We start from the raw sequence: 56889 nt of genomic DNA, 5'->3' as shown, positions 1-56889 counted from the left end.
AAGGCGCTGCGCGCGCAGAACGTCGTCCGGGTGGTGCGCGGGCGCGGCACGTACGTCAATCCGCCGGACCGGTGGACGGCGCTCGAACCCGTGGTGCGGGCCGCCTCCCGGTCGGCGAGCGGGGCGCTGTCGGAGCGGCTGATCGAGGCCCGGCGGCTGATCGAGAACGGGGCCTGCGAGCTGGCCGCGACGCGGCGTACGGAGGAGGATCTCGCCGGGCTGCGGCGGCAGTTGGAGCTCATGCGGGAGGCCGCCGAGCACGCCGACACCGAGCAATTCGTGCAGGCCGACATCGACTTCCACGACATCGTGATGCGGGCGTCGGGGAACCTGTTCGTGCCGCTGCTGTTCGAGCCGTTCGGGGCGCTGCTGGTGGAGGGGCGGCGGGAGACGTCGGCCGTGCCGGAGATCCGGGCGCATGCCATCGCGCATCACGAGAAGGTGCTGGCCGCGCTGGAGTCGGGGAGCGCGGAGGAGGCCCGGACGGCGATGGACGGGCACATGAACCAGACGGCGGACGATCTGCGGACGCATGTGATCAAGCAGGGGTGAGCACCGGTCCTGCCGGCTCTCGCGGGGTCGTGTCCATGAATCCGGGGTCGTATCCATGAAACGAGGCTGATGTCCCATGCCCACGCACACCCCTGAGTCCACCGTCCTGGCCGGTGTCCCGCCGGTCCGCGAGGTGTCCGCCGCCGAGGTCGCGGCCCGTCTCGCCGGGGCGCCCCGGCTGGTCGTCCTCGACGACGACCCGACCGGCACCCAGACCGTCGCCGGTCTCCCGGTCCTCACGTCCTGGTCGGTCGACGACCTGCGCTGGGCGCTGCGCCAGGACACGGCCGCGTTCTTCGTCCTCACCAACACCCGCAGCCTGTCCGGGGAGTCGGCCGCCGAACGCAACCGTGAGGTGGTGCGGGCGCTGCGCGAGGCGTCGGCCGCCGAGGGGGTCGCGTACGTGCTGGCCAGCCGGGGGGACTCGACGCTGCGGGGGCACTTCCCGCTCGAAACCGACGTCCTCGCCGAGGAGTTGACGGGAGTCGACGGAGTCGTACTGGTCCCGGCCTACATCGAGGCGGGGCGGCTGACCGTGGGCTCCCGGCACTGGATGCGGACTCCGCGGGGGCTGCTGCCCGTCGGCGACAGCGAGTTCGCGCGCGACGCGACGTTCGGATACCGCAGCTCCTTCCTCCCGGACTGGGTCGAGGAGAAGACCGGCGGCCGGGTGCGTGCCGACGAGGTGCTCCGGATCACCCTCGACGACCTGCGCGGCGGCGGGCCCGCCCACACCGCCCGTCTGTTGTCGACGCTGCGGGGCGGCCGTACAGCGGTCGTGGACGCGGTGTGCGACGACGACCTGCGGGTGCTGGCGGTGGCGGCGGCCGAGGCGAAGGACACCCGGCTGCTGTACCGGGTCGGCCCGTCGTTCGTGCGGGCCCGCGCGGGACAGGAGGGCCGGCCGCCGCTCACCCGGGCCGAGTTGAGCGGGCTGCGGACGGCGGGCGGGCACGGGCTGATCGTCGTCGGCTCCCATGTCTCGCTGACGACACGGCAGTTGGCGCGACTGCGGGAGTGCGGCGGTGTCGCCGAGTACGAACTCGACGTGACCGCCCTGCTCGACGGCGACCGCCGCGACGGCCATGTCGACGAGGTCGCGTCGGCCGCCGCCGGGGCACTGGGCTCGGCGGACGTCGTGCTCCGCACCTCGCGCACCCTGGTGACCGGCGTGGACGCGGACGCGAGCCTCGCGATCTCCCGGCGGGTGTCCGCCGGGCTCGTGGAGACCGTCCGCCGGGTCAGTGCGCTGCGGCGGCCCGCGTTCGTCGTCGCGAAGGGCGGGATCACCTCCAGCGACACCGCGACCGAAGGGCTCCGCATCCGCCGCGCGTGGGCGCGCGGGACGCTGCTGCCGGGGATCGTCTCGCTGTGGGAGCCGGTGGAGGGGCCCGCCGCCGGGATTCCGTACGTCGTGTTCGCGGGGAACGTCGGTGACGACGAGGCGCTGGCCGACGCGGTCGCGCTGCTGCGGTGAGGTAACACCCCTTTCTTCTCGTTGACTTCTCTCGGAGAGGACGAAGATGTCCGCCCTGCCTCATATCGCCGGCCTGCCTCATGTCGCCGCCCTGCCCCGTACCGCTGTCCTCGGTCTTGGGGCCATGGGTCTGCCCATGGCCCGCCGCCTCGCCGCCGAACTCCCTTTGTCCGTCTACGACATCGACGCCGGACGCCGGGCCGCTCTGGCCGCCGAGGGCGCGCATGACGCCGCGTCGCCCGCCGAGGCCGTGCGGGACGCCGACGTGGTCGTGGTCGCCGTGCGCGATCAACTCCAGGTGGAGGGGGCGTTGTTCGGGACGGCGGGGGCCGTCGAGGCGTTGCGGGCGGGGGCTGTCGTCGTCCTCACGAGTACGGTCGGACCCGAGGCGGCGCGGGGGACTGCTCAACGGCTTGCCGAGCGCGGGGTGTTGACGGTGGACGCGCCGGTGAGCGGTGGGCCGGTGCGGGCCGGTGCCGGGGATCTGCTGATCGTCGTGGGCGCCGAGGAGGCCGCGCTCGGGGCGGCGCGGCCGGTGCTCGAACGGCTCGCGTCGACGTTGACCGTCGTCGGGGCGCGGCCCGGGGACGGGCAGGCGATGAAGGCCGTCAACCAGCTCCTCGCCGGGGTGCACATCGCCGCCGCCGCGGAGGCGATCGCGCTCGCACGGGGGCTGGGGCTGGACCCCGCGACCGTCGTGGAGAGCCTGAGCCAGGGGGCCGCCGGGTCGTTCATGTTCGCCGACCGGGGGCCGCGCATGGTCCAGTTGTACGACGGGACGGGGGAGGCCGAGGTCAAGTCGCGGCTCGACATCTTCGTGAAGGACATGGGGATCGTCACCGGTGTCGCGCGCGACGCGCATGTGCCGGTGCCGCTGGCGGCAGCCGCCGAGCAGGTGTATCTGCTGGGCGAGAAGGCGGGGTTGGGGGCCCGGGACGACTCCTCCGTGGTCACGGTCCTGTCCCCGTCACCGTCCCCGTCTGCGTCTGCGTCTGCGTCTGCGTCGCGGGAAGGGGCCGGCCGATGAGCCACGGCGCGCTGCTCGGGATCGCGGCGGCCGGTGTCGGTCTGCTGCTCCTGCTGATCCTCAGGGGCAAGGTCCAGCCGTTCGTGGCGCTGGTCGTCGTCAGCATCGGTGTCGCCCTCGCGGCCGGGGTGCCCGCCGCCGACCTCGTGAAGACCGTCGAGGAGGGGATGGGCGCGACGCTGGGGCACATCGCCACGATCATCGCCCTCGGTGCGATGATCGGCCGCGTCATCGAACTCTCCGGCGGCGCCCACGCGTTCGCCCACTCCCTCATCGACCGCTTCGGCGCGAGACGCACCCCGTTCGCCCTCACCGTCGCCGGGTTCGTCCTCGGCATCCCCGTCTTCTTCGAGGTCGGCCTGATCATCCTGATGCCGATCGCGTACGGCGTCGCGCGGGCGTCCCGCAAGCCGCTGCTGGTGTACGCGCTGCCGATGGGCGCGGCAATGCTGACCGTCCACGCGTTCCTGCCGCCGCACCCCGGTGCGGTCGCCGGGATCGAGGCGATCGGCGCGAGCCAGGGGCTGGTGCTGCTGATGGGGATTCCCCTCACGGCGGCCGTGGTGGTGCTGGGGTACTTCGTGTCGCGGCGGATGACGCGGCGGGAGTATCCGATGGACCCGGCGGTGCGGGCGGAGGTGTACGAGGCCGACTCGGGCGGCTCCGGCGCCGGTTCGACCCCGGTGCGCGCGGGCGACGGTCACGGCACGGCCGTTCTCACCGAGCCGTCCGCCGTCGACACCGACGTACCCCCGCCGTCCTTCGGCATGGTCCTCGCCCTCATCGTCACCCCGATCCTCCTGATCCTCCTCGGCACGATCGGCGAGAACGTCCTGGCGGAGGGCTCGACCCTGCGCGCGGTCCTCACCGTCCTCGGCGCCCCGATGGTCGCCCTCCTCATCGATGTCGCCCTGTGCGGCTGGCTGCTCGGCGCCCGGCGCGGCTGGGACCGGGCCCGCGTCGCGGAGGTGATGGGCTCGGCGCTCCCTCCCGTCGCCATGGTCATCCTCGTCGCCGGCGCGGGCGGCGTCTTCGGCAAGGTCCTCGTCGCCAGCGGCATCGGCGACGCGATCGCCGACGTCCTCGAACGCACCGGCCTCCCCGCCCTGTTCCTCGCCTTCCTCACCGCCCTCGCCCTGCGCGCGGCCCAGGGCTCAGCCACAGTCGCCCTGATCACGACAGCCGGCATCCTCACCCCCCTCCTCCAACGCGCCGACCTCACAACCGGCCAACTCTCCCTGGTCGCCCTCTCCATGGGCGCCGGCGCCCTCACCCTCTCCCACATCAACGACGCCGGCTACTGGATGTTCACCCGCCTCGCCGGCCTGGACGTCGCGTCGGGTCTGCGGACGTGGACGGTGCTGACGACGGTGATGGGGTGCGCGGGGTTCGTGCTGACGGTGGGGTTGTGGGTGGTGGTGTGAGGCGGCTCAGCGTTCGACCTGGTACCGGCTCTGCGAGACGACGTCCTGGCGGAGTTTGTTGGTGAAGTCCAGGGTGCGGGCGATGCGGTCGACCCCTCCGGCCTTGCTGTGCCTCAGCGCGCTCCTGAAGTTGTTCTCGAGCGTGCCGCTCATCCGGGCCATGAGGTCGTCGGTGAGATGGTCGAGGTCGATGTTGAGCAGGTCCCGCACCGTGGGCTGCCGCAGTCGCGTGAGGGTGTAGGCCGACATGGCGGTGAGCGGGTAGAGCCAGTTCTCCACGGAGTCGCCGAGCAACGGCTTGTCCTCCGCCTGGTGCGCGAGGAAGCCGCGTATCCGGAAGTGGACGTCGAGGCAGAGCCGGTAGATGTCCAGGTCGTGGCGGGCGGTGAAGATCTGCTTGTAGTGCTGGTTGTCGAGGAGCAGGCCGTCGGAGTGTCTGAGCGCGGTGTGCGGTTCGCGCAGGACGAAGGCCATGAACTCGCGGGCGAGCCGGGCCATGCTGACCACTCGGTCGAGCGGGAAGCCCTGGTTGCGGTAGTAACTGGCACGGCGCTCGTAGTAGTAGCCGCCGGCCTGGTTCAGGCTCTCCTCGATGTCCTTCTGAATGGGTTCGGTCGCCCGCAGCGCACCGGCGGGCAACTGGGTCTGGCTGTTGGTGGCCCGGATGATGCGGTCGCGGGCGGTGCCGGACTCGGGCGCGACCACGATCTTCACCAGGAGCGAGCGGTCGCGGTGCTGCCCGCCGTTCTGGACGTAGCTGTAGATCTCGTGGCTGGTCTGGAGGCCGTTGACGATCTGCGGTTCCTTGACGACGATCCGCTTGCCGACGATCTGGGCGGCGTCCGCCACGACGGTGACACCGTTGTTGAACCACCAGAAGTCCTCCCCGGTACCGGACTTGAGGGTGTCGCCGATCGCGTTGTTGACGTCCGTGGAGCCCGCGTAGTCGCGCACGTTCGACTCGAACAGCTCCAGCCGCAGGGCTTCGTTGTCCGACGTGATGAACTGGTAGTACTCGTCGAGCCGGGCCAGGCACACGTAACCCTCGCCCAGCGACGTGCTCATCGGGGTCTCCGTGAAGACCAGTTGCGCGACCGCCTTGGCGCCACGGGCGGTGCGCTCACGCAGGTCGGCGGCGTTCAGGTACTCCAGGTCCGCCTTCGCGTCGGACGTGATCGTCTCCAGTTCCCGGCGCAGCCGGTCACCCTTGGACTTGACGTTGGGATGGGGGGTCTCGGCGGACTTGTTGGCGTAGATGACCTTGACGTGGACCTGGGGGAACGACGAGGCGAGTTCCTCCAGGACGTGCAGGAACCGCCGGGTGCGGTCGAGGAGTTTGGCGTTGGTGTGGCCGATCAGGTCGTCCTCGTCGCGGCCCATGTCGAGCAGGGTCGGCAGATGGAAGTGCAGCTTCTCGATCACCGTCTCCTGGTACCCCGAGGAGTTCTTCGCCTGGAGGATCACCAGCTCGATCTTGCCCGCCCTGGACGACAGGTACTTGTGCGTGTCGGCGGTGATGTACCGCTCGTCGACGAAGGTCCAGATGCCGTCGATGCCGCAGTCGTGGGAGCCGTCGACGATGCCGTCCATGATCTCGTCGTTGTCGAGGTCCCAGTCCTGTAACGCCTTGTCGGCGGCGAAGAAGGTGAAGAAGTCGTCGCGTGCCTTCTCGGGCGCCTGCTTGCGGTGCTGGTCCTCCAGGATGCGGTCGAGCAGACGCTGATCGTTGCTTTGTGTGGACGTCACAAGAGCTCCCCTACCCCGGCGTCGGATTCCCCCACGGCATGTTGGCAGGACCGGGTGGTTCCCGACACCCCGTTCCCCGGATTCGTCGGCGGATCAGGTTCCCTCCGTCGGCAGCCACACCCTCATCGTCGAAGGCCCCCGATTCGCCCACGAGTGGTACGGCACCAGCACCACCCCGGTCGGCTGGACGTCGGCGGTGGGGCTCGGTTCGTGGAGGGGGTGGTACGGCCAGCTGGTGTCGGCGGCTTCGGTCGTCACCGAGCCCGATGCGACGACCGTGTGCGCGGGGCCGTCCTCCAGGCGTCCGCCGGGGTCGACGCGGAGGGTGTCGACGTCTCGGTCGCCGGGGAGGTCGACGGATTCGGCGCAGTAGACGACGGGGCCGCGCTGGACGGCGACGGTGCCGCGGACGGCGTCGATGCGGGGGTCGGGGGTGAGCCAGCGGGGGGTCATGGGGAGGGTGAGGGTGATGTCGTCGCCGGGGCGGAAGACGCGGGTGACCTGGGTGGTGCCGGGGTGGACGGGGCGGCGGGTGCCGGTCGGGTCGGTGAGCCAGGCGGCGGCGCCCCGGGTCCAGCCGGGGACGCGCAGGGAGAGGGTCCAGGGGTGGGCCGGGGAACGGTCGACGGTGACGGTGACCGTGCCGTCGTGGGGGTAGTCGGTGCGGATGCGCAGGGCGTACTCCCCGGTGCTGATCTCCGCGTCGGCGTACTGGTGGAGCTGGATGCCGTGGTCGTCGGTGGTCGCGAGCTGGGTGGGGAGCGCGGCCAGGGTGCGGGCGACGTTCGTCGGGCAGCAGGAGACGGCGAACCAGGGGGCGCGCAGGCTGGACTGGGCTCGCGGGCTCTCGGCGTCGGGGGCGGGGACGGTGCCGCGGACGCGGCGGTGGAGGGTGTTGGCGTAGAAGAAGGAGCGGCCGTCCCGGGAGGGGGAGGTGGCGACGACGTTGAAGAGGGTGCGTTCGGCGAGGTCGGCGTAGCGGGGGTCGCCGGTCGCGAGGAGGAGCCGCCAGGCGAGCATGACGGAGGCGACGCCGGCGCAGGTCTCGGAGTAGGCGCGGTCGGGCGGCAGGACGTGGTCGTCGCCGAACGCCTCGTCGCGGTGGTGGGAGCCCATGCCGCCGGTGAGGTAGGTGCGGCGGGCGACCGTCGCCTCCCACTGGCGCTCGACGGCCGCGAGGAGTTCGTCGTCCCCGGTCTCGACGGCGACGTCCACCGCCCCGGCGGCGAGGTAGAGGGCGCGGACGGCGTGGCCCCGGAAGACGGTCGCGTCCCGGACGGGTACGTCGTCCTGGAAGTAGGCGCGCCCGAACTCGCCGTCACCGAGGCGATGTTGACCCCGGCGCGCGATGAACAGGGCGGCCTGGTCGAGGTAGCGCTGTTCGCCGGTCGCGCGGGCGAGTTCGACGAGCGCGGTCTCCACCTCGGGGTGTCCGCAGATCCCGGTGTTGCCGCCCTCGCCGAACACCGTGCAGACGTGGTCGGCGGCCCGGCGGGCGATCTTCGCGAGTTCGCCCTCGCCGCGCGCCCGGGTCTGCGCGACGCCGGCCTGGATCAGGTGGCCGTAGCAGTACAGCTCGTGGCCCCAGGCGAGGTCGCTGTAGCGGGGCTGCTGGCCGGGGCGTCCGAAGGCGGTGTCGAGGTAGCCGTCGGGTTCCTGGGCGAGGGCGACGGCCTCGGTGAGCGCGGCGATCTCGGGGTCGCGGTCACCGTCCCAGGCCATCGCCTCCATGAGTTTGTAGACGTCGGAGTCGGCGAACTCCCGTCCCCTGCGGTCGTGTCGGATACGGCCCTCGGCGGCGGCGCGGAAGTTGCCGATCCAGCCGACGCGTTCCATCCAGTACCGGCAGTGGTCGAGCGTCGCGGTCGCGTTGGTCCGCCTGCGCCCGGCCCAGAACCCGCCGGTGATCCTGACCTCGCCGAGCCCGAGGGGCCGCAGCCGGCCCCGGCTCGGCACGACGGGTGTCGCGAGGGGGCCCGCCATGTTGTCCGTCACCAGTTCAAGCCTTCCGGTCGTCGGAAACCATCCGAAGCCAGTGGGGTCGTCCTCACCAGCGGGGTCATCCCTTGAGCGCGCCCGACATGAACCCGCGCACGTAATGCCGTTGCAGCAGCAGGAACAGCAGCAGACAGGGCACCGCCAGCACCACGACGCCCGCCTCGGTGGCGCCGTAGTCGACCGCACCCATGCTCTGCTGGCGCAGATTGGCGACGGCGAGCGGCAGTGGCGCCTTCGCGCTGTCGGAGATCAGGATCAGCGGCGCGATGAAGTCGTTCCACGCGGCGAGGAACGCGAAGAGTCCGACGGTGATGAGCCCCGGCCGTACCGCGGGCAGCAGGATGCGCCGCAGCGCCCCCGCCGTCCCGCACCCGTCGACCAGCGCCGACTCCTCCAGCTCCCTCGGCACCGACTCGAAGGAGATCCGCATCATGAAGGTGGCGAACGGGAGTTGGAACATCGCGAGGACCAGGCTCAGCCCGATCAGCGAGTTCTGGAGATGCAGCCGTCCGAGGAGGACGTACAGCGGGATCAGCAGTGTCGCGTACGGCACCATCAGGATCGCCAGCGTGACGAGGAACAGCACGTTCTTGCCCGGGAACTGGAACCGCGCGAAGGCGTATCCGCCGAGCAGCGAGACGCCGAGGGTGAGGGCGACTGTGAGGAGGGACACGAGGGTGCTGTTGAGGAAGTACTGCCACAGTCCGGCGTCGTAGTCGAGGAGGGTGCGGTAGTTGCCGAGGCCGTACCCGGACTCCTGGGCGGTGCCGGGTTGAGGGCTGACCGATGCCCAGGTGTTCCAGAGCAGCGGGAACAGGAAGATGACGGCGAGCCCGCCCGCGACGACGTAGTACGGCGTCCGCATCCCTTCTCCGCGCGTTCCCTCCACAAGGCCCCCTTTCACGCGTCCTCCTTTCGCAGCCCTCGGAACTGGAAGGCGTTCAGCAGGAGCAGTGCGGCCAGCACGAGGATCGAAAGGGCCGCCGCCGTACCGAGGTTGAGCTTCTGGAACGCCTCCCGGTAGATCAACTGCACGACGGTCACCGTGCTGTTGTCGGGCCCGCCCTTGGTCAGCACGAAGAACTGGTCGAAGGCGAGCAGCGATCCGGTGACGCAGAGCAGGAGCGACAGTGCGAGGGAGGGCCGCAGCAGCGGCAGGGTGATGGACCGGAAGATCTGCGACCGGCTCGCGCCATCCATGCGGGCGGCCTCGTACAACTCGTGCGGGATGCGCTGGAGTCCGACGAGCAGGATCAGCATGTAGAACCCGGCGAACTTCCACACGACGAGGAACACGGTCGACCAGAGCGCCGCGCCGGGCGAGCCGAGGAAGGACACGGGGCCGTCGGCGAGCCCGAGTCTCTCCAGCATCTTGCTGAGCGGCCCGGTGTTGGGGCTGTACATCCCCCAGAACAACAGGGACGCGGAGGTCAGTCCGAGGGCTCCCGGCAGGAAGTACACGGTGCGGAAGAAGCCCGCGCCCGGCCGGGACTCCTGCACCAACAGGGCGAGGAGCAGGGCGAGTCCGAGGAGGACGACGGTGACGACGCCGGTGTAGAGGAGGGTGAAGCGGACGGCGGGCCAGAACAGGGAGCCGTCGGTGACGTCCGTGAAGTTCTCGGGCGCGTTGCCGCCCCGGTCCCCGGCGAGCAACGGCCAGTCGCTGAGCGACATCTGGGCGACGAGGACGAGGGGGAAGAGGAAGAAGACGGCGACGAAGACGGCGGTGGGGGTGGCGTACCCGATGCCCTGTGCGGTGCGGGTGCGCCACCAGCGGCGGCGGGGGCGGGGCGGGTCCGGGGCGGCGGACGGCCGCGGGGCCGCCGCCCGCTCGACTGCCTTTACCTGCATGGGATCTCCTCCCTGATCGGGTCGGTCGGTCGGCCGGCGACGCGAGCGGGCCGGCCGGCGGGTGACGCGATCGGGCCGGTCAGTCGGCCAGCGACGCGGAGACCTCCTTGTTCTCCTTGTCGATCCCGCTCCCGTCCCCGAACACGGCGTCCCGCATGAGCTTCAGCCAGGGCCCGTTGGGGTCGTTGAAGGTCTGCCCGAACTTGAGGGCGTAGGGCGTACGGCCGTCCGCGACGAGCTGGTTGATGGTGACCAGGCGCGGATCGGCGGCCGAGTACTTGTTGGACGCGAGGTCGGTGCGGGCGACGACGTCCTTGTGCGCGGCGACCACGTTCACCTGCGCGTCGTCGCCCAGGGTCCAGGCGAGGAAGTTCCATGCCTGGTCGGTGGCCTTGCTGGTGGCGGCGATCCCGATGGCGTCGCCGCCGACGAACGTGGACTTCCCGCCGTCGGGCCCGGGGATGGGGGCGACGCCGAGGTCGAGGTTCTTCGGCATCAGGCCGAGCGTCGTGGAGGGCATCGGCATGACGCCGACCTTGCCCTTGGGGAAGACGCCGGTCCAGGTCGTGCCGGTCTCCTCCTTGGCGCCGGGCGCGACGATGCCGTCCTTCACCCAGCCCCGGTAGACGTCGTACACCTTCTTCGCGGTCGGGGAGTCGAGGGTCGCGGCGGTGCCGTCGTCGTTCAGCACCTCCTGCCCCGCTGCCCAGATGGACGGCCACCAGGTGAAGACACCGCAGCCGCCGCAGTTCCCGCCGAAGAACGTGCCGTCGACCCCGCCGCCCAACTTGTCGACCGCACGGGCCTGTTGATCCCATTCGGCGAGGGTGGTGGGCGGCTTCGACGGGTCGAGTCCCGCCTTGTTGTAGAGGTCCTTGTTGTAGAAGAGGACGGAGAGGTCGAGGGTGTGGGGGACGACGTACTTCTTGCCGTCGTGCGTACCGGCCTTGATGTGGGACTGGGCGAGTTTCCCGGCGAACGGCAGGGCGTCGATGCGGGAGGTCAGGTCGGTGAAGAGGCCGCTGGACGTGTAGTTGGGGACGAACACGACGTCCGAGGCGAACAGGTCGGGCAGTTCGCGCGAGCCGGCCGCGGCACCCACCTTCGCCTGGTAGTCGTCGGTGGGGACGACGGTGAGTTCGACCTTGTTCTTGTGGCTGTCGTTGTACGCCTTGACCAGCGCCTCGCTCTGCGGCCGGGTCGCGGCGCGCGTCCACATCGTGAGCTTCGTGCCGTCGTCGACGCCGCCCACGCCTCCCGACGCCTTGCCGCCGCCTCCACCGCCGCCACCGCCGTCGTCCGACGAGCCGCAGGCCGTGGCGAGGCTCGCGGCGGCGAGGAGCGCCACGGTGCCGGTGACGAGTCGGCGTACGCGTCTGTTGGTGCTCCTCATGTCGATCCCCCAAGTCCCGCGGAAACGAACCGAAAAGGCTTTCAGAAAACTAGGACCGGCCTGACGGCTCGTCAATCCCCCTGTCCGACACGGTTTCCGCCGGGTCACCGAAACCTGTGGAAACGCCGTCCGTGCCACCTTGCCGAAAACAACTCGCGTACCGTTTACGCACGCGACGCGAGAAGGAGAACCACATGACCCCGGCCCCAGGCCCCGCTCGTTCGCAGCCCGCCACCCTCGGTGACGTCGCGCGGCTGGCGGGCGTGTCCATCGCCACCGCGTCCAAGGCGCTCAACGGCCGCAGCCAGGTCCGCGCGGAGACCCGGCAGCGGGTGATCGAGGCCGCCGAGCGCCTCGCGTTCCGCCCCAACCAGCTCGCCCGCAGCCTGATCGAGGGCCGGTCGGGCACGGTCGGCCTGCTCACCAGCGACCTGGAGGGCCGGTTCAGCATCCCGATCCTGATGGGCGCCGAGGACGCCTTCGGCGCGGGCGAGGTCGCGGTGCTGCTGTGCGACGCGCGGGGTGACGCGATCCGTGAACAGCACCATGTCCGGGCGCTGTTGGGGCGCCGGGTGGACGGGCTGATCGTCGTCGGCAGCCGGACCGACGCGCGTCCCTCGCTCGGCCGCGACCTGCCGGTGCCGGTGGTGTACGCGTACGCGCCCTCGCAGGACCCGGAGGATCTGTCGCTCGTCCCGGACAACGTGGACGCCGGCCGGATCGCCGTCTCCCATCTGCTGGCCTGCGGGCGGACGCGGATCGCGCACATCACCGGCGACCCCGGGTACGCCGCCGCGCACGACCGGGTGACGGGTGCCCGCGCCGCGCTCGGGGACGCCGGGCTCGCCCTGGTCGGCGAACCCCGGTTCGGGGCCTGGTCGGAGGGGTGGGGGCGGGCAGCGACCGTGCTGCTGCTGGACCAGCACCCCGATGTGGACGCGGTGCTGTGCGGGAGCGATCAGATCGCGCGGGGGGTGATCGACGTGCTGCGGGAGCGGGGGCGGCGGGTGCCGGAGGACGTGTCGGTGATGGGGTTCGACAACTGGCAGGTGCTGACGGCCGCTTCACGTCCGCCGCTGACCAGCGTGGACATGAACCTGGAGCAGGTGGGGCGGGCGGCGGCGCACGCGCTGTCGGGGGCGATCGCGGGGGCGCGGCGCTCGGGGGTGGAGACCGTGCGGTGCCGGGTCGTGATCCGGGGTTCGACGGCCCCGCTGTCGTGACGCCGGGGCCGGTGCAGGGCCCGGGGTTCGACGGCTCCCGAACTCCGCTTCCTCCGCACTCCCTTGACACCGCATCAGCTCACTCCTACCTTGCGAAAACCTTTTAGGCCCCTTTCCGTGCCTCTCGTCACCCCCACCCAGGGAGCCTCCGATGAGAAGACCGCACGCCCTGCTCCTCGCGTTACTGCTCACGTTCTGTCCGTTTCTCGTCGCGCCTCCGGCCCACGCGGCGCAGACGATCGGCTTCCCCACGTTCAACGGGCCCGCGATCCCGAACCCGCCGGTCGGCTACACGACCGGCGACATGATGAAGTCGATCTACGACTCGGAGAGTTCGGGCACCGACTTCTGGATGGACCGCCTGCTGGCCCGCACCGGCGACGACCCGGCGGGCACCTGGCTCATGAGCCGGGGGCGGGCGGTGTTCATGAAGACCCACAACCCGGCCACGCTCGGTTTCGGCGGGCAGGTCGCGTACTGGGAGAGCATCAGCAACAACAACGCCTACACGGTCGCGATCACCCCCGGTACGTTCACCGAGCAGGTCGCCCAGCGCCGGCAGGTCCCGAGCCACTGGCGCAGCGTCCACACCAGCGGCCAAGTCGCGGTCACGCAGACCAAGTTCATCACCGACAACAACGTCGCCGTGACGAACCTCGCGATCAAGAACAACGGCACCGCGTCGACGACGCTCCAGCTCCGCGCGACGTCGCCGTACGCGACGACCGGCAGCGGCAGTGAACTCACGGGCCAGGTCAACGCGTACAACAACCTCACGACCATCAAGCCCCGCCTCACCGGGGACGGGTTCACCGTCTCCAGCGGCGGTCTGAACCGGTCGGTGACGGTCGCGGCCGGGGCCACGGTGACCGTGAAGGTCGTGATGGGTTTCGTCACCGACGAGATCCCGGCCTCGCTGACCGAGTACAACGCGTACGCCGGGTACTCGGCGGACACCGCGTTCGCGACGCACGTGCGCGCCTACAACCAGTGGTGGGCGAAGAACGTCCCCTACATCGACGTACCCGAACCGGCGATCAAGAAGAACATCTACTACCGCTGGTGGCTGATGCGCTTCAACAACCTGGACGCCGACATCCCGGGCCAGACCTTCCAGTTCCCGACGTCGACCGAGGGCGTCCTCGGCTACAACAACGCGATCGCGCTGACGCAGCCGATGCACATCGACGACCTCAAGTACCTGCGGGACCCGGCGTATTCGTACGGTGACTGGCTGAGCGTCGGCCAAGTCTCCAAGGGCGGCCGGTTCCTGGACAACCCGGGCGACCCGGAGAACTGGTCCAACAGCTACACGCAGTACATCGCCGAGGCGGCGTGGCGCAGTTACCAGCTCCACGGCGGCCAGCCCGGCATCGCGGCGAACCTCGCGCACTACGCCGAGGGCGACGTGAAGGGCCAGCTCGCCTACTACGACCACGACAACAACAAGCTCATCGAGTACGACTGGGGCGCCCTGACCGGCAACGACGCGGACGCCGTGTCCTTCCACTGGAAGCCCGGCAACATGGACCGCGCCGAGTCCGCCTACCAGTACAGCGGGGCTCTGGCGGCGGCGCAGGCGTACGACGCGATCGGCAACACCGCCAAGGCGGCCGAGATGCGCACGCTCGCCGGCCAGATCAAGGACGCGATCGTCAACGTCCTGTGGAACCCGAACCGGCAGCTCTTCGAGCACCGGCTGAAGTCCACCAACGAGTGGGTGCCGTGGAAGGAGATCAACAACTACTACCCGTTCTCGGTCGGCGCGGTCCCCAACACGGCGACGTACAAGCAGGCGCTGCGCCTGTACGACGACCCCGCGCAGTACCCGGTGTTCCCGTTCTACACCGCGAACCAGGTCGACAAGCAGGCGGCGGCCGACGCGGGCCAGCCGGGCTCCAACAACTTCTCGACCATCAACTCCACGGTCCAGTTCCGGCTCTACTCCTCGGTGCTGCGGAACTACCCCAACTCCTGGATGAACGCGACCGACTACAAGAAGCTGCTGTACTGGAACGCGTGGGCGCAGTACGTGAACGGCAACACGCAGTGGCCGGACGCGAACGAGTTCTGGGCGGACTGGAACGGCAGCTCCGTCAACTACCGTTCGTGGATTCACCACAACATCCTCGGCAGCTCCAACTGGACGGTCATCGAGGACGTGGCGGGTCTGCGCCCCCGCAACGACGCGAAGGTGGAGCTGTCGCCGATCGACATCGGCTGGTCCCACTTCACCGTCAACAACGTCCGCTACCGGGGCGCCGACCTGACGATCGTCTGGGACGACCCGTCCGACGGCGTGGTCCGCTACCCGGGGGTCCCCGAGGGGTACTCGATCTTCATCAACGGCAGCCGGGTGGCGACCGTCAACTCGCTGGTGCCGTTCACGTGGGACCCGGCGACGGGTGACGTGACGACGAGCGGAACGGTCGGCTACCACACGGCAGTTGCGGGCCTCAAGGCGCCGAACCAGGTCGTTCAGGACAGTCCCCGGATGACCGACATGCTCGCCAAGGCGGGCGTCGACCTCACGGCGAACCTCACCAACCTCGCCTCCGGCGCGACCGCCTCCGCCTCCTACACCGGTTCCGGCAGCGCCGCTTCGGGCGCGGTCGACGGCTACCCGACCAACGAGCCCTTCTGGGGCGCGGGCGGCTCCCCCAACGCGCAGGACTGGTACGAGCTGAACCTCGGCGCGTCCCGCACGCTGAACGAGGTCCGCCTCTACTTCAAGGACAGCCGCCCGGCCAGTACGACCTACCGGGCGCCGGCGTCGTACACCATCCAGTACTACAACGGCAGTTCGTGGGTGGACGTGCCGAGTCAGACGAAGACTCCCTCGGTGCCGCGCGCCAACTACAACCTGGTGACGTTCCCGGCGGTGAGCGCTCAGCGCGTCCGGGTGCTGGCGACGAACGCGTCCGGGGCGAAGACCGGGCTCACCGAGGTGAAGGTGTTCAACCGGGGCGGGGTCCAGCCGCCGTCCAACCAGGCGCTGTCGGCGACCGCTTCGGCGTCGTACACGTCGTCGTGGGAGAGTGTCGCGGCCGTCAACGACGGGATCGATCCGCCCTCGTCGAACGACACGGTGAACCCGCGCTGGGGCACCTGGCCCGAAACCGGCCAGCAGTGGGCCGAGTTGACGTGGCCGACCGCGAGGACCGTCGACACGGCCGACGTGTACTTCTTCGACGACGACCAGGGCATCGACATGCCGTCGGCGTGGAAACTCCAGTACTGGAACGGCAGTGCGTACGTCGACGTGCCGGGGGCGAGCGGGTATCCGCTGGCGAAGAACCAGTACAACCACATCACGTTCACCGCCACGAACACCAGCCGGCTACGGGTGCTCCTGACCAGTACCGGCAGTAGTTCGGTCGGTCTTCTCGAAGCGAAGGTGTACGGCCCATGACCAGATACAGAGCACTCCTCGCGCTGCTCGCGCTCGCGGTCGCCTTCCTGGTGGTGCCGCAGCAGTCCGCGTCCGCCGCCGTGGCCTTCACCTCGACGGGCGTCAACCAGAACGGCGGCAACTGCCTGGACCTGCCGGGGAGTTCGACGACGAACGGGACGCAGTTGAGGGCGTTCTCGTGTTCGTCGGGGGCGGGCCAGAACTTCACCTACACGCCGGTCGCGGGGACGAGCGACGTGTACACCGTCACCGCGCAGTCCGGTCAGTGCGTGGACGTGTACGGCGCGTCCACGGCCGACAACGCGGCGGTCATCCAGTGGCCGTGCCACGGCGCGAGCAACCAGCAGTGGCGGCTCACGCCGGTCGCGGTGAGCGGGACCGACAAGACGTTCAACCTGGTGTCGGTCGGGTCGGGGAAGTGCGTGACGCCGAGCGGGGGTTCGTCGGCGTCGAACACCAACCTGGTGCAGTTGCCATGCAGTTCGACGGCGGGCCGGGTGTGGCGGCTGCCCGGCTTCAACGGGGGCACGACCACGCCGGGCACCTTCACCAACCCGCTGAAGCAGCAGGGGCCGGACCCCTGGATGACGTACTACAACGGCAACTACTACCTCGCGACGACCACCTGGAACTCGACGATCACCATGCGCAAGGCGCCCACGCTCGCCGGGCTCGCCACCGCGTCCGACCAGGTGATCTTCAATCTGTCCCGGCCGAACGGGGCGGGCACCATGTGGGCGCCGGAGTTCCATCTCCTCAACGGCCCTAACGGCCAGCGCTGGTACTTCTACTACACGGCCGGGCGTGAGCCGTTCGACCTCGGCACCCAGCGCATCCACGTCCTGGAGAGCGCGGGCCTCGACCCGATGGGCCCGTACACCTTCAAGGCCGACCTCCTCGACCCGTCCCAGGACAACACCTGGGAACTCGACCCCGGCATCCTCCAACTCAACGGCCAGCTCTACCTGTTGGGGACCTTCTACAACGGCTCCCAGCCGATGTTCATCCGCCCCCTCTCCAACCCCTGGACGGCCAGCGGCACCCGTCGCGTCCTCTCCACGCCGACCTACAGCTGGGAGACGGTCGGCGGCGCGGTCAACGAGGGCGCCGAGGTCCTCCAACGCGGCGGCAAGACCTTCATCGTCTACTCCGCGAGTCACTGCTCCACCCCCGACTACAAGCTGGGCATGCTGACCTACAACGGCGGCGATCCCCTCAACTCCTCCTCCTGGACCAAGTCCCCCAACCCCGTCTTCCAGCGCTCCAACGCGAACGGCGTCTACGGCGCCGGCCACAACGGTTTCTTCAAGTCCCCCGACGGCACCGAGGACTGGATGGTGTACCACGCCAACAGCTCCGCCGGCGGCGGCTGCGACATGAACCGCTCCACCCGGGCCCAGAAGTTCACCTGGAACACCGACGGCACACCGAACTTCGGCACACCGTTAGCCCTCGGCACACCCCAGACGGCGCCTTCGGGCGAGTAACGCGCGCGGTCTAAGGTCTCCCCCTGTCGCACGACGCACAGGGGGAGACCGATGACGCCGTACCAGGTGGGCCGCACACTCGGGGGAACGACGCTCTACGTGGCCATCGGCCTGGCGGCGGTCTGGGTCGCCACCGGCCGTTGGCGCGACTATCCGCCCGCCGAGGGGAAGACCGCCGCCGAGGTCGAGGCCGTCGTACGTTTCCGCACCCGCCTGGTCAAGTACACGGTCCTCGGGGTCGCGGGCCTGTGGCTGCTGACGGACATCGCGATCAGCACGTGGGTGGTCTACCACGGCGACTCCACCGCCCACCCTCCGGCGGGCGGCGTACCCGCACCCCTGACGCCCTGACGCCCGCGCAGGCCGGCGAAGTCGGTTCCTGCCCCGGGGGCCGGGCTCAGGGGCGGTCGAAGGTGATGTCCGCCGCATCGTCCTCGTTCGACGCCTCGACGAACGTGAGAGTCCCGTCCTGCGCCTCGAAGACTCGCACCGACATCCCGCTGTCCTCCCCGCCCGGGAACACGAGGGAGAAGCGGGGGTCCATCTCCATCAGGAAGTTCCAGCCGTCCCGCCGGTCCGTGTCCAGGACATCGGCATGCCGGCCGGTCGCCCGCCACGTGCCGGCCGCGTCGACAGCGACGGTGATGCCGATGCCGTACTCCTCAAGGCACGTCGAGCGATTGGCCCACCATTCGAGGCGGGCCCGGCCCGTGAATCCGTCCATGAGCACACTATGCACGGCGTCGGGGGCGGCCGGGCGAGTTCGAGGCGCACCCGCGTTGCTCTGCCGTCGGCAGAGCGACGGCCCGATCCGACTCGACCACCGTTACTGTCCCGTCGCATGACGACGATCACCGCGCGCACGGTCGAGTACCCGGCCGACGGTCTGACGATGGTGGGGTATCTCGCGCTCCCGGCCGGAGTCGATCGCCGGCCCGCGGTGCTGCTCGGGCCGGAGGGCATGGGGCTCAGTGACGTCGAGCGCCGCCGGGCCGACGCTCTCGCCGAACTGGGATACGTGGCGCTGGCCTTCGACCTGCACGGCGGGCGCTATCTGGGTGACCCCGAGGAGATGCTGGCCCGCTGCATGCCGCTGCTCGCCAGTCCCGACCGGATGCGGGACATCGGCCGTGCGGCGCTGGCCGTGCTGCGCGCCGAGCCGCGGACCGACCCCGACCGGATCGCCGCCGTCGGCTACGGCACCGGGGGCGCCGTCGGGCTGGAACTCGGGCGCGACGGCGTCGACTTGCGGGTGATCGGGACGGTCAACGGGCTGACCACGGGCCGGCCGGACGAGGCGGCGCGCATCCGCTGCCCCGTGTGGGCGGGCGTCGGGTCGGAGGACCCGATCATGCCGCCCGCGCAACGGGCCGCGTTCACCGCCGAGATGCAGGCGGCGGGCGTCGACTGGCGCCTCGTGGTCTACGGCGGCGCCCTGCACGCCTTCCACCACCCGCCGGTCGACCACCCCACGGTCCCCGGCGTAGGTCATCACCCACGGCACGCGCAACGAGCTTGGCACGACGTCGTCGAGCTGCTCGCCGAGTGCCTGACCGCACCGGAGTGATCCGACCGGCAGCCGATGTTCGGCCGAGGCGCCCTCGCACACAGCCACAGGCAACCGGAGAGCTCAGCTCAACCGCACCAACAAAACCCCCGGCACCCCTCCCACCGAAACCCGCACCCCCTCCCCCTCCCACACCGCGGCCCCACTCCCCACGGCGGACGGATGCAGCACCTCGGCACGTACGGCACTCCCCGCCAAGTGCGCGACAGGCACCCGGAGTTCACCACCGCCACCCCGCCGCCACACGGACAGGTACGACGGCCCGCCGGGCACCCGCATGCCCAGGGCCAGCCACTCGTCCCCCCATCCGGGCAGCCCGAGCGGCCAGAACGGAAGGGCGTGTGCGAGGTCGGATCGGATCACCCGGTACGTGTCCAACGCCTCGCGCACGAGCCGCATCTGATGATCCGTCATCCGGTCGAGGTGCCCCGAGAGGTGTATCCGCCCCAACAGCGCCCCGCCCAGCGTGAACGAGATCAGCTCGTCGGAGAACTCCGGCTGGGGGTAGGCCCAGACGGCGCCCTGCTCGGGCGGCGCGGCGGTGGGGGCGGAGGCGGCGATGGGGGGATAGCGCAGGGGGTCCTGCTGGTCGCTGGTGGACTGGAGCTGGGCGACGGCGAGGGTGGCGCCGTCCATCCGCATGCCGCCGGAGGCACAGTTCTCGATGACGAGGCCGGGGTAGCGGTCCAACACCCCGGACAGCCAGTCGAGGTAGGCGTGACCGTGCCCCAACAGGCCGGCGCCCGGGGCGAGATCACCCGGGGCGACCGTGCCGGGGTCGATCACGATGTTGTAGTCCAGTTTGAGGTACCCGACCCCCCAGCCCCCGACGATCCGGTCCACGGTCCGGTCGAGGTGGGCGCGCGCGGCGGGGTGGCGCAGATCGAGCTGGTGGCGCCCCTGTTCGGTGAGCCGGACGCCGTCGCGCTGGAAGAACGCCTCCGGCGGGAGTGCGGACGCGACGGGGCTGCGGACCCCCACCACCTCGGGCTCCAGCCAGAGTCCGGGCACCATCCCCCGCTCCCGAATCCGCGCCAGCACCCGCTGGATTCCCCCGTCGGGGAACCGCCGGACCGACGGCTCCCACTCCCCCACGCCGTCCCACCACCCGGCGTCGTCGTCGTACCACCCGGAGTCGACGCAGAAGTACTCGGCGCCGGCCCGCGCGGCGGCGTCGATCAGCGGGTACAGCTTCTCCGAAGTGGGGTCCCCCATCAGCGTGTTCATGTAGTCGTTGAAGACGACCGGCAGCACGACGTGATCGGGGTGCGGACGCCGCACGGCCCGCCGGTACGACGTCAGCGCCCCCATCGCCGCGTCGAACCCGGCCCCGACGGCGAGCGCGACCGGCACGGTCGTGAACTCCGCGCCCGGCGCGAGCCGCACCCGCCACTGGTGGGCGGCGTCGGTGGGCCCGTTCAGCGCGAGGTAGGTGCCGTGCTCCCGCTCCCCCAGGTCCCAGCGCCAGCCGGCCGGTGACTCGATCTGCCACAACCAGGCCCGCCCGCCGCCTCGTTCGGTGAGCGCGCCCATCGCGAGATGCCCGTCGGTGGGCCAACTCCCGCGCCCGGTCAGCGTGTACGCGGCCCGGCTGTCGTGCTGATGGGCATCGGCGCCGATGTCCGCGACGGCGTCCCGCAGCGGCTCGGCCGCCCAACGGCACTCCGCGAGCCAGTCGTTGCGGGCCCGGTGCACGTCGAGCACGTCCGGCGAGGGCAGCCCCCCGAGCACCAGGCTGCTCACGGACTGGACGACGAGGGGTTCGGCGCCGTCGTTGAGCAGCCGCACCCGCGACCTGAGCACCGGCAGCCCGTCGAAGGACGTCAGCTCGACGAACGCCGTCAACCCTGTCCCGGCGTCGTGGAGTTCGAGGGTCAGCGAGTCCCCGGCGACCGAATGCCCCGCGTACCGCAGCCGGTTGCCGAGCGCGGTCCCGGTGAAGCGCGGCCCGGACCATCCGCTCCCCTGCCCGAACGCCGTCAACTCCACCATGGGCAGGGCTGCTTCGGGGTCCACGACCTTGCCGGACGTCCCGAGCCGCACCACCCGGGGCGTGCCGTCCGAGGCGACCCCGAACTCCACCTCCAGGCCCTGCTGCCCCCAGACAAGCCCGTCCACCGTCCCGGTCACGGCACCTCCCCGTCGTGTGAATCCGTCGTTACGGTCTCTTGACGACCCCTATGTGACCGGTCACAATCCTGGCATGGATGTGACCGGTCACACAAGCCGCCCGGCGAGCATCAGGGACGTGGCGGGCGCCGCGGGGGTCTCGTACCAGACGGTCTCCCGGGTCATCAACGACCACCCCAGCGTCCGCCCGGCGACCCGCGAGCGGGTCCTCGCGGCCATCGACACGCTCGGCTTCCGGCGCAACGCGACGGCGCTCGCCCTGGCCAGCGGGGTCAGCCGGGGCGTGACCGTACTGACCGCGAACACCACGCACTACGGGTACGCGGCGATCCTCCAGGGCATCGAGGAGGCGGCCCGCGCCGCGTCGTACGCGGTGGGGATACGCGTCCTGGAGACCGACGACGAGACCGCCGTCGCCGCCGAGGTCCGGCGCGCGGCGGACGCGGGCGGCGGGCTGGTCGTGATCGCGTACGATCCGGCGGGCGTCCGCGCGCTGGCCGCCGTCCCCGACGGCGTCCCGGTCGTCGGCGTGGTCGAGACCCCGGCGAGCCCCCCGCAGGGCGACCGCCCGTGGGTGTGGACGGACGACCGCGAGGCGGCGTACGCGGCGACCCGCCACCTCCTCTCCCTGGGCCACGCGACCGTCCACTACGTCGCGATCCCCTCCAGCACCCGCCGCACCGCCGCCCGCACGGAGGGCTGGCGGCGGGCGCTCAGGGAGTCCGGCTCCCCGATCCCCCGCCCGCTGCAAGGGAGTTGGGGCCCGGCGGGCGGTCACACGGCGGGCCGCAGGCTCGCCCGGGACCCGGCGGTCACGGCGGTCCTGTGCGGCAACGACGACCTGGCGCTCGGCGTGCTGCGCGCCCTGCACGAGTCGGGCCGCCGGGTCCCGCAGGACGTGAGCGTGGCCGGCTTCGACGACGCCCCGCACTCCGCCTACCTCACCCCGTCCCTGACCACCGTCCGCCTCGACTTCACCGGCCTCGGCAGAGCCGCGTTCGCCCTGCTGCACGGCGCCCTGGAGAAGTCCGCGCAGATCGCCCCGCACCCCGTCTCCGTACCGGAACTGGTGATCCGGGAGAGCTCGGCAGCGCCACCCACCGCCCGCTGAACACCCCCACCCCACCGACGCGTTCGCCCCACTCGGCACATCGCACAACTGAACACCCAGCACGAGCACCGCTGTTCTGATCCTGCTTCCTGAACCACCCGTTCTCGAAAGGCACGTGATGCAGACAAGAGCTCTCCCCGCCCTGGCGCTGGTGTGCGCCCTCGGTCTGGCCGCCACCGCGTGCAGCGACCCGACCGCCGGTGACTCCTCGGCGGACACGAAGCAGTCGGCCGTCGACCCGACCGCCCGCCTCGACGGCGTGAAGCTGACGATGTGGACGGCACAGAACACGGTCACCGCGCCGAAGCAGGTCGTCGACGCCTTCGAGAAGGCCACCGGCGCGAAGGTGGAGACGCAGGCGGTCCCGGACCTGTACGAGCAGAACGTGCCGACGAAGCTCGCCTCCGGCGATCGCCCGGACCTGATGTTCTGGCAGCCCTCGATCTCCACACTGCCGTTCATCCAGCCCAAGCAGAACCTCCTCACCCTCGACGGCGAACCGTGGGTGGCGAAACTCGGCGGCACGGAACAGAAGTTGGGGGTGATCGACGGCAAGCGGTACGCGGCGATCGTCACCAGCCCCGCGATGCTCGGCGTCTACTACAACAAGGACGTCTTCCGCCGGGCCGGCCTCACCGAGAAGGACTTCCCGACCTCCTACGACCAACTCCTCGCCCTGGGCCGCACGGTCACCGACAAGACGGACGCGGCGGGCTTCTACGAGGCCGGCGGCGACAAGTGGCCGCTGCAATGGCAGATGCAGCTCCAGCTCACCGACCTCGGCCCGCAGTGGTGGGAGGGGCTGAACCGGGGCGAGAAGAAGTGGACCGACCCGGTCGTGGTCGCCGCGATCAAGAAGTACAAGGACGGACTCCTCGACGCCGGGCTCGCCCAGAAGAACTACCGCACCGGCACGTTCACCGGCCAGGCCGACGCCCTGTGGAAGGGCGAGGCGGGGATGGTCCTCAACGTCACCTCGTTCCAGAGCCAGTTGCAGGCCAAGTACTCCACCGCCGAGATCGACCAGAAGATCGGCTGGTTCCCCGTCGCCAACTCCTCGGCGACCGGCCTGTATTCACCGGACCAGACGAACGGCGTGGTCACCTTCCGCACGGGTGACGAGAAGCGGCAGAACGCCGCCCGGCAGTTCCTCGCGTTCTGGCTCGGCCCGGACTACGCCGACTACATCGCGGCGATGAAGATCCCGTCCGTGCAGCCGTCGGTACCCACCCCGGCCGGACTCCCCGAGACGTCGAAGGCCCAGGTCGCCGCGTTGCCCAAGGCGATCGGCGTGTTCCAGGCGAAGGCGATCGTCGCGCCGGACACGCATCTCTACCTGGCGGACATGATCTACGGAAAGAAGAGTCCGGAGCAGGTCGCGCAGGCCATCCAGGACCAGTTCGCCCAGGTCGCCAAGGCGCAGGGCGCGCCCGGGTTCTGACGATGACTCAGACTCTGCCGCGCGCCACGTCCAGCCCGACACGAAAGAGCACACCGGGCAGGCTCCCCCGCGCCGCCGTCCACCACCCCTGGTGGTTCGCGCTCCCCGCGATCCTCGTCTTCGCCGGTTTCTTCCTCGCCCCCAACCTGCTCAACTTCTACTACCCGTTCACGAACTGGTCCTCCTACCACGCGAACATCTCGTTCACGGGCCTGGACAACTTCAGGACGGTCGCCGAGGACGGCTCCCTGCTGCGGGCGATCCGGACGACGCTGCTGTACGCCGTCCTCGCCGCACTGTTCCAGAACGGCTTCGGGCTCGGCCTCGCGCTGCTCCTGGAGGCGGACACGCGGTTCAACCGGTTCTTCCGGGCCGTGTTCTTCCTGCCGGTGCTGATCTCGGCGCTCGCCACGGGGTACGTGTTCCAGGCGCTCCTGGACCAGGACGGCGCCCTCAACTCCGTGCTGGGGACGGACGTTCCGTGGCTCGGGTCGACGACCTGGACTCTGGTGATCGTCAGTGTCATCCACGGCTGGAAGTGGATGGGCCTCGCGATGCTGATCTACCTCGCGGGGCTCAAGGGCATCCCGAACGACATGCTCGAAGCCGCGCGGATGGACGGCGCCGGGCCCTGGCGGACCTTCCGGTCGGTGCGCTGGCCGATGCTCGCGCCGGCCGTGACCTTCAACGTGACGACCGCGCTGATCGGTTCGATGAACACCTTCGACATCGTCCAGGCCACGACCGGCGGCGGCCCGGCCGCGTCCACGGAGGTCTTCAACATCTACATGTTCCGGATCTTCGGCCAGGGCCTGTACGCGCAGGCCGCCACGATGAGTTTGGTGCTATTCCTCATCGTGGCGGCGCTGGCGGTTCCGCTGGTCTTCGGCTTGCGTCGAAGGGAGCAACTCCTTTGAACCCTCCTCCTCGCAAGCAAGCAGGATTCCTGGCTCACGCTGCTCGACCACTCGACGAACGATCAAGACTCACGCGATCAACACCAGCCGGGTTGGCACCAGCCCGGTCCCCGAAAGAAGGGAGGTTGGTGTGCTGGCTTGGCTCTCGCTCAGCAGCCCGGTAAGCGTACCAGCGCCTGGTCCACGTCTGTGGCGATTCGCCCGCCCCACCCTCGTCGTCCTCATCGCCGCGCTGGCGATCGGCGTGCCCCTGTGGCTGGTCGCGGTCACCTCCGCGAAACCGCAGGGGGAGGCCGTCAAGCCGAACCTGGACCTGCCGCAGCACTGGCAACCCGCAAGCAACTACCAAGACGCCGTGAACCAGGGCGAGATGCTGCGCGGGCTGCTCAACTCCCTTCTCGTCGTGGTCCCTTCGGTCGTCCTCGTGCTCATCCTCGGCGCCGGGGCCGCGTGGGTGTTCGCGCGCCGCAAGTCCCGTCTGGTGTCGGCGGCCTACGCGCTGTGCATCAGCGGGCTGCTGCTGCCGCCGGCCGTCGTGACCGTCGTGATGGAGCTGCGTCAGCTCGGACTCGCGAACACCCGGCCGGGGATGATCGCCGTGTACACCGGGATGTACCTGTCGACGTCGATCTTCTTCATGACGGGGTTCATCCGCGCGATCCCCTTCGAGCTGGAGGAGGCGGCGCGGATCGACGGGGCGCGGCCGGCGCGGATCTTCGTCCGGATCGTGCTGCCGCTGCTGCGGCCGGTGATCGCGACCGCGACGATCATGGTGACGCTCTACGCGTGGAGCGACGTCTTCTACGCGTTCTTCGTCCTCGGCGGCGGAGAGCGGGCCACCCTGCCGCTCAACCTCTACCAGGTGGCCAGCGCCCAGCTCTACCTCAACAACTGGCATCTCGTCTTCGCGTACGTCGTGGTGATGAGCCTGCCGATGGTCGCCGTGTTCCTCGTCGGCCAGCGAAAGATCGTGTCCGGAATCACCAGTGGAGCCGTCAAATGACCGGAGGTCCAGCAGCGTGACCGCCCCCACCCGCACGAGATCCCGCGTACGAACCGCCCTTGTCACCACCGCACTTGGAGCCGCCCTCATGGCAGGCGCACTCCCCGCCGCAGGAACGACCGCAGGAACGACCGCGGAAGCACCGCAACGCCTCTCCGTCGACCTCGCCGCCCCCGAGGGCCCGGTCCAACTCGGCGCGAACGGCGCCCTGTACGGTCTCGGCGACGACGGCGTGCCGAGCGACGCCGCCCTCGCGCCTCTGAAGATCACCAGCATCTCGCAGAAGCCGGACGGCGGTCTCCAGCACCCGAACGGCGACGCGCAGGCCGTGTCGAAGGCGTTCTTCCGCAACGGCGGCGGCGAGATCAACGTCATGATGCAGGACATCTACGCCAAGTGGCCGTACGAGGACCTCGGCATCGACGACTACCTCCCCAAGGTCGACAGCATCACCCGTCGCATAGCCGCCGACCCGAACAGCGAGCGGTTCGTCTACATCCCGTTCAACGAACCGGACTTCATCTGGTACAAGCTCAACGGGCCGCAGGCGGAGTACGAGGTGGAGCGCGACCGCTTCCTCACGCACTGGAAGACGGTGTACGAGCGCATCCGCGCCATCGACCCGGACGCGGTGATCGCCGGACCCAACGAGACCGGCTACTACCCGCGCTTCCTGCGGGACTTCCTCACCTTCGCCAAGCGTGAGAACGTCCTGCCGCAGATCATGACGTGGCACGAACTCAGCTCCGGCTCCCTGCGCGACTTCCAGGGCCACTACGACAACTACCGGGCTTTGGAGCGGGAGTTGGGGATCGGCCCGCTGAAGATCAACATCGACGAGTACGCGAACCGGCGCGATCTGTCCGTGCCGGGCCAACTCGTGCAGTGGATCTCGATGTTCGAGCGGAACAAGGTGTACGCGAACATGGCGTACTGGGACGCGGCGGGCAACCTGAGCGGCCAGGTCGTCCGCTCCAACATCCCCAACGGCGGCTGGTGGCTGTTTCGTTGGTACGCCGGGCTGACCGGCGACACGGTCGAGGTGACACCCCCGCAGGCCGACACCATCGACACGTTGCAGGGGTTGGCGTCCCTGGACGCCTCCCGCCGCCAGGCCCAGGTCCTGCTGGGCGGCTCGGCGGGGGACGCGGACGTCGTCGTCCGGAACGTCCCGCGCAAGCTGTTCGGCCGCACGGTCACCGCGACGGTCGCCGAGGCCGCCTGGTCCGGGTACGAGGGTGAGCACGCGGCGCCGCAGGTACTGAGCCGCCTCAAGACAGAAGTGGCCGCCGACGGCACGGTCACCGTTCCCCTCCGGGGCCTGCACAAGATGTCGGCGTACCGGATCGTCCTCACCCCGGCCGGCACCGGCACCCCCGCCGCGGCGTCCGTCCCCTGGTCGGCGTCGTACGAGGCGGAGAGCGCGGCGATCACCGGCGGCACGGTCTACACGCAGGGCACCGTCCAGAACGCCAACGGCTACGCGGCGTCCGGCACGAAGGACGTCGGCTCCCTCAACACCCCTGCCAGCAAGGTCGACTTCACGGTGTCGGTCCCCGAGGACGGCACGTACGACCTGGCGGTCCTGTACGGCAACCAGTCCGGCCGCCCGGCGACCCAGCGGCTCTCCGTGGACGGCGCCGCGCCGCTCACCGTGACGTACCCGTCCACCCAGAACTGGACCTACCGCGCCAAGAAGGTACTCCCGCTCCAACTGTCCGCCGGAACCCACGTGTTGTCCCTCGCCAAGGGTGACGCCGAGGTCACGCTGGACCGGATCGACCTGACCCGGCGCACCGAGGCGACCGCGTCGTACGAGGCGACCCTCGCGGACGTCAGCGGGCGTCCGGTGTTCGACTACTCCTCGTCGGCCGGGACCGGTACGGGTGCGCTCGTGCTGCGGGGCGGCGACAAGGCCGTGTTCGACGTGTACGCGCCGCGCGACGGCTACTACACGGTCGTGCCGAAGGCGTCGGGGCCGGTCCGACTCGCCCTGCACGGCGCGGAGTCGGCCGCCGTACCGAACCGTGCGCTGCGGCTGTACCTGGTCGCGGGCAACAACCGGATCACGGTGACGTCCGGGCACGCGTCGTTGCGTTCGCTCGACGTGTCCGGGGACGGGTCCGACGCCGGAACGCTGTCCCGCGGCGCCGCCGACGCCGTCCTCACGGGCGGCGCCAAGCTCGTCGACTCCGTCCACGCGCCCGGCGGCTCGTACGTCGGCGGCCTCGGCAACAGCCCCGACAGCACCGCCGAGTTCACGGTGAACGCGCCGAAGTCCGGGCGCTACCTCCTGGTCGTCCACTACGCGCACAACGACCGGCGCGACAACGGGCACGCCTACAACACCGACATCATGTCCCGCACGGCGGACGTCGAGATCGGCGGCGTCTCCCGGCAGGTCACCTTCAAGAACACCTGGAGCACCGACGACTACTGGACCGTCGGCGTCCCCGTCGACCTGAGCAAGGGCGCCAACACCGTCACCTTCGGCAACCCGACGGCCTGGGCACCCGACATCGCCCGCATCGAACTGGGGCGGGTCTTCGGGAAGTCCTGAGTTGAGAGAGCACGGTCGGCCCCGGCGAGGGTACGACCGTGCTCGACCGCCTCGTACTCAGGCGGGTTCGGCGATGAGGGCGGGGCCCCGGGTGTGCATCCACGCGGGCAGAACGGTCAGCGCGCCCACCGCGACCAGGATGCCGATCGCGCCGGTGAGCAGCCACAGCTCCGGGGGCATGATCTGCGTGCCGAAGAGCCAGTACAGGCCGAGCCCGGCCGGGACGCCCACCGCGATTCCGGGTACGGCGGGCAGGAGTTGGGCGACGCAGAGCGCCGTGACGACCTGGTGGGGCGTGGCTCCGAGGGTGCGGGTGACGGTCAGGGCACGCCGGGCCTGCACGGCGGTGCTCCAGCCGAGAAGCACGGTGTTGAGCAGGGACAGCACCGCCAACGCGAGGGTGACGGCGAGCAGTACCTGTCCGGTCCGGTCGGTCCGCACTTCGAGGGGGCCGAACCGTTTGACGGCGGGGGCCGCGTCGAGTTCGGCGTGGAAGGTGAGCAGTGCGGTGACCATGAGGGTGGTGGCGGCCGTGCCGGCGGCGGCCAGGACGGCGCGGCCGGGCCGCCGGGCGAGCAGCCGGCTGCCGAGCAGCAGGGGGACGGGCAGGTACGCCGTCAGCGCGTTCAGGCGCGGGCGGTACGTGAGCAGGTGGGCGGGGTCGGTCAGGGCGCCCGCGGTGTCGGTCCGGGCGGCGCGCAGGGCGGGGCCGAGGACACCGGTCACGGCGATGACGACAGCGAGCACGATCGCGGTGACGACGGTGCCGGTGTCCGGGGGACCGACGATGTCGATCAGCCCGGCGCTGGGGTCGACCACGTGGGGCGCGGCCAGGGTCCCGGCGGTCAGTCCGAGCGCGGTGGCCACGAGGGTCAGCGCCAGGTACGGCACCAGCAGGACGGCGGTGACGGTGCCGGGGCCCGCGCCGACGGCTTTGAGCAGTGCGGCCCGCCGGTGGTCGCGGGTGGCGCGGACGGCGGCGAGCGCGGTGAGGGTGACGATCGCGGCGACGGCGAGCAGCGAGCCGCCGATGACCAGGGTGGGCCGGGTGGCCTCGATCATGGCCGTGTCGGTGTCGAGGACGTCCTGCCAGTAGTGGAAGTTGACCCAGCTGTCGCCGGTGACGGCGTGGACGGCCGAGGAACGGCCGAACTCGGCGGTCGCGGCAGGGTCGGACAGCTTCAGGTGGATCAGGTGGACGGCGGGCGCGTCGCCTGCCGCCGCGCGCGCGTCGGCCGTGGTGAGCCACACCATGCCGCCGTAGTCGGACGCCCCGGGCCCCTGTGCGACGTTGCTCCACGGGTACACCTCGACGGCCGCGCTGATCGCGGTCCCGACGACCGCGATGCCGCGCCCGCCGACGGTGATGCTGTCGCCGGTGCGCACACCGAGTGCCTGCGCGAAGCCTCGCTCGACCACGGCTCCGCCGGGACGCACCCAGGTCCCGGAGGTCACCAGCGGCCGGTCGACGGCGGACGGACCGCCGCGCCCCATGACGGCGGAGCGCGCGGTCTGTCCGTGCGCCCGGACGGTGGTGTCGAAGGCGAGGAACGGGCCACCGAGCGCGGTGACACCCGGCGCGTCCGCGAGGCGTTCGGCGAGGCCGGACGGGTCCGTGCTCGTCGTCGAGACCATGACGTCGGGGCCGGCGGTGGCGGCGCGTGTCTTCGCGTACCCGGTGGACACCGCGTCGGTGGTCGCGGAGCCGAGTGTCAGGCTGGCGCCGGCGACGGTGACGACGAGCAGGAACATGACGGCTTCGCCGGGGCGGCGGCGCATGTCGTGCAGGATCAGACGCCAGATCAGGAGCAGCTGTCCCATGGTCAGCCCTCCCAGCCCAGCAGTGAGCCGAGCCCGCCGCCGCTGCCGTCCAGGTGGGTGTCGTCGGCCACCGCCCCGTCCCGCAGGAGGACGACTCGGTCGGCCGTGGCGGCGACCCGCTCGTCGTGGGTGACCATGACGAGGGTCTGGCCCGCGGCGCGCAGTTCGCCGAACAGGCGAAGGATGTCGTGGGTCGCGGCGCTGTCGAGGTTTCCCGTGGGCTCGTCCGCGAGAACGACCAGCGGCTCGTTGACCAGCGCGCGGGCGATGGCGACCCGCTGCCGCTGGCCGCCGGAGAGCGCGGAGGGCAGATGCCGGGCCCGGTCGGCGAGCCCGACGCGATCGAGGAGTTCGGCGGCGCGGTCGCGGGCGGTGCGCGGTGACGCGCCGGCGAGCAGCGCGGGCAGTTCGACGTTCTCCGCGGCGGTCAGTTCGTCCATGAGGTGGTACGCCTGGAAGACGAACCCGACGGTACGACGCCGCAGCCGGGCCAGCGCCCGTTCACCGAGGCCGTCGACGCGGGACCCGCCGAGCCAGACCTCGCCCTCGGTGGGCCGGTCGATGCCGCCGAGGAGCTGGAGCAGCGTGGACTTGCCGCAGCCGCTGGGCCCGGTCACGGCGAGCGCCTGCCCGGCCGGAACGTCGAGGTCCACCCCGTCGACGGCCCACACCGCGTTCTCGTCCTGCCCGTACACCCGGGCCAGCCCGACCGCCCGCAGCACCGGTCCGGCCGCCTCACCGGGTCGGCGGTCGTCCGTGGCCCTCCGCTGTGACCGGCGCCTGGTGCGCTGACCGTCTCTCGTCATCCGATTCCTCCGCGTTTCCCCCTGGCTGTGCGGGTGGACCAGGTCCGCCCGCACACCTCCAACCAGCGCAGATCGGCCTGCAACCGGAGCGCGATGCCCTCCAGGAGCAGCCCGGCCTCCGAGCTCGTGTCGTGCGCGAGAGCGGCGTGCTGGGCTTCGGCGAGGCCGCGCAGCAGTTCCCGGCGCCGAGCCTCCACCAGCGCGACCGGGTCGGCCAGGCCCGACTCGGCGGCGGCCACGAGTTTCAGGTGGAACTCCGTCACGTCCACCCGGGGGCCCGCGCTCTCGACCATCCAGGCGGCCACCCGCTCCCGCCCGGCCGCGGTCAGCCCGTACACCTTGCGCCGGGGGCCGCGCACAGGCGTGTCCTCACGCTCCTGGACGACCAGGCCCGCCTTTTCCAGCCGGGTGAGCGTCACGTAGATCTGCCCCGCGTTCAGTGTCTCCCCCAGCGGTCCGAGCGCCGCCACCAGCCGTTTGCGCAAGTCGTATCCGTGCGACGGCTCCTTGGTCAGCAACGCCAGCAACACGTCCTGCACGGACCGCCCTCCTCACATGACGCCGTAATAGATAGCGGTTAGCCAAAGGAGGCGTCAAGCCTGGCCACCCCCTCCTAGCCGGCCTCGGGGGTGTCGTCGGGCTAGCGGGCGACCCAGTACGTACGGGTGTTGGTGAACTCCCGGATGCCGGCGGAGGACAGTTCCCGGCCGTGGCCGCTGCGTTTGGTGCCGCCGAAGGGCAGGCGCGGGTCGGAGGCGACGACGGCGTTGACGAAGGCGGCGCCGGTGGTGATGCGGCGGGCGAGGGCGACGCCACGGCTCGGGTCGGCCGTCCAGACGCTCAGGCCCAGGCCGAAGGGGGTCGCCCCGGCCAGCCGTACGGCATCGTCGTCGTCGCGGGCGACGCTCACGGCGGCCAGCGGCCCGAAGGTCTCCTCGTCGAAGGCCGGCATCCCCGGGCCCGTGCCCGACAGCACCGTGGGCCGGAAGAAGAAGCCGTCGCCGGGCAGCGGCTTCCCGCCGGTCAGCAGGCGGGCACCGGCCGCGACCGACTCCTCCACCTGGCGGGCGATCGCCGTGCGCAGGTCGTCCCGGGCGAGCGGGCCGACCTGCGTCGACCGGTCCCTCGGATCTCCGACGCGCAGTTCCTCCACCCCGCGCACGAAGGCCGCGGTGAACGCGTCCGCGACCGCCTCGGCCACGATGAACCGCTTGGCGCACACACAGCTCTGGCCGGAGTTGGTGAAGCGCGCCCTGACGGCGGCAGCCGCGGCGGCCGTGACGTCGGCGTCGTCCAGGACCACGAACGCGTCCGAACCGCCCAGCTCCAGCACGGACTTCTTCGCCGCCCGCCCCGCCGCCGCGCCGACGGCCGCGCCCGCCCGGTTGCTGCCGGTCAGGGTGACAGCGGCGACACGGTCGTCCGCGATCAGCCGCGCGGTGACGTCGGGCACGTCCTCGTCCGCGAGGACCAGCGCGGTCACCAGGTGCTCGGGGAAGCCCGCCTCGACGAAGAGGTCCTGCAACGCCAGTGCGCACCCGGTGACGTTGGAGGCGTGTTTGAGCAGGACGCCGTTGCCCGCCACGAGGGACGGGATCGCGAAGCGCATGACCTGCCAGACGGGGAAGTTCCACGGCATCACCGCCAGCACCAGACCGACGGGTTCGTACGCCACCCAGGCTTCGACTCCGTCGATGTCCACATGTTCGTCGGCGACGATGCCCGGCCCCTGCCCGGCGTAGTACTCGGCGGTCAGGGCGGACTTCTCCACCTCGCCCTCCGCCTCGACGACCGGCTTGCCCATCTCCCGGACCGCCAGATCGGCCAGCAGCGCCTTGTGTTCGCGCAGGACGCGGGCCAACTCGGCCGCGCGCGCGGCGCGTTCGGCCACGGGGACCAGGGCCCAGTCCCGGGAGGCGAGGTGCGCACGCCGTACGGCGGTCTCGACGCGGGTGGCGTCCCAGGCGTCGTACGAGGCGAGGGGCCGACCGGTGGCCGGGTCGACCGTGGCTATGGTGGCGTTCATGCGGTGGGGGCCCCTCCCTTGTCCTGTGCGGAGAGGTGCTCGAAGGTCTCGCCGGTGGCGGTGATCGTGCGGGTGACGTCCCGGCCGCCGTAGACCCAGTAGATCCGCATGACGCCCTCGCCGCGGTTGAGGAAGCGGTGCGGGATGCCCGCCGGGACCCAGGTGGCCTGGCCGACCTCCAGGTCGAAGAACTCGCCGTCGATCTCGGCGGTCGCCTCGCCTTCGAGGATCAGGACGGACTCCTCGACGTTGTGGCTGTGCAGGGGCAGGCCGGTGCCGGGCCGGAAGACGGTCTGGCCGGTGGTGATGACGGCCCCCTCCGAGTTCCACCTGCCGATGTAGGGGAGGGTGGCCACTCCCCCGCCCCGGTCGAAGCGTTCGACCTTGTCGGGGTGGATGAGCAGGTTCGGTGCGGCGGGTGCTGTGCACATGCGGCGGCTCCGATCGAGAGGTCAGGAGTGGTGGAACAGGCGGCGGGAGAGGGTGTTGACCTGACTGCCGGGGACCACGTACTTCGCCACGGCCGCACGCCAGACCCTGAAGTGGGGAGCGGCACGGTGGGCCTCGACGGCGGCCTCGTCGTCGTAGATCTCGTGGAAGACGAAATGATGGTCGTCGGCGAGGTCGCAGACGACGTCGAAGAAGCGGCAGCCGGGCTCGTCGGTGAAAGAACGCTCGGCGTTCTCCTCGATGGCCTTGAGGAACTCCTCGCGGCAGCCGGGTACGACCCGGAGGGACACGGTCAGGGCGATCATGCGGGCGACTCCTGGGGAGTGACGGGAGCGGGCAGGGGTATGGAAGTGGCTTCGGCGATCCGGGCGAGGGCGGCCCAGGTGTCGTCGGCGAGCGTGATGCCCTCGGTGCGCAGCCGCTCGGCGGTGCGGATCTCCGGCTCACCGGGGACGAAGATCTCCGCCGTGCCCGGGGCGGCCGGGGTGGACCTGGTCTCCTCGACCAGCGCCTCCATCCGCCGCTCGAACTCGGCCGGGTCGGCCATCGAGGAGATGTCGACGCAGATCAGCAGGTGGCCGACGCCGCTGCGACCGGTGGCCTGATAGGGGCCGACGACCCCCGTGCCGAAGGCGCTGCCGGTCAGCACGCCGGCGAGCACGTCGAACATGAAGGAGATCGCGTAACCCTTGTGGCCGGCCATCGGCAGGATCAGGCCCTCGATCGCGCGCTGCGGGTCGGTCGTCGGCACACCCTCCGCGTCCGCCGCCCAGCCCTCGGGGATCGGCTCGCCGCGCTCCCTGGCGTGGTAGATCTTGCCGCGCGCGACGGCGGTGTTGGCGATGTCCATCACGACCGTGCCATACCGGCCGCCCGGCGCCGCGATCGACCACGGATTGGTGCCGATCCGCTTCTCCCGCCCGCCCCAAGGGGCCATCGCCGGGCTGGCGTTGGTGGCCAGCAGCGCCACACAGCCCTCTTCGGCGGCACGGCGGGTGAAGTACGCGGCGGTCCCGAAGTGACCGGAGTTACGGACCGCGACCGCGCTGATCCCGTGCCGGCGGGCGCGCTCCACACCCCAGCTCACCGCACGGTCGGTGAGCACCTGCCCGAGGCCGTCCCGGCCGTCAGCCACGAGCACCGCGCCGTTGTCCGTGACCACCAGCGGATCAGCGACGGCGGCCGTGGCCCCGCTCGCGAGCCGGTCGAGATACCAGGGCAGGCGCAGCATGCCGTGGGACGGATGCCCCCACAGCTCGGCGGTCACCAGGGTGTCGGCGAACAGACGGGCGTCCCCGGACGGAACGCCATGCGTTTCGGCGGTGGCCGCGGCGAACCCCAGCAGGTCGGCGGCGCCGACGGTGTACGGCATGAGACGGCACCCTCGTTCCGGGAGTCGGGTTGATGTATTCACTACTGTATACATCAAGGGGTGCGGGAAAGGCCATGAGTGGGAAGGGCCGGTCGGTCGGCGTGCGAAGCCCCGTCAGGGGCCCGCGTCAGATCACGGCATCCAGTTGGACGTCCACGCCGGGCATCGGCTCCTGGCTGGTCAGGCTGTCGATGAGGGCCTGGAGGGTCTGGGCCAGATGGTGCGAGCAAGCCGCCTCGGCCGCCCGGGTGTCCCCCTGGAGGATCGCCTTCAGCATCGCGCGGTGCTCCTCCAGCGAAGTCGCCATACGGCGCGGCCCGCTGTGCGAGAGGTGGCGCAGACGCACGGTCTGGCTGCGCAGGTCACGGATCGAACGAGCAAGGTAGGGGTTCCGGCAGGCGGCGATGACGGCCTGGTCGAACGCCTCCGTGATGTCGTAGAAGCCCTGGTAGGCGCCGGCCTGCCCGACGGCGTCCAGGGCGCGGAACGACTCGTCGAACTCCTCCAGCCGCTCGCGCAGTGCGCCGAAGGGGGTGAGGACCCGTGGGTCCGTCGCTCCGGACGCGGCCACCGAGGCGGCGGCTCCGGGCTCCAGCATCATGCGGAACTCGAACAGGGACCGCACTCCGCCGAGCGAGATCGCGGCGACCCGGGCCACCTCCCCCGGCACGAAGTCGACCAGCCCCTCCTGGGCCAGCCGCCGGATCGCCTCCCGTACGGGGGTCCGCGAAGCACCCAGCTCCTCGCCGATCTGGACCTCGCCCAGCTTGGCGCCCGGCCTCAGCCGCAGCGACTCGATGTCACCCTTCAACCGTTCGTAGACAGCTTCACTCTTGCCAGTCACCCGCGCCACGGAACTCCCTGCCCAGCCATCGGCGTACTCACCTGTATACAGCCTACGCACGGTGCCGACAGGGCTCAAACACCGCGACGGACGGCACCGCCCCCCGGCCCTCGGGAACGGTAGCTTGTCCGCCATGAGCGTGATCACCGAAGGACAGCGGACCACGGGCCGCCTCGCGGGCAAGGTCGTCGTCGTCACGGGCGCGGCCCGGGGTCAAGGGGCGGCTGAGGCGCGGGCGTTGGCGCGGGAGGGGGCGGTCGTGGTCGCCACGGACGTGCGCCCCGAGGGCGAGGGGTGCCGGCGGCTCGACATCAGCAGCGCGGACGACTGGGACGCGCTCGCCGCCGAGCTGCGGGAGACGTACGGCGCGGTCCACGGGCTCGTCAACAACGCGGGGATCATCGAGCGGCACCGCCTCGAAGACGTCAGCGCCGAGGACATGGAGCGGGTCCAGGCCGTCAACACCACCGGCCCCCTCCTCGGCATCCAGCGGCTCTCCCCGCTGATGCCGCCCGGCTCCTCCATCGTCAACATCGGCTCGGCGACCGCCCTCACCGGCTACTACCCCGTCGCCTACACGGCCAGCAAGTGGGCCCTGCGCGCGGTCTCGAAGATCGCGGCGACGGAGCTGGGGCCGAAGGGCATCCGCGTCAACTCCGTCCTCCCCGGCTACATCGAGACCGAGATGACCGCCCTCGCCTCCCAGGCGTTCCGCGACGCCACCATCGGCGAGACGCCCCTCGGCCGCAGCGGCACGGTCGACGACATCGCCCCTCTCGTGGTCTTCCTCCTCTCCGACGAGTCCTCGTTCATCACCGGCGCCGAGATCCCCGTCGACGGCGGCCTCACCGCCCACGGCGGCGTGAAGTCGATCTCGGACGCGCTCAAGGGGTGACCCCGCCCCCTCCCCCGCCACGTTGGTAGCGTCGTCCTGCCCGTGCCGCCACCGGCGCGGGCGTTCGTCCGTACGAGTCCGCATGAGAGAGAGCAGATGTCCTCCCCCACGATCCGCAGGGCCGTCATCCCCGCCGCAGGGCTCGGTTCGCGCCTGCTGCCCCTCACGAAGGCGATCCCGAAGGAGATGCTGCCGGTCGGCGACAAGCCGGTCATCGAGCACACGGTGCGCGAGCTGGTGGACTCCGGCATCACGGACATCACGATCGTCGTGTCCGGCGGGAAGTCCCTGATCCAGGACCACTTCCGGCCGAACCCGGCGCTGGTGGACCAGTTGCGGGCGGACGGCAAGACGGCGTACGCGGACGCGGTCGAGGAGGTCGCCGAGCTGGCCCGCCGGGGCCACATCACCTACCTGGACCAGCGCGGCCCGTACGGCAACGGCACCCCGGTGCTGAACGCGGCCCGCTCCTTCGGCGACGAACCGGTCCTCGTCCTGTGGCCGGACGACGTGTTCGTCGCGGAGGTGCCCCGCGCCCAGCAGCTGATCCGCGCGTACGAGGCGACGGGCTGCCCGGTCCTCGCCCTCCTCCCGATGGACCCCAAGGACTCGCAGCGCTACGGCGTGCCGCTCGTCAAGGAGGACCTCGGCGACGGCCAGCTCCGCATCACCGGCCTGGTCGAGAAGCCGAAGCCGACGGAGGCCCCGTCCTCCTACGCGGCGATCGGCGGCTACGTCATCACCCCCGGCATCGTCGACGAACTCCGCGAGCAGACCCGCCGCTGGCACGAGCACCGCACCGGCGAGATCTACCTGACGGACGCGATCAACGCGTACGCCGCGACCCGCGCGGTGTACGGCCAGGTGATCCAGGGCGAGTGGTACGACACCGGCAACCCGGCGGACTACCTGGTCGCCCAGATGGCACACGCCCTCTCGCACCCCGAGTACGGTCCCGTCCTGCGCGACCTGGTCCGCACCCTGGACCCCACCGCCGAATAGCCCTCAGGGCGCCGGGAGTTGACGGCCCGTCAGCACCAGGTCCGCCCTCTCCCGCGTCCCCGCCACGAGGTCGGCGTTGCGCTGGTCCGTGCCCAGCACCCACGCGACGGCGGCCTCGTGCGTCTTCCCGAACTCCTCGTGCCGGGCGACGAGTCGGCGCACCCGGTCCGTCTCGTCCGGCGCGCAGAACCACACCTCGTCCAGCTCCCCCCGCACCCGCGCCCACGAACCGGTGTCCAGCAGCAGGTAGTTGCCCTCCGTCACCACCAACCGGGCCTTCGGCGCAACAGGGATGACCCCGGCGATCGGCTGCTCCAGCACCCGTTCGAACCCGGGCGCGTACACCACTTCCCCCCTCTCCTCCCGCAACCGCCGCAGCAGCGCCGCGTACCCGCCCGCGTCGAACGTCTCCGGCGCCCCCTTGCGGTCCCGCAGCCCCAGCCGGTCGAGTTCGACGTCGGCGAGGTGGAAGCCGTCCATCGGGACGTGCGCGGCGAGGTCGCCGAGGTCCCGCACCAGGCGCTCGGCGAGGGTCGTCTTGCCCGCGCCGGGGCTGCCGGCGATTCCGAGGATCGCGCGGCGGCCGGGGCGGGCGAGGGCGGCGGCCCGGTGCAGGAGGTCGTCGTAGGTCATGGGACCAGTGTCGCGGGGCCGGTCCCGATTCCGTCCGGAACCGGCCCTCTTGTGCTCAGTAGGAGCGTGTGCCGATCAGGTCGGGCAGCGGGTTGACGAGTCCGGCGGACTGCCGCCGGGCGTCGGGTCCGGTGGGCCAGACGGCCGGGCAGTGGGTGCCGGGGCGGGGGGTCCTGAGGGTGAGGAGGTAGGTGTCGATGGCGCCGCGGGCGCAGGGGCTGAGCCAGTAGTCGCCGTGGCCGACGCCGTCGTAGGTCAGGAGGACGGCCTCCCTGCCTATCTGCCGTGCCGCGTTCGCGGCCCAGGCGTGCGGGGTGGCGGGGTCGTAGCGGCTGTTGGTGAGGAGGATCGGCGGGGTGCCGTCGACCTTGAGGGGGCGCGGCGGGTTGGTGACCTTCGTCGGCCAGTTCTGGCAGCCGGTCATCACCGTCCAGGCGAGCGGGCTGGACCGGGTGACGGGGGCGACCTCGGCGAGGCCCCGCTTCTCCTGGACGAGCGCGGCGTACGAGGGGACGCCGAAGGGGTAGTCCTGGCACATGACCGCCGGGACCGGGTAGGGCGCCGGGTCGCCGAAGGCGGCGGGCAGGCGGACGGGGTCGGCGCTCGGGTCGTCGATGTCGCCGAGGAGGTCGGCGAGGCTGTACCAGGACGCCGGGTCGTACAGGAAGCCGAAGACGGTCAACTGGACGTCCTGGGGCTTGAGTTTCAGCCCGCCCGGCAGTTCCAGCGTGCCGGCCTCGGCGCGCCGGTACAGGGAGTCGAACAGGGCACGGGCGTCCCGGCCGTGGAGCGCGCAGGCGGGGGTTCGGGCGCACCAGTCGGCGAACTGGCCGTAGACCTCCTCGACGGCGAGGGCCTCGGTGCGCTGGAACGCCGAACGGCCCAGGCTGTGGTCCATGTTGGAGTCGAGGGCGAGCGCGCGGACGCGCTGCGGGTGGCGGGCGGCGTACTGCTGGCCGATCGCCGTGCCGTAGGAAACGCCGTATTGACATGCTCCTCGTGTTGGAGGGTGAGGATTCTGGCCTTCCCCGCTGGTTGCCGTGCCGCTACACGGTGTGGTTTCCGGCGGAGAATCCGTGGCTTCCTGTTTCCTCGCGCTGTGCCGGGATCGCTCCCGGTCTTACCGGCGCTCCGCAGGCTGATGCCGCCAGTCCGGCGGCCGTCTTTACGTTGATCGCGGCGTTGTGGTCCCGGTCGTGGACGGTGCCGCAGGCGGTACAGGTCCATTCCCGGACGTTCAGTGGTTTGGGTCCGTCCTTGGCGCCGCAGGTGGAACAGGTCTGGGAGGTCGGCTCGAACCGGCCGATCCTGACCAGGGTGCGTCCGTATCTTTCCGCCTTGTACTCCAGCATGCTGATGAACGAGGACCATCCGGCGTCGTACACGGACTTGGCCAGCTTCGTGCGTGCGAGTCCAGCCACCAGCAGGTCCTCCACGGCGATTCCTTGGTTCTCGGAAATCAGCTTTGTGGAGAGCTGGTGGTGGAACTCGCGGCGTGCGTCCGCGACCTTGGCATGCGTACGGGCGACTTTCAGGCGGGCTTTGGCACGGTTCTTGCTTCCTTTCTGCTTACGGGACAACTCCCGCTGGGCCTTCTTCAGCTTCTTCTCCACGCGCCGCAGGAAGCGCGGGGAGTCGATTTTCGTACCGTCGGACAGGACCGCGAAGTGGGTCAGGCCGAGATCGATGCCGATGGTGCGGTCGGTCCTGGGTATCCGGGCAGCGTCGGCGGCGGGGTCGGTGTCGACGACGAAGGAGGCGAAGAACCTGCCGGCCGCGTCCTTGACGACGGTGACGGAGGTGGGGGTGGCAGGCAGGACGCGGGACCACTTCACCTTCACCGCGCCGATCTTCGGCAGGTCGAGCCGCCCACCCCCGGTGATCTTCCAGCGGGCGTTGGCCGTGAACCGGATCGACTGCCGCCTGTCCTTGCGGGACTTGAAGCGCGGCGGGCCCATCCTGGGCCCCTTGCGGGTGCCCTTGAGAGAGGCGAAAAAGTTACGGTACGCGGTCTCGGCATCCCGCAGGGACTGCTGGAGCACCACCGCGGAGACATCGCCCAGCCAGGACCGCTCCACGGTCCGCTTCGCCTCTGTGATCAGACGGGTGGACAGCTCCCCGGCCTTGGGGAACGGCCGCCCGGCCGCTCTGGCCTGCTCACGCACGCGCACCGCGTCGTTGAACACGACACGGGCGCACCCGAACGCCCTCGCCAGCGCTCTCTGCTGGCCGGGGTCCGGGTACAGCCTGAAGGAGTACCGGAGCTGCACGACCATCACGGTACATACGTGGGTCATGGACGAGATACGGAAGACCAGAACTGGTGGTCACTGTGTTTTCGTGATCCATGTCCGCCGGGGTTCACCAGGAGGGGGCCGATGCGGCGGGCGGGGTCGGTGGCGCGGTGCCGGTTGAGGGCAAGGGGGATCGTGGCGCCCTTCGGTTTCCTGTGGTCGACCGGCACCTTGAGGGTGGCGCACTCGAAGCCGCGGGTGCCGTCGGGCGCGGTACAGGGTTTCCAGGCGATCGTGCCGGGCGGGCGTGGCGCGGTCTGCGGGGCGGCGGCGGCCGTGCCTGTGAGGAGGCCGGCGAGGAGGGCTGCGGCGAGGGCGCCGACCGCCGTTCCACGCCGGGCTCTTGTCCGTCGGCTGTGCGATGACTGTGTCTGCATGCCGGTCATTGTTCGCACTCCGGCGGGGCGCAACAGGGCTTTCACGTCAATGGAGTTGACGGGCGGCGACCGCGACCCCGCCGGCCACGGAAGGTGACGGGGCTCACAAGCGAGACGCGCCCGTTCCGTTGGGGCCGGGACTAGCCTGGGCGCGTCGACGCCTGGGAGGAGAGGGTCCATGGCCGTCCGCCGCAGCCGCATCACCCCCCTGCGCGCCGCCCAGGTGTACGAGGCCGTCCTCGGCCTGCTCCGCGAGGTCGGGTACGAGGCGCTGACGATGGAGGCGGTCGCCGCCCGCACCCGCGCCGGGAAGGCGACGCTGTACCGGCAGTGGGGGAGCAAGCCCCGGCTGGTCGTCGCCGCGCTGAACCACCGCGAGCCGCTGAGGATCGCCGAGGTCGACACGGGCTCCCTGCACGGCGACCTGTACGAGATCGTCGACCGCGTCGGTGACGAGGCCCTGTCGCGCGGCCCCGTCCTGCACCTCGGGGTGGGCAGCGCGATCCTCGGCAACCCCGAACTGCGGCGCTCGCTGCGGGAGTCGATGCTGGAACCGGCGATGGCCGACGTCGCCCGGGTCCTGCGGCGTGCCGTGCGGCGCGGCGAGGTCCCCGGGGACTGTCCCGCGCTGGGCCTGGTCCCCGGGATGCTGTGCAGCGTCATCCTCGCCCGTCCGCTGCTCGGCGAGGAGCCGCTGACCGTCGCCGAGATGCGGCGCCACCTCGACGCGCTGGTGTTCCCGGCGCTCGGCCTGCGCCCCGCGTTAACCGGTCCCTGAGACTCGGCCCGCGTCGACCGGTCCCTGAGACTCCCCGACCCCCCACACAGCTCCGCCCGGAGTCACCAGGAGAAACGACATGCATGTGCTCCTCGTCGAGGACGACCCGGAGATCGCCGGCCCCCTCGCGCGCGGTCTCGCCCGTTACGGCCACGACGTGCGCTGGGTGAGCACCGGGCAGGACGCGCTGCTCGCCGAGGACGACCCGGAGATGGTCCTGCTCGACCTGGGCCTGCCGGACATGGACGGCCTGGACGTCTGCCGCCGCCTGCGGGAGCGCAGCGAGGTCTCCCTCATCATGATCAGCGCGCGCGGCTCGGAGACGGACAAGGTCGTCGGCCTCGAACTGGGCGCGGACGACTACATCGTGAAGCCGTTCACCGTGCGGGAGCTGATCGCCCGGATGCGGGCCGTGCAGCGCAGACGGCTGGCGCCGCCGCCCGCGCCGGCGCCGCTCCCCGGTGTCGTCATCGGTCTGCCGCGCGCCTCCCGGGGCCGGGACCGGTACGGCAGGCTCTCCGTCGACCGACTCGCCCACCGCACCTACCTCGACGAGACGGAGGTCCCCCTCAGCCCCAAGGAGTACGCGCTCCTCGTCTACCTGACCGACCGCCTCGACACCCTCGCGACCCGCGAGGACATCATGGAGGCGGTCTGGGACAGCAACTGGTTCGGCCCGACGAAGACGCTGGACACGCACGTCTACGGGCTGCGCCACAAGCTGGGGGACGCGGTGTGCATAGAGGCGGTGAGGGGGGTCGGCTTCCGGCTGTCGGTGAAGTCGCCCGCGGCGACGCGACAGCCGGCGTCGTAAGTCAGTCGGTAAGGCAGTCGTAGGACAGGGGGCTACCCCACGGCCACCGCCTCGGGCACCCGCGCCGCGAGGAACGCCGTACGCCGCCGCAGCCGGAAGCCCAGCGACTCGTACAGCCGGATCGCGTTGGTGTTGGAGGCCCCGGTGTGCAGGAACGGCACCTCGCCACGCTCCCTGATGCCGTGCGCCACGGCCAGTATCAGCCGGGTGCCGAGGCCCTGTCCCCGGTGGGCGGCGTCGGTGCACACCGCGCTGATCTCGGTGTGTCCCGGCGGGTGCAGCCGCTCCCCGGCCATGGCGACGAGCGCGCCTTCCCGCCGGATGCCGAGGTAGGTGCCCATCTCGATCGTCCTGGGCAGGAACGGTCCGGGCTGGGTGCGTGCCACCAGGTCGAGCATCTCGGGTACGTCGTCGGCCCCGAGGCGGACGGCCTCGGCGTCCGGTGCCGCGGCCAGGCCGTCGTCGACGAACTGGACGCCGTCGACCTGGAAGGTGATCTCCCAGCCCTCGGGGACGGGTCCCCGGTAGCCGGGCAGCGGCACCTCCTCCCCGGCGCCGGCGAGGGCGGCGAGGTCGGCCCAGTCCGCGGTGTCGGGGTCCTCGGGCAGGGCGAGCCAGGGCGACATGTCGACGGGGTAGCGCAGCACCCGCCCGCGCCGTTCGGCGAACCGGGCGTGCGGTCCGGTCAGGGAGTGCAGCGCCGGGTTGTCCAGGACGTGACTCACCGGGCTCCCTCGATCTCGATGACGACCTTGCCGCGCGCGTGGCCTTCCTCGACGGCCCGCAGCGCCTCGCCCGCCTGCTCCAGCGGGTAGCGCGAGGTGACGTGCGGGTCCAGGTCCCCGCGCAGGACCAGCTCCGCCACCGCCTCCAGCACGGCGGTGCTCCGGGCCCGGGTGACGCGCTCGCCGCCCAGCGCGGCGACGGCCTCCTCCGAGGCGCCGGCCGTGATCAGCCGGCCCGGCCCGCTCACGAGTCCGGCCGCCGCCTCCAGGACGTCGCCGCCGACGAGGTCGTACACCGCGTCGACGGGGGCCGGGACGCGGGCCGTCCAGTCGTCGCCGGACGCGACGTGCACGGCGCCGAGGGACTCGATGAACTCCTTCTTCGCGGCGCCGGCGACGCCGACGACCTTCAGGCCGAGGGCGTGGGCGATCTGGACGGCGGCCACGCCGACGCCGCCGCCCGCGCCGGTGATCAGGAGGGTCGACCCGGCGGGCAGGGCGAGCTGGTGGACGCCGTCGTAGGCGGTCGCGGCGGCGACGGGGAGGGTCGCGGCGTCGGCGTACGACAGGGCGGCGGGCTTGTGGGCGGCGATGGTCTGCGGGAGCAGGGTGTACTCGGCGTAGCCGCCGGTCAGGGCGGTGCCGAAGACCTCGTCGCCGACGGCGAAGGCGGTGACGCCCTCACCGACCTCGACGACCTCGCCGGCCGCCTCGCTGCCGAGGACCGCGGGGAAGGCACGCTCGCCGGTGTCGCCGGGGCGGCGGTAGCCGGAGCGCAGCTTCCAGTCGACGGGGTTCACGCCGGCCGCGCGGACGGCGATCAGCAGCTGTCCGGGGCCGGGGCTCGGGCGGTCGACGTCGACGAACGCCTGGGTCTCCGGGCCTCCGTAGCGGGTGAAGACGTATGCCTTGGACATGGCTCCCTCTCTCCGGCTCGCGTGTGCCGCGCATCCTGCCCGGCTGTGGCATCCATCACCAAGAACCCCAGGTGGGGTGGTATTCCCGGGCTCAGGGAGCGTTCATACGGACGTAATGATCGGCAGGTGGACGGCGCGGGTCGGGGCGGGGGCGTCCGCGTATCGTGGACGGCGCACGAACGTCTCCCCCAGACAGGCACCGTCCCTCATGAACGTCACCCGAGGTTTCGCCGGGCGCCCGCGCGTCCACAATCCGGGGCTGCCGCCCGGCCAGTACGACGCGGGCGACGACTGGCCCGTCCTGTCCGCCGAGGTCACGCCCGATCTCGCGCCCGCCGACTGGACGTTCCGGATCGACGGCCTGGTCGCCGAGGAGCGCACCTGGTCCTGGCAGGACGCGCACGCGCTGCCGGGTTCCGAGTACCGGGGCGACATCCACTGCGTGACGAGCTGGTCGAAGTTCGGTGTCCGCTTCGGCGGGATCTCCCTGGACACGTTCCTGGCGGCCGTCCGCCCGGACCCGGCCGCCACCCACGCGGTCGCCTGGTCCCACACCGGGTACACCACGAACCTGCCGCTCGCGGACCTGACCGGCGGGAAGGCGTGGATCGCGTTCTCGTACGACGGCCGGCCGCTCGCGCCGGAGCACGGCGGGCCGGCCCGGCTGCTGGTGCCGCACCTGTACTTCTGGAAGAGCGCGAAGTGGGTCGCGGGCATCAGGCTGCTGGACCACGACGAGCCGGGGTTCTGGGAGCAGAACGGCTATCACGCGCGGGGCAACCCGTGGGAGGAGCAGAGGTACTCCGGTGACTGAGACGTTCGCACCCGAGACCCGGTTCGCGGTGCCCGGCCGGATCGCCGTGTCCAACCGGGCGGCGGCCGTCTGGCAGACGGCGACGCTGACGGAGGTCCGCCGCGAGACGCCGTACGCGTCGACGTTCCGCTTCGCGGTCCCCGCCTGGACGGGCCATCTCCCCGGCCAGCATCTGATGCTCCGGCTCACCGCCGACGACGGCTACACCGCGCAGCGCCACTACTCGATCGCCTCCGCGCCGGACACCTCCGGGCACATCGAGCTGACCCTCGACCACGTCGAGGACGGCGAGGTCTCGGGCTGGTTCCACACGGTCGCGAAACCCGGTGACGAGGTCGAGGTGCGCGGCCCGCTCTCCGGTTTCTTCGCCTGGCCCGGCGACCGCCCCGCGCTGCTGATCGGCGCGGGCTCCGGGGTCGTCCCGCTGATGTCGATGCTCCGCCACCACCGGGCGCACCGGCTGGACGTCCCGCTGCGGCTGCTGGTGTCCGCGCGCGGCCCCGAGGAGCTGATCTACGCGCGGGAGTACGGTCCGGAGACGACCCCCGTGTTCACCCGGCGCGCGCCCGAGGGGGTACGGGTCGGGCGGCTCGACGCGGAGCACCTGGCGCCGGTGTTCGCCGAGTCGGACGACTGGGAGGCGTACGTGTGCGGCTCCAACGCGTTCGCCGAGCACGCGTCGCGGCTGCTGGTGGCGGCGGGTCAGCCGGTGGACCGGATTCGGATCGAGCGGTACGGCTGAGCCGTACGTCGTTTCTTGCGGCAACCTGTGATGTGACCGCAGATCCACTGACACACAGGGCTGGTGTCCTTCGGGAGGCCCGGGGGAACCCCTCCCGGGTTGATGCCCGTCGGTGGAGGACCCGTGCGCGTACTGCTCGTCGAGGACGACCGGCCCGTGGCCGACGCCCTGAGCCTGGGCCTGACCCGGCACGGCTACGACGTCACCTGGACGGCCACCGGGCGCGCGGCGCTCGCGGCCCCCGAGCCGGACATGGTCCTGCTGGACCTGGGGCTCCCGGACATCGACGGCCTGGACGTGTGCCGGGAGCTGCGGGCCCGCGGTGACGTCCCGCTGATCATCGTCAGCGGACGCGACAGCGAGACGGAGAGGGTCGTCGGCCTCGAACTCGGCGCCGACGACTACCTCGTCAAACCGGTCCTTCTGCGGGAGCTCGTCGCCCGTATGCGTGCCGTGCACCGCCGCCAGCACAGTGTCCCCACGACCGGGCCGGCCAGGGAACTCGACGTGTACGGCCGCCTCTCCGTGGACCGTCCGGCCCGCCGTGTGTACCTCGCCGGAACTGAAGTCCCGTTGCGCCCCAAGGAGTTCACCCTCCTCGTCTTCCTCACGGACCGGCTGGACACGGTCGTCACCCGTGAGGCGATCATGGACGCGGTGTGGGACAGCAACTGGTACGGCTCGACGAAGACCCTCGACACCCACGTCACCGTCCTGCGCCGCAAGCTGTTCGGCGCGCTGCGGATCGAGTCCGTGCGGGGTGTGGGTTTCCGGGCGGTCGTCGAGCGGGCGGCGGCGGGGGTGTCGTAGCGGGCGTCCGCTCAGGTGCGGCGGGCGTCCGACGCGCGCAGGCCCGCGTTGACGAGCATCCGGACGGCGACGGTCGCGGCGGCGGTCGCCAGGGACGTCCAGGAGGGTGCGGCGGCGAGGCGGACGAGGCCCGCCGCCAGGAGGAAGTCCGTCAGCAGGGCGACAGTCGGGCGGACACGGCGCAGGGTGACAGCGACGCGGGCGGCCGACAGCAGGCCCAGGAGGGTGATCAGGAGGGCGAGTTGGCGCAGCGCCTCCGTCATGACGGGCCGCCTTCCTTCGCCAGCTCCTTCTCGATCTCCTTGCCCAGGAAATGGTTCAGGGCGGTACGGATGGCGGCGATCGCGGCGAGCTGCCCGATCTCGGTGAACGTCGGCGCGACCGCCGTCCGCAGGATGTCCCCCGCGAGCTGGAACTCCAGCCCCAGCGTCAGGAACCGCCCCATCGACAGCCGGACCCGGTCGAACCCCCCGCCGCGCAGGAGGCGCAGGAACGCCCACAGCGCGCCGGCGAAGATGACCAGCGCACCGGCGAACTCCACGAGGTGCACCATCGTGTCGACGACGTCCTTCAGCGCCGACTCGGGCAGCAGGTAGCCGTCCACGCTCCGCCCCTCTCTCCTCGTCTCGGCGGTCAGCGCCAGTAGTCGTTGGCGGCGGCGACGGTGGCGAACTCGACGGCGACGACGTGTCCGATCGCGATCAGCGCGTGCGGGTCCTCGGCGTACACCGGCCGCAGCCTGCCGCGCACCGCGTCGTCGGGCTGGGTCGCCTTGATCACCAGGCGTGCCATCTTGAGGGCGAGCGCGCGCCCTTCCTCGGGGGTGGCGGTGATCAGGGTGTTGTCGGGCACCAGGGCCATGGGTTCCTCCGTCGTGTGCGGGTGGCGCGGCGCCGGTCGGACGCCGTGTCACGAGCCTCGCGCGGGGGTGGTGTCCGGGTCGTGAGTGGTTCTGCTCAACGGGTACCTACTTCGCGGCCCACCAGGCGGCGATCTGGGCGCGGGAGGTGAACCGGAGCTTGGTGAGGATGCGGGTGACGTGGTTGTCGACGGTGCGCGGGGACAGGACCAGTTCGGCGGCGATCCGGCGGTTGGTCATGCCGGTGGCGACGAGGGCGGCGATCTGTTCCTCGCGGTGGGTGAGTCCGGCGCCGTCGCCGTGCGGGAGGGCCGGGGTGTGCGGGGTGCCGGGGTCGTCGAGGGCGTGGGCGACGGCCGCGTCGGGGCCGTGGACGGCCGCGCCGGCGGCGAGTGCCCGGTCGTAGGCGGCGGGGGTGAGGGCCGCGCGGATCGGGCGGTCGTCGGCGGTGGTGGTGACGCCGGCGTCCTTGCGCAGGCCGCGGGCGGTGCCCAGGAGGCGTGCGGCGCGTTCGGGGTCGCCCTCGGACGCGGTGATCAGGGCGAGCTGTTCGAGCATGTCCGCGACGCCGATGCCGTCGCTGAAGCCGCGCAGCATGTCGAGGGCGGCCACCGTCCGGAGTCTGGCCTCGGCCGGTTCGCCCCGGTCCCAGGCGTGCCGTCCCAGGACCATGAGGAGGCGGGCGCGGGCCCAGCGCTCGCCGTGTTCCTCGGCGTCGGCGAGCGCCCGTGCGCTGGTCTCGGCGGCGTCCGGGTGGCCGTCGAGGGTCTGGGCGATGCCGAGGCCGCAGCGCCAGCCGATCTCGCCGTGGCGGTCGCCGAGGGCGATGTGGTCGGCGACGGCCTGGGCGAAGCGGGTGACGGCCTCGGCGGTGCGTCCTTCGCGCAGGGCGAGGGCGGCGCGGTGTCCGCCGACGGCGGCCAGGACCGTCTGGTCGCCGAGCGCGGCGGCGAGTTCCCCGGCCTCGTCGAGGTGGCGGCGGGCCGCCGTGAGGTCGTGCTGGGTGTAGGCGACGTGGGTGGCGACCAGGAGGGCCCGCGCGCGGGCGGCGGTGGGTTCGGGGGCGGCGGTCAGGGCGCGTTCCAGGTAGCGGCGGCCCTCGCTGAGGCAGCCGCCGGCGAGCCAGTGGTAGGCCAGCGCGGCGGGGAGGGCCAGCGCGGCCTGCCCGTCGGCTCCGGGGTCCGTCCGCTGGTACTCCAGGGCGGCCATCAGGTTGCCGTGGTCGGCGTGCAGCCGGGCCAGCGTCTCGGCCTGCGCGGGTCCCGACCAGTCGCGGTGGCAGCGTTCGGCGAGGGCGAGGAAGTGGTCGCGGTGCCGGCTGCGTACGCGGCCGTCGTCGCCGTCGGCCGTGAGGTGCTCGGCGCCGTACTGGCGGATGGTCTCCAGCAGCCGGTAGCGGGGCCGGCGTTCGGTGCCGGCGAGTTCGACGAGGGACTGGGTGACGAGGCGGTCGAGGACGTCCATGACCTCGGCCGCCGCAAGGCCCTCACCTGCGCAGACGTCCTCGGCCGCCGCCAGCGTGAAGCTGCCGGCGAAGACCGTCAGGCGGCTCCACAGGACACGTTCGGCGGGGCCGCACAGCTCCCAGCTCCAGTCGACGGCCGCGCGCAGGGTCCGCTGGTGGGGGCGGGCGGCGCGGCTGCCGGCCGTGAGCAGCGCGAAGCGGTCCGCGAGCCGTTCGACGACCGGTTCCACGCCGAGGGTGCGCAGCCGGGAGGCGGCGAGTTCGATGGCGAGCGGGAGGCCGTCGAGGTCGGCGCAGAGCCGCTGGACGGCCTGCCGGTTGTCGTCGGTGACGGTGAAGCCGGGGCGGACGGCCGCCGCGCGCTGGGCGAGGAGTTCGGCCGCGTCGTCCGGCGGGAGCGGGGCGACGTTGACGACGTGTTCGCCGGTCAGGCGGAGGGTCTCGCGGCTCGTGGCGAGGATGCGCACCTCGGGGGCGGCGGACAGGAGGCGCTGGGCGAGCTGCGCGCAGGCGTCGACGAGGTGTTCGCAGTTGTCCAGCACCATCAGCAGCCGACGGTCCGACAGGTGTGCGGCGAGCAGGTCGGCGACCGGCCGGGTGCCCTGGTCGGCGACACCGAGCGTGACGGCCGCCGCCTCGACGACGAGGTCCGGTTCGCGTACGGGGGTGAGGTCGACGAGCCACACCCCGCCGGGGAAGGCGCGCGCGGACGCGGAGGCGGCCTCCAGCGCGAGCCGTGTCTTGCCGACGCCGCCCGCGCCGGCCAGCGTCACCAGACGGGCGGCGCCGAGCAGGCGGCGCACCTCGGCCATCTCCTGCCGCCGGCCCACGAAGCTGGTGAAAGCGGCCGGGAGAGCACCCGCCGCGCGCGTCACGCTGGTCACGCCGAAACCCTCTCACGGCTCCTGACGCCGCCGCCCGCGCGTAGGTACCTGTTGAGCAGAACTGCTCACGACACGGCCCGCTCCCCTGGCATTGACTCAGGGCATCCGCCCCGTACGCATCAGTGGAGGCCCCCATGTCGCACCACCTCGACTCCCCCGCCGCCCGTCAGGACGTCCGCCTGGACATCACCGACTTCTACGTGTTCCGAGGTGAGCGGGGCACGGTGTTCGTCCTGAACACCAACAACTCGATCTCCGGCCCCGAGGCGCCTCGGGGCTTCCACGACGAGGCCCGTTACGAGGTCCGGGTCGACACGGACGGTGACGCGCGCGAGGACCTGACGTACCGGTTCACGTTCGGGGCGCCGTTCCCGGACGGGGCGCAGTCCTGGGCGCTGCACCGGGTGACCGAGGGCGAGGGCGCCGTCGAGATCGCCGCCGGTGTCACCGGCGCGGAGGCGGCCGGGAGCGCCGGTGAGCGGGTGTGGGCGGGGCGGGCCGGGGACCCGTTCTGGATCGACCACGACGTCCTGGCGGCGGTCGGGGAGGCGTTCGGGCACGGGGAGCGGGTGGACCTGTCCGGCTGGGACCGCGCGCGGGCGTCCAACGTGTTCGCCGGCCGGTCGGTGAACTCGCTCGTCCTGGAGGTGCCCGACGAGGAGCTGCTGCGCCTGACCGGCGGCGTCCGGGCCGTCGGCGCCTGGGCGGTGAGCGTCCTGGCCACCGACGCGGGCGGCTGGCGGCAGATCCAGCGCGCCGGGCACCCCATGTTCCACCCCGTCTTCAGCCAGCACGACCCCGACCTCGGCGACCGCTACAACGCCTCCCGCCCCGACCAGGACGCGGAGCTGTACGCCGGCCTGGTCGCCGACCGGGTGGCCGCGGTGGTCGCCGCGTACGGCACGACGGAGAACGCGTACGCGTACGGGGAGTCGGTCGCCGCGTTCTACTTCCCGGACGTCCTGCCCTACCGCGTCGGCACCCCCGCCGGGTACGGCTTCGCGGGGCGCAACGGGCGCACGCTCACGGACGACGTCGTGAGCGTGATGTTCAGCGTCGTGACGAACAGGCCGTTCGACGTCGGGGTGACGAGGGAGAGTGTGACGGCGCCGCCGAGCGGGGTGTTCCCGTACGTGGCTCCGGCGCGCTGAGGGTCGTGGTGTCCGGGGAGCTGAGGGTCGTGTGTCCGGGGAGGGGCAGGGGCTCTGACGTCCGTCAGATTAATACTTGACACCTGTCAGACGCGAGCTAATCTGACAGGTGTCAGCCAGGCGGTTCCGTGTCCTGCCTGTGCCCTCCTCATCCAGGAGTCCCCCATGCCCCAGACAACCGGCACCACCGACGCCGAGGTCGTCGCGATCCGGTCCGCCGCGCCACCGCACCGGCACCGCTGGTGGGTGCTCGCCGTGATCGGTGTCGCCCAGCTCATGGTCGTGCTGGACGCGACGATCGTGAACATCGCGCTGCCGTCCGCGCAGCGGGACCTCGGCTTCTCCGACGGCGACCGGCAGTGGATCGTCACCGCGTACGCGCTCGCCTTCGGCAGCCTGCTGCTCCTCGGCGGACGGATCGCCGACCTCTTCGGCCGCAAGATGACCTTCCTGGTGGGCCTCGTCGGCTTCGCGGGCGCCTCCGCCGTGGGCGGCGCCGCCCAGAACTTCGAGATGCTCGTCGGCGCCCGCGCCGTCCAGGGCCTGTTCGGCGCACTCCTCGCACCGGCCGCGCTCTCCCTCCTGACGACGACGTTCACCGACGCCAAGGAGCGCGCGAAGGCGTTCGGCGTGTACGGCGCCATCGCGGGCGCGGGCGGCGCCGTCGGCCTGCTGCTCGGCGGTCTGCTCACCGAGTACCTCGACTGGCGCTGGACCCTCTACGTCAACCTCGCCTTCGCCGCGGTCGCCTTCGCCGGCGGCGCCCTGCTGCTGACGCGGACCACCCGCGACAAGGACGCGCGGATCGACGTACCCGGCGCGATCCTGGTCGGCGGCGGACTGTTCTGCCTGGTCTACGGATTCTCCAACGCCGAGTCCCACGACTGGACCTCGCCCGCGACCTGGGGCCTGCTGGTCGTCGGAGCCGTCCTGCTCGCCGCGTTCACCTGGTGGCAGACCCGAGCGAGGAATCCGCTGCTCCCCCTGCGCGTCCTGCTCGACCGCAACCGGGGCGCGTCCTTCCTGTCCGTGCTGATCATCGGCGCCGGGATGTTCGGGGTCTTCCTCTTCCTGACCTACTACCTCCAGCAGTCCCTGGGCTACTCCCCCGTCGAGACCGGCCTCGCCTTCCTCCCGATGATCGCCGGACTGATGCTGGCCTCCACCCTCGCGACCACCGTCCTCGTCCCCCGCATCGGCCCCAAGCCGGTCGTCCCGCTCGGCATGGGCATCTCCGCCGCCGCCCTCGTCTGGTTCACCAACCTCGACCTGACCAGCGCCTACGCCACCGACATCCTGCCCCCGCTCGTCATCGGCGGACTCGGCTTCGGCCTCATCATGGCCCCCGCGATGGCCCTGGCCACCGACGGGGTCCGCGCCGAGGACGCGGGCGTCGCCTCCGCCGCCGTCAACACCATGCAGCAGATCGGCGGCTCCCTCGGCACCGCCCTCCTCAACACCCTCGCGACCAGCGCCGTCACCAGCTACCTCGACGGCCGCGACCCGAAGGACCCGATGGTCCTTGCGCAGGCCGGTCTGGAGGGGTACTCCACCGCCTACTGGTGGTCGGCGGCCTTCTTCGTCGCGGGGCTCGTCATCAGCGCGGTCCTGTACCGGCGGGGCGCTCCTGTCCACGACCCCGACGCCGCACCCGCCGTCCACATGTGAGGGTCCCCGGCCGCGCTTTCGACAAATGTCGAGCGCGCGGCCGGAGAACTCCCTGCATCGGTCGGTGGTGACCGGTTTCAGCTGGACCGTACCGTCTGCGCACCGTCGGATTCCCGCCCCTGCCGCCGACCGCGGTGAAGGCCGGGAACCTGCTGAGATCGGAGCTGTGGATGAGTACAACAGTTACCTTTGTGGGGCTGGGCAACATCGGGGGGCGGGTCGTCGCCCACCTGGTGAAGGCCGGTCACGACGTCGCGGTGTTCGACCTGAGCCGTGCCGCCGTCGACGCCGCGGTGGAAGCGGGGGCGCGGCCGGCGGAGTCCGCCGCCCAGGCCGTCGAGGGCGCCGCAGCGGTCTTCCTGAGCCTGCCCACGCCGACGATCGTGGAGTCGGTGGTCGCCGAGATCCTGCCCCGTGCCGCGAGGGGCACGGTGATCGTGGACCACAGCACGATCGACCCGGACACCTGCCGCCGTCTCGCCGCGACGACGGCGGCGGAAGGGGTGAGTTTCCTGGACGCGCCGGTCAGCGGCGGTGTGCAGGGCGCCGAGGCCGGGACCCTCGCGGTCATGGTGGGTGGTGACGAGGCCGCCCTGGAGCGGGTGCGCCCGCTGGTGGAGACGTACGCGGGCAGTGTCGTGCGGGTCGGGGACAGCGGCAGCGGTCAGGTCGTCAAGCTGGCCAACAACCTGATCACGGCGATCAACATCGCGGCGCTGGGCGAGGCACTCACCACGACCGTGCGCCAGGGCGTGGACCTGGACACCGCGGTGAGCGTGCTGACCAAGAGCTCCGCCAACAGCAACGTCCTCTCCAACTACTTCCCGCGCACGCTGTTCACCGCCGAGCGGCCGACGGGTTTCGCGCTGGACTTCATGCACAAGGACCTGGGCCTGTTCCTGGCCTCGGCCGCGTCGGGCCCGGTGCCGCTGCCGCTGTCGAACGCGGTCCGCGACCTGTTCTCCATCGGCCGCCGGCTGGGGCGCGGCGGCAAGGACTTCACCAGCGTCGTCGAGTTCTACGAGGATTTCGCGGGCGTCCGTCTTCAGACCGAGGAGGGCGGCAAGTGAGCGGCACCGGTGTCGAGAGGTCCGTCGTCCACCAGTTGGTCGGCGGGGTGTGGGGGCCCGCGGACTCCGGCGAGTGGATCGAGGTGGAGAACCCCGGCCGGCGCGAGGTCATCGGCCGTGTGCCGGCGTCCGGTGCCTCGGACGTGGACCGCGCGGTGGCCGCCGCCAAGGAGGCGTTCCCCGCCTGGCGCGCACGGCCCTCCCGCGAGCGCGGCGCCCTGCTGATCAAGCTGGGCGACAAGGTCGCGGAGCACCAGGAGGAACTGGCGCGGATCATCGCCTCCGAGACGGGCAACGCCCTGCGCACACAGGCCCGTGGGGAGGCGGCCTCGGCGGTGGACATCTTCCGCTACTACGGGCAGGTCGCCTCGGAACAGAAGGGCGAGACGCTCCCGCTGGGCGACGGCCTGCTGTCCTACACGGTGCGTGAACCGCTGGGCGTGGTCGGTGGGATCGTGCCGTGGAACGCTCCGGTGCAGTTGTCCGCGCTGAAGATCGCCATGGCGCTGTCGACGGGCAACACGCTGGTGCTGAAGACGGCGGAACTCGCCCCGCTGGGGGTGCTGCGGCTGGCGCAGTGGGCGGCGGAGATCCTGCCCGACGGCGTACTGAACGTGCTGTCCGGCTCGGGAGCGGTGGCGGGCGCGCGGATCGCCTCGCACCCGGACATCGCGAAGCTGACCTTCACCGGGTCCACCGGGGTCGGGCGCGGCATCCTGGCCGCCGCCGCGGACCGGATCGTGCCGGTCACCCTGGAGCTGGGCGGGAAGTCACCGGTCATCGTCTTCCCCGACTCCGACGACGACGCCACGGTCGACGGCGTGATCATGGGCATGCGGTTCACCCGTCAGGGCCAGTCGTGCACCGCCGGTTCGCGCCTGTACCTGCACGAGGACATCTTCGACTCGTTCCTGGAGAAGCTGACCGCGAAGCTCGCCGAGCTGAAGATCGGTGACCCGCTGGACGAGGACAGCGACATCGGCGCGATCGTCAGCGAGGCCCAGTACGACAAGGTCTGCCGCTACATCCGGTCCGGCCTCGACAAGGGCGGCAAGCTGGTCACCGGCGGTGTGCACAAGCCGGTCGACCGGGACGGCTACTACGTCGCGCCGACCGTCATCAGCGGTGTCGACGCGGACTGGGAGATCACCCGCGAGGAGGTCTTCGGACCGGTCCTGGTCGTCATCCCCTGGCGCGACGAGGACGAGGCGGTGGCGTCGGCGAACGACTCCTCGTACGGGCTGGCCGGGTACGTGTGGTCGAAGGACATCGGCCGGGCGCTGCGGACGGCCAACCGGCTCCAGGCCGGCTGGATTCAGATCAACCGGGGCGGCGGGCAGATCCCCGGCATGGCCTACGGCGGGATCAAGCAGTCGGGTCTGGGCCGTGAGTACTCCGTGAACGGCGCGCTGGAGAGCTTCACCCAGCACAAGAGCTTCACCATCGCCTACCCGGCCTGATCCGCCCCGGCCCGTTCGGCCGGTTCCCCACCCGCGCACCTCGCGCACCCGCGTCACGCACGACGTCCGACAGGCGTCGCCCGAGCCCGGACCCGCACCGGCCTGTTGTTCTCCCCACCCCGCTCCGGCGGCGCCTGTCAGCGCGACGGCTCCGCCGTACCCGAAGGAGACCCTCCATGGGTACCAGCACTCCACCGCCACCGGTCCACGGTGTCGAACTCACCGACGACGGGCTCGCGCAGAGTCTGAACAAGCGTCATATCAGGATGATCGCCGTGGGCGGCGCGATCGGCGTCGGCCTGTTCCTCGGGGCCGGCGGTGGCATCGCCAAGGCCGGTCCCGCGCTGATCGGCGTCTACGCGATCACCGGCGTCTTCATCTACATCATCATGCGAGCCCTGGGCGAGCTGCTGATCTACCGTCCGGTCAGCGGCAGTTTCGCCGAGTACGCCCGCGAGTTCATGGGTCCGGCCTACGGCTTCATCACGGGCTGGGGCTACTGGACGACGTGGACGGTGATCGGCATGGCCGAGATCACCGCGGCGGGCATCTACGTGCATTTCTGGTTCCCCTCCGTCCCGCAGTACGTCACCGCGTTCGTCGTCCTGGTGGCGCTGGTGCTGCTGAACCTGCTGAAGGTGGGGGCCTTCGGCGAGGCGGAGTTCTGGTTCGCGTCCATCAAGGTCGTCGCGATTCTGGGCCTGATCGTCGGCGGAACCCTCGTCGCGGTGTTCGGCATCGGAGACGCCGGTGCCGCCAGCAGCTTCGCCCACCTGTGGAACCACGGAGGCGCCGCCCCGCACGGCTGGCTGGCGGTCCTACTGGCCTTCCAGATCGTCGTCTTCTCCTACCAGGGCGTCGAGCTGATCGGCATGACCGCCGCGGAGACGAAGAACCGCGACACCGTCCTGCCCAAGGCCATCAACTCCATCCCCTGGCGGGTGGGCATCTTCTACGTGGGCTCGCTGCTGGTCCTGCTCACCCTGTTCCCGTGGACGGAGTTCAACGCGGGCGAGAGCCCGTTCGTGAAGGCCCTCACGCACATCGGTCTGCCGGCCGCGGGCAGCGTCATGAACTTCGTCGTCCTCACCTCCGCCCTGTCCTCGTGCAGTTCCGGTCTCTTCAGCAACGGGCGTCTCCTCAAACGGCTGGCGGCGGACGGGGTCGCCCCGGCGCGGTTCGCCACCCTCAACAAGGGCCATGTGCCCGGGGCGGCGATCCTGGCCTCCGGCGCCGCCATGATGCTCGGTGTCCTGGTCAACGCGCTCGTGCCCGACCAGGCGTTCGTCTACATCTCCTCCGTCGCCACCCTGGGCGCCATCTGGAGCTGGCTGGTCATCATCGTCTGCCACATGATCTACCGGCGCCGGGTGGCCCGCGGCGAGGTCCACGAGAGCTGGTTCAAGCTGCCCTTCGCCACTCCGCTGAGCTGGCTCGTGATCGCCTTCCTGGCCTTCGTCACCGTGATCCTCGGCTTCGACCCCGACAACCGGATCGCGCTGTACGCGCTGCCCGTGTGGGCCGCCGCCCTGATCGGCGGCTACCTGTACGCCAGGCCGAGGATCGCCGCCCGGGAGGCAGCCGCGGCGAGACGCGTGTCCGGGTCGGTCACCGGCCCGCCGGCCGTCGCCGCCGTGGCGGGCGAGGAGACGCCGGCCCGCCCCGCCGACTGACGGCCACCCGGCCGCTGTCGTCCGGACGGCCGGGCGCACGGACCTTCTGCCGGTCCTTCTCCCGATCCACGGTCCGTCGGCCGGTCCTTCTCCCGGCCCCACAGTCAGGCGGGCTGCCGAACCACGGCGGCAGCCCCCCCCCCCCCCCCCCCCCCCTGCCCAACACGCCCCGCGCCTAAAAAAAAAACACCCAACCCCCCCCACAACCCAACAACACCGC

Annotated in this window: 51 protein-coding genes and 1 pseudogene (1 of these 52 only partly in view); 26 read left to right on the top strand and 26 right to left on the bottom strand. The window is 71.4% G+C overall.

All coding sequences use genetic code 11. The annotated features are described in order from the left end of the window. From ABZX85_RS14435 to ABZX85_RS14420, 4 genes are all read left to right on the top strand, one after another. Positions 1 to 552: the 3' portion of a FadR/GntR family transcriptional regulator gene (locus tag ABZX85_RS14435; RefSeq protein WP_355866871.1), read on the top strand. 141 nt of this gene lie to the left of the window's left edge; the window shows 552 of its 693 coding nt (coding positions 142-693); its start codon lies off the left edge, out of view; the stop codon is at positions 550 to 552. A 76-nt stretch (positions 553 to 628) separates the two neighbouring features. Continuing rightward, positions 629 to 2029: a four-carbon acid sugar kinase family protein gene (locus ABZX85_RS14430; RefSeq protein ID WP_355866868.1), complete on the top strand. Its 1401-nt coding sequence runs from the start codon at positions 629 to 631 to the stop codon at positions 2027 to 2029. 46 nt (positions 2030 to 2075) lie between these two features. Then, on the top strand, positions 2076 to 3056 hold the full coding sequence (locus ABZX85_RS14425; protein ID WP_355866865.1) for an NAD(P)-dependent oxidoreductase: 981 nt from the start codon (positions 2076 to 2078) through the stop codon (positions 3054 to 3056). Next, on the top strand, positions 3053 to 4480 hold the full coding sequence (locus ABZX85_RS14420) for a gluconate:H+ symporter (RefSeq protein WP_355866862.1): 1428 nt from the start codon (positions 3053 to 3055) through the stop codon (positions 4478 to 4480). Before ABZX85_RS14425 ends, ABZX85_RS14420 begins: the two co-directional genes overlap by 4 nt. A gap of 6 nt (positions 4481 to 4486) precedes the next feature. On the opposite strand, the gene ABZX85_RS14415 is transcribed toward ABZX85_RS14420, so the two are convergent. The 5 genes from ABZX85_RS14415 to ABZX85_RS14395 form a co-directional block, all read right to left on the bottom strand. Beyond that, on the bottom strand, positions 4487 to 6226 hold the full coding sequence (locus tag ABZX85_RS14415) for an AIPR family protein (protein WP_355866859.1): 1740 nt from the start codon (positions 6224 to 6226) through the stop codon (positions 4487 to 4489). A gap of 93 nt (positions 6227 to 6319) precedes the next feature. Next, complete coding sequence (locus ABZX85_RS14410; RefSeq protein ID WP_355867903.1) at positions 6320 to 8209, bottom strand: beta-L-arabinofuranosidase domain-containing protein; 1890 nt, start codon at positions 8207 to 8209, stop codon at positions 6320 to 6322. A gap of 76 nt (positions 8210 to 8285) precedes the next feature. After that, entirely contained in the window at positions 8286 to 9089 is an 804-nt protein-coding gene (locus ABZX85_RS14405) for a carbohydrate ABC transporter permease (RefSeq protein WP_355866856.1), read from the bottom strand. A gap of 35 nt (positions 9090 to 9124) precedes the next feature. After that, positions 9125 to 10075, bottom strand: a complete 951-nt coding sequence (locus ABZX85_RS14400; protein ID WP_355866853.1) for a sugar ABC transporter permease — start codon at positions 10073 to 10075, stop codon at positions 9125 to 9127. Positions 10076 to 10154: 79 nt separating this feature from the next. Then, a complete protein-coding gene (locus ABZX85_RS14395) occupies positions 10155 to 11468 on the bottom strand; it encodes a sugar ABC transporter substrate-binding protein (protein WP_355866850.1) in 1314 nt (437 codons plus the stop codon). A 194-nt stretch (positions 11469 to 11662) separates the two neighbouring features. On the opposite strand from ABZX85_RS14395, the gene ABZX85_RS14390 reads away from it, so the two are divergent. The 4 genes from ABZX85_RS14390 (at position 11663) to ABZX85_RS14375 (ending at position 17941) form a co-directional block, all read left to right on the top strand. Next, positions 11663 to 12691: a LacI family DNA-binding transcriptional regulator gene (locus tag ABZX85_RS14390; protein ID WP_355866847.1), complete on the top strand. Its 1029-nt coding sequence runs from the start codon at positions 11663 to 11665 to the stop codon at positions 12689 to 12691. Positions 12692 to 12842: 151 nt separating this feature from the next. Then, positions 12843 to 16103, top strand: coding sequence for a discoidin domain-containing protein (locus ABZX85_RS14385; protein ID WP_355866844.1), 3261 nt, complete (start codon positions 12843 to 12845; stop codon positions 16101 to 16103). Continuing rightward, positions 16100 to 17590: a family 43 glycosylhydrolase gene (locus tag ABZX85_RS14380; protein WP_355866841.1), complete on the top strand. Its 1491-nt coding sequence runs from the start codon at positions 16100 to 16102 to the stop codon at positions 17588 to 17590. The genes ABZX85_RS14385 and ABZX85_RS14380 overlap by 4 nt, the downstream gene beginning before the upstream one ends. A gap of 51 nt (positions 17591 to 17641) precedes the next feature. After that, complete coding sequence (locus ABZX85_RS14375) at positions 17642 to 17941, top strand: hypothetical protein (protein ID WP_355866838.1); 300 nt, start codon at positions 17642 to 17644, stop codon at positions 17939 to 17941. A gap of 46 nt (positions 17942 to 17987) precedes the next feature. Here ABZX85_RS14375 and ABZX85_RS14370 read toward each other — a convergent pair whose 3' ends face one another. Continuing rightward, positions 17988 to 18314 (bottom strand): hypothetical protein, encoded by a 327-nt coding sequence (locus ABZX85_RS14370; protein WP_355866835.1) that lies wholly within the window; start codon positions 18312 to 18314, stop codon positions 17988 to 17990. Positions 18315 to 18431: 117 nt separating this feature from the next. On the opposite strand from ABZX85_RS14370, the gene ABZX85_RS14365 reads away from it, so the two are divergent. Next, positions 18432 to 19157 carry a dienelactone hydrolase family protein gene (locus ABZX85_RS14365; protein WP_355866832.1) on the top strand — a complete coding sequence of 242 codons (726 nt, stop codon included), beginning with the start codon at positions 18432 to 18434 and terminating at the stop codon, positions 19155 to 19157. 63 nt (positions 19158 to 19220) lie between these two features. Here ABZX85_RS14365 and ABZX85_RS14360 read toward each other — a convergent pair whose 3' ends face one another. Further along, a complete protein-coding gene (locus ABZX85_RS14360; protein WP_355866829.1) occupies positions 19221 to 21287 on the bottom strand; it encodes an alpha-galactosidase in 2067 nt (688 codons plus the stop codon). 73 nt (positions 21288 to 21360) lie between these two features. Here ABZX85_RS14360 and ABZX85_RS14355 point away from each other — a divergent pair, with 73 nt between their 5' ends. The 5 genes from ABZX85_RS14355 to ABZX85_RS14335 all read left to right on the top strand — a co-directional run bounded on the left by ABZX85_RS14355 (position 21361) and on the right by ABZX85_RS14335 (position 28319). Further along, positions 21361 to 22398, top strand: a complete 1038-nt coding sequence (locus ABZX85_RS14355) for a LacI family DNA-binding transcriptional regulator (RefSeq protein WP_355866826.1) — start codon at positions 21361 to 21363, stop codon at positions 22396 to 22398. A 118-nt stretch (positions 22399 to 22516) separates the two neighbouring features. Beyond that, positions 22517 to 23839 carry an extracellular solute-binding protein gene (locus ABZX85_RS14350; RefSeq protein ID WP_355866823.1) on the top strand — a complete coding sequence of 441 codons (1323 nt, stop codon included), beginning with the start codon at positions 22517 to 22519 and terminating at the stop codon, positions 23837 to 23839. A 2-nt stretch (positions 23840 to 23841) separates the two neighbouring features. After that, positions 23842 to 24756: a sugar ABC transporter permease gene (locus ABZX85_RS14345; protein ID WP_355866820.1), complete on the top strand. Its 915-nt coding sequence runs from the start codon at positions 23842 to 23844 to the stop codon at positions 24754 to 24756. Between the two features lie 133 nt (positions 24757 to 24889). After that, positions 24890 to 25759, top strand: coding sequence for a carbohydrate ABC transporter permease (locus ABZX85_RS14340; RefSeq protein ID WP_355867900.1), 870 nt, complete (start codon positions 24890 to 24892; stop codon positions 25757 to 25759). A gap of 88 nt (positions 25760 to 25847) precedes the next feature. Continuing rightward, on the top strand, positions 25848 to 28319 hold the full coding sequence (locus tag ABZX85_RS14335) for a CBM35 domain-containing protein (RefSeq protein ID WP_355866817.1): 2472 nt from the start codon (positions 25848 to 25850) through the stop codon (positions 28317 to 28319). 57 nt (positions 28320 to 28376) lie between these two features. Here ABZX85_RS14335 and ABZX85_RS14330 read toward each other — a convergent pair whose 3' ends face one another. The 8 genes from ABZX85_RS14330 to ABZX85_RS14295 all read right to left on the bottom strand — a co-directional run bounded on the left by ABZX85_RS14330 (position 28377) and on the right by ABZX85_RS14295 (position 35638). Next, positions 28377 to 30140 carry an ABC transporter permease gene (locus ABZX85_RS14330; protein ID WP_355866814.1) on the bottom strand — a complete coding sequence of 588 codons (1764 nt, stop codon included), beginning with the start codon at positions 30138 to 30140 and terminating at the stop codon, positions 28377 to 28379. 2 nt (positions 30141 to 30142) lie between these two features. After that, a complete protein-coding gene (locus ABZX85_RS14325) occupies positions 30143 to 30946 on the bottom strand; it encodes an ABC transporter ATP-binding protein (RefSeq protein ID WP_355866811.1) in 804 nt (267 codons plus the stop codon). Beyond that, positions 30943 to 31485, bottom strand: a complete 543-nt coding sequence (locus ABZX85_RS14320) for a PadR family transcriptional regulator (RefSeq protein ID WP_355866808.1) — start codon at positions 31483 to 31485, stop codon at positions 30943 to 30945. The genes ABZX85_RS14325 and ABZX85_RS14320 overlap by 4 nt, the downstream gene beginning before the upstream one ends. A gap of 101 nt (positions 31486 to 31586) precedes the next feature. Then, positions 31587 to 32972 (bottom strand): aldehyde dehydrogenase family protein, encoded by a 1386-nt coding sequence (locus tag ABZX85_RS14315; protein WP_355866805.1) that lies wholly within the window; start codon positions 32970 to 32972, stop codon positions 31587 to 31589. Next, complete coding sequence (locus ABZX85_RS14310) at positions 32969 to 33403, bottom strand: cupin domain-containing protein (RefSeq protein WP_355866802.1); 435 nt, start codon at positions 33401 to 33403, stop codon at positions 32969 to 32971. Before ABZX85_RS14310 ends, ABZX85_RS14315 begins: the two co-directional genes overlap by 4 nt. Before the next feature lie 21 nt (positions 33404 to 33424). After that, positions 33425 to 33727, bottom strand: coding sequence for a putative quinol monooxygenase (locus ABZX85_RS14305; RefSeq protein WP_355866799.1), 303 nt, complete (start codon positions 33725 to 33727; stop codon positions 33425 to 33427). Next, positions 33724 to 34794 (bottom strand): Ldh family oxidoreductase, encoded by a 1071-nt coding sequence (locus ABZX85_RS14300; protein WP_355866796.1) that lies wholly within the window; start codon positions 34792 to 34794, stop codon positions 33724 to 33726. Before ABZX85_RS14300 ends, ABZX85_RS14305 begins: the two co-directional genes overlap by 4 nt. Before the next feature lie 127 nt (positions 34795 to 34921). Further along, positions 34922 to 35638 carry a GntR family transcriptional regulator gene (locus ABZX85_RS14295; RefSeq protein ID WP_355866793.1) on the bottom strand — a complete coding sequence of 239 codons (717 nt, stop codon included), beginning with the start codon at positions 35636 to 35638 and terminating at the stop codon, positions 34922 to 34924. 133 nt (positions 35639 to 35771) lie between these two features. On the opposite strand from ABZX85_RS14295, the gene ABZX85_RS14290 reads away from it, so the two are divergent. Further along, complete coding sequence (locus tag ABZX85_RS14290; RefSeq protein ID WP_355866790.1) at positions 35772 to 36533, top strand: SDR family oxidoreductase; 762 nt, start codon at positions 35772 to 35774, stop codon at positions 36531 to 36533. Positions 36534 to 36629: 96 nt separating this feature from the next. After that, the gene (locus ABZX85_RS14285) at positions 36630 to 37535 is read left to right on the top strand and encodes a UTP--glucose-1-phosphate uridylyltransferase (RefSeq protein ID WP_355866787.1); all 906 of its coding nucleotides are present in this window, start codon (positions 36630 to 36632) and stop codon (positions 37533 to 37535) included. A gap of 3 nt (positions 37536 to 37538) precedes the next feature. Here the strand turns inward: ABZX85_RS14285 and ABZX85_RS14280 are convergent, their stop codons facing one another. From ABZX85_RS14280 to ABZX85_RS14260, 5 genes and pseudogenes are all read right to left on the bottom strand, one after another. After that, on the bottom strand, positions 37539 to 38168 hold the full coding sequence (locus tag ABZX85_RS14280) for a nucleoside/nucleotide kinase family protein (RefSeq protein ID WP_355866784.1): 630 nt from the start codon (positions 38166 to 38168) through the stop codon (positions 37539 to 37541). 55 nt (positions 38169 to 38223) lie between these two features. Next, entirely contained in the window at positions 38224 to 38877 is a 654-nt protein-coding gene (locus ABZX85_RS14275) for an alpha/beta hydrolase (RefSeq protein ID WP_355867897.1), read from the bottom strand. A gap of 57 nt (positions 38878 to 38934) precedes the next feature. Further along, positions 38935 to 39138, bottom strand: a pseudogene (locus tag ABZX85_RS14270) (alpha/beta fold hydrolase); the annotation flags it as partial. Positions 39139 to 39214: 76 nt separating this feature from the next. After that, positions 39215 to 40438, bottom strand: coding sequence for an RNA-guided endonuclease TnpB family protein (locus ABZX85_RS14265; protein WP_355867894.1), 1224 nt, complete (start codon positions 40436 to 40438; stop codon positions 39215 to 39217). 23 nt (positions 40439 to 40461) lie between these two features. Continuing rightward, positions 40462 to 40839 carry a hypothetical protein gene (locus ABZX85_RS14260; RefSeq protein ID WP_355866781.1) on the bottom strand — a complete coding sequence of 126 codons (378 nt, stop codon included), beginning with the start codon at positions 40837 to 40839 and terminating at the stop codon, positions 40462 to 40464. 178 nt (positions 40840 to 41017) lie between these two features. Here ABZX85_RS14260 and ABZX85_RS14255 point away from each other — a divergent pair, with 178 nt between their 5' ends. Next, complete coding sequence (locus tag ABZX85_RS14255) at positions 41018 to 41617, top strand: TetR/AcrR family transcriptional regulator (protein WP_355866778.1); 600 nt, start codon at positions 41018 to 41020, stop codon at positions 41615 to 41617. 79 nt (positions 41618 to 41696) lie between these two features. Next, positions 41697 to 42431, top strand: a complete 735-nt coding sequence (locus ABZX85_RS14250; protein ID WP_355866775.1) for a response regulator transcription factor — start codon at positions 41697 to 41699, stop codon at positions 42429 to 42431. Positions 42432 to 42463: 32 nt separating this feature from the next. Here the strand turns inward: ABZX85_RS14250 and ABZX85_RS14245 are convergent, their stop codons facing one another. Continuing rightward, positions 42464 to 43156, bottom strand: a complete 693-nt coding sequence (locus tag ABZX85_RS14245; RefSeq protein ID WP_355866772.1) for a GNAT family N-acetyltransferase — start codon at positions 43154 to 43156, stop codon at positions 42464 to 42466. Further along, positions 43153 to 44073 (bottom strand): NADP-dependent oxidoreductase, encoded by a 921-nt coding sequence (locus ABZX85_RS14240; RefSeq protein WP_355866769.1) that lies wholly within the window; start codon positions 44071 to 44073, stop codon positions 43153 to 43155. Before ABZX85_RS14240 ends, ABZX85_RS14245 begins: the two co-directional genes overlap by 4 nt. Before the next feature lie 208 nt (positions 44074 to 44281). Between ABZX85_RS14240 and ABZX85_RS14235 the strand changes: the two genes are divergently transcribed. From ABZX85_RS14235 to ABZX85_RS14225, 3 genes are all read left to right on the top strand, one after another. Then, positions 44282 to 44887 (top strand): sulfite oxidase-like oxidoreductase, encoded by a 606-nt coding sequence (locus tag ABZX85_RS14235; RefSeq protein ID WP_355866766.1) that lies wholly within the window; start codon positions 44282 to 44284, stop codon positions 44885 to 44887. Continuing rightward, positions 44880 to 45629, top strand: a complete 750-nt coding sequence (locus ABZX85_RS14230) for a ferredoxin reductase (protein WP_355866763.1) — start codon at positions 44880 to 44882, stop codon at positions 45627 to 45629. The genes ABZX85_RS14235 and ABZX85_RS14230 overlap by 8 nt, the downstream gene beginning before the upstream one ends. A gap of 123 nt (positions 45630 to 45752) precedes the next feature. Next, on the top strand, positions 45753 to 46439 hold the full coding sequence (locus tag ABZX85_RS14225; RefSeq protein ID WP_355866760.1) for a response regulator transcription factor: 687 nt from the start codon (positions 45753 to 45755) through the stop codon (positions 46437 to 46439). 11 nt (positions 46440 to 46450) lie between these two features. On the opposite strand, the gene ABZX85_RS14220 is transcribed toward ABZX85_RS14225, so the two are convergent. The 4 genes from ABZX85_RS14220 to ABZX85_RS14205 all read right to left on the bottom strand — a co-directional run bounded on the left by ABZX85_RS14220 (position 46451) and on the right by ABZX85_RS14205 (position 49647). Continuing rightward, complete coding sequence (locus ABZX85_RS14220; protein WP_355866757.1) at positions 46451 to 46702, bottom strand: hypothetical protein; 252 nt, start codon at positions 46700 to 46702, stop codon at positions 46451 to 46453. After that, entirely contained in the window at positions 46699 to 47043 is a 345-nt protein-coding gene (locus tag ABZX85_RS14215; protein ID WP_355866754.1) for a DUF1622 domain-containing protein, read from the bottom strand. The genes ABZX85_RS14220 and ABZX85_RS14215 overlap by 4 nt, the downstream gene beginning before the upstream one ends. 29 nt (positions 47044 to 47072) lie before the next feature. After that, positions 47073 to 47300, bottom strand: a complete 228-nt coding sequence (locus tag ABZX85_RS14210; protein ID WP_355866751.1) for a hexameric tyrosine-coordinated heme protein — start codon at positions 47298 to 47300, stop codon at positions 47073 to 47075. A 106-nt stretch (positions 47301 to 47406) separates the two neighbouring features. Continuing rightward, positions 47407 to 49647, bottom strand: coding sequence for a LuxR C-terminal-related transcriptional regulator (locus ABZX85_RS14205; protein WP_355866748.1), 2241 nt, complete (start codon positions 49645 to 49647; stop codon positions 47407 to 47409). A 134-nt stretch (positions 49648 to 49781) separates the two neighbouring features. On the opposite strand from ABZX85_RS14205, the gene ABZX85_RS14200 reads away from it, so the two are divergent. From ABZX85_RS14200 to ABZX85_RS14180, 5 genes are all read left to right on the top strand, one after another. Next, positions 49782 to 50798, top strand: coding sequence for a DUF4331 family protein (locus ABZX85_RS14200; RefSeq protein ID WP_355866745.1), 1017 nt, complete (start codon positions 49782 to 49784; stop codon positions 50796 to 50798). Between the two features lie 165 nt (positions 50799 to 50963). Further along, the gene (locus tag ABZX85_RS14195) at positions 50964 to 52466 is read left to right on the top strand and encodes an MFS transporter (RefSeq protein ID WP_355866742.1); all 1503 of its coding nucleotides are present in this window, start codon (positions 50964 to 50966) and stop codon (positions 52464 to 52466) included. Positions 52467 to 52636: 170 nt separating this feature from the next. Beyond that, the gene (locus ABZX85_RS14190; protein WP_355866739.1) at positions 52637 to 53536 is read left to right on the top strand and encodes an NAD(P)-dependent oxidoreductase; all 900 of its coding nucleotides are present in this window, start codon (positions 52637 to 52639) and stop codon (positions 53534 to 53536) included. Continuing rightward, positions 53533 to 54996: an aldehyde dehydrogenase family protein gene (locus tag ABZX85_RS14185; RefSeq protein ID WP_355866736.1), complete on the top strand. Its 1464-nt coding sequence runs from the start codon at positions 53533 to 53535 to the stop codon at positions 54994 to 54996. The genes ABZX85_RS14190 and ABZX85_RS14185 overlap by 4 nt, the downstream gene beginning before the upstream one ends. A 176-nt stretch (positions 54997 to 55172) precedes the next feature. Beyond that, positions 55173 to 56669, top strand: coding sequence for an amino acid permease (locus tag ABZX85_RS14180; RefSeq protein ID WP_355866733.1), 1497 nt, complete (start codon positions 55173 to 55175; stop codon positions 56667 to 56669). Positions 56670 to 56889 lie beyond the last annotated feature (220 nt).

The organism is Streptomyces sp. NPDC004539 (assembly GCF_040610055.1).
Taxonomy (GTDB): domain Bacteria; phylum Actinomycetota; class Actinomycetes; order Streptomycetales; family Streptomycetaceae; genus Streptomyces.
The sequence above is the reverse complement of the archived record's forward strand: the minus strand, read 5'-3'. Positions and strand labels throughout refer to the sequence as shown.

Coding starts and splice junctions, on each gene's coding strand:
- ABZX85_RS14430 (WP_355866868.1), top strand. CDS start 629: ATGCCCACGCACACCCCTGAGTCCACCGTCCTGGCCGGTGTCCCGCCG.
- ABZX85_RS14425 (WP_355866865.1), top strand. CDS start 2,076: ATGTCCGCCCTGCCTCATATCGCCGGCCTGCCTCATGTCGCCGCCCTG.
- ABZX85_RS14420 (WP_355866862.1), top strand. CDS start 3,053: ATGAGCCACGGCGCGCTGCTCGGGATCGCGGCGGCCGGTGTCGGTCTG.
- ABZX85_RS14410 (WP_355867903.1), bottom strand. CDS start 8,209: ATGGCGGGCCCCCTCGCGACACCCGTCGTGCCGAGCCGGGGCCGGCTG.
- ABZX85_RS14405 (WP_355866856.1), bottom strand. CDS start 9,089: ATGCGGACGCCGTACTACGTCGTCGCGGGCGGGCTCGCCGTCATCTTC.
- ABZX85_RS14400 (WP_355866853.1), bottom strand. CDS start 10,075: ATGCAGGTAAAGGCAGTCGAGCGGGCGGCGGCCCCGCGGCCGTCCGCC.
- ABZX85_RS14395 (WP_355866850.1), bottom strand. CDS start 11,468: ATGAGGAGCACCAACAGACGCGTACGCCGACTCGTCACCGGCACCGTG.
- ABZX85_RS14390 (WP_355866847.1), top strand. CDS start 11,663: ATGACCCCGGCCCCAGGCCCCGCTCGTTCGCAGCCCGCCACCCTCGGT.
- ABZX85_RS14385 (WP_355866844.1), top strand. CDS start 12,843: ATGAGAAGACCGCACGCCCTGCTCCTCGCGTTACTGCTCACGTTCTGT.
- ABZX85_RS14380 (WP_355866841.1), top strand. CDS start 16,100: ATGACCAGATACAGAGCACTCCTCGCGCTGCTCGCGCTCGCGGTCGCC.
- ABZX85_RS14375 (WP_355866838.1), top strand. CDS start 17,642: ATGACGCCGTACCAGGTGGGCCGCACACTCGGGGGAACGACGCTCTAC.
- ABZX85_RS14370 (WP_355866835.1), bottom strand. CDS start 18,314: ATGGACGGATTCACGGGCCGGGCCCGCCTCGAATGGTGGGCCAATCGC.
- ABZX85_RS14365 (WP_355866832.1), top strand. CDS start 18,432: ATGACGACGATCACCGCGCGCACGGTCGAGTACCCGGCCGACGGTCTG.
- ABZX85_RS14355 (WP_355866826.1), top strand. CDS start 21,361: ATGGATGTGACCGGTCACACAAGCCGCCCGGCGAGCATCAGGGACGTG.
- ABZX85_RS14350 (WP_355866823.1), top strand. CDS start 22,517: ATGCAGACAAGAGCTCTCCCCGCCCTGGCGCTGGTGTGCGCCCTCGGT.
- ABZX85_RS14345 (WP_355866820.1), top strand. CDS start 23,842: ATGACTCAGACTCTGCCGCGCGCCACGTCCAGCCCGACACGAAAGAGC.
- ABZX85_RS14335 (WP_355866817.1), top strand. CDS start 25,848: ATGGCAGGCGCACTCCCCGCCGCAGGAACGACCGCAGGAACGACCGCG.
- ABZX85_RS14330 (WP_355866814.1), bottom strand. CDS start 30,140: ATGGGACAGCTGCTCCTGATCTGGCGTCTGATCCTGCACGACATGCGC.
- ABZX85_RS14325 (WP_355866811.1), bottom strand. CDS start 30,946: ATGACGAGAGACGGTCAGCGCACCAGGCGCCGGTCACAGCGGAGGGCC.
- ABZX85_RS14315 (WP_355866805.1), bottom strand. CDS start 32,972: ATGAACGCCACCATAGCCACGGTCGACCCGGCCACCGGTCGGCCCCTC.
- ABZX85_RS14310 (WP_355866802.1), bottom strand. CDS start 33,403: ATGTGCACAGCACCCGCCGCACCGAACCTGCTCATCCACCCCGACAAG.
- ABZX85_RS14305 (WP_355866799.1), bottom strand. CDS start 33,727: ATGATCGCCCTGACCGTGTCCCTCCGGGTCGTACCCGGCTGCCGCGAG.
- ABZX85_RS14300 (WP_355866796.1), bottom strand. CDS start 34,794: ATGCCGTACACCGTCGGCGCCGCCGACCTGCTGGGGTTCGCCGCGGCC.
- ABZX85_RS14290 (WP_355866790.1), top strand. CDS start 35,772: ATGAGCGTGATCACCGAAGGACAGCGGACCACGGGCCGCCTCGCGGGC.
- ABZX85_RS14285 (WP_355866787.1), top strand. CDS start 36,630: ATGTCCTCCCCCACGATCCGCAGGGCCGTCATCCCCGCCGCAGGGCTC.
- ABZX85_RS14280 (WP_355866784.1), bottom strand. CDS start 38,168: ATGACCTACGACGACCTCCTGCACCGGGCCGCCGCCCTCGCCCGCCCC.
- ABZX85_RS14260 (WP_355866781.1), bottom strand. CDS start 40,839: ATGCAGACACAGTCATCGCACAGCCGACGGACAAGAGCCCGGCGTGGA.
- ABZX85_RS14255 (WP_355866778.1), top strand. CDS start 41,018: ATGGCCGTCCGCCGCAGCCGCATCACCCCCCTGCGCGCCGCCCAGGTG.
- ABZX85_RS14250 (WP_355866775.1), top strand. CDS start 41,697: ATGCATGTGCTCCTCGTCGAGGACGACCCGGAGATCGCCGGCCCCCTC.
- ABZX85_RS14240 (WP_355866769.1), bottom strand. CDS start 44,073: ATGTCCAAGGCATACGTCTTCACCCGCTACGGAGGCCCGGAGACCCAG.
- ABZX85_RS14235 (WP_355866766.1), top strand. CDS start 44,282: ATGAACGTCACCCGAGGTTTCGCCGGGCGCCCGCGCGTCCACAATCCG.
- ABZX85_RS14220 (WP_355866757.1), bottom strand. CDS start 46,702: ATGACGGAGGCGCTGCGCCAACTCGCCCTCCTGATCACCCTCCTGGGC.
- ABZX85_RS14210 (WP_355866751.1), bottom strand. CDS start 47,300: ATGGCCCTGGTGCCCGACAACACCCTGATCACCGCCACCCCCGAGGAA.
- ABZX85_RS14200 (WP_355866745.1), top strand. CDS start 49,782: ATGTCGCACCACCTCGACTCCCCCGCCGCCCGTCAGGACGTCCGCCTG.
- ABZX85_RS14195 (WP_355866742.1), top strand. CDS start 50,964: ATGCCCCAGACAACCGGCACCACCGACGCCGAGGTCGTCGCGATCCGG.
- ABZX85_RS14190 (WP_355866739.1), top strand. CDS start 52,637: ATGAGTACAACAGTTACCTTTGTGGGGCTGGGCAACATCGGGGGGCGG.
- ABZX85_RS14180 (WP_355866733.1), top strand. CDS start 55,173: ATGGGTACCAGCACTCCACCGCCACCGGTCCACGGTGTCGAACTCACC.